50 protein-coding genes and 1 pseudogene (1 of these 51 running past the window's edge) are annotated in these 57,671 nt (G+C 43.3%); 22 read left to right on the forward strand and 29 right to left on the reverse strand.

Features of this window, described 5'->3' with window-relative positions:
- Positions 1–765: 765 nt before the first annotated feature.
- From KT990_RS07225 to def, 3 genes are all read right to left on the reverse strand, one after another.
- Entirely contained in the window at positions 766–2,796 is a 2,031-nt protein-coding gene (locus KT990_RS07225) for a TonB-dependent copper receptor (protein WP_218208542.1), read from the reverse strand.
- A 72-nt stretch (positions 2,797–2,868) separates the two neighbouring features.
- Positions 2,869–3,282, reverse strand: coding sequence for a DUF2946 family protein (locus tag KT990_RS07230; protein ID WP_180001334.1), 414 nt, complete (start codon positions 3,280–3,282; stop codon positions 2,869–2,871).
- Positions 3,283–3,374: 92 nt separating this feature from the next.
- Entirely contained in the window at positions 3,375–3,905 is a 531-nt protein-coding gene (def, locus tag KT990_RS07235) for a peptide deformylase (protein ID WP_044112406.1), read from the reverse strand.
- 120 nt (positions 3,906–4,025) lie between these two features.
- Here def and KT990_RS07240 point away from each other — a divergent pair, with 120 nt between their 5' ends.
- From KT990_RS07240 to KT990_RS07250, 3 genes are all read left to right on the forward strand, one after another.
- Positions 4,026–5,180: a LysM peptidoglycan-binding domain-containing protein gene (locus tag KT990_RS07240; RefSeq protein WP_218208543.1), complete on the forward strand. Its 1,155-nt coding sequence runs from the start codon at positions 4,026–4,028 to the stop codon at positions 5,178–5,180.
- Positions 5,181–5,271: 91 nt separating this feature from the next.
- Positions 5,272–6,411 (forward strand): DNA-processing protein DprA, encoded by a 1,140-nt coding sequence (dprA, locus tag KT990_RS07245; RefSeq protein ID WP_218208544.1) that lies wholly within the window; start codon positions 5,272–5,274, stop codon positions 6,409–6,411.
- Positions 6,412–6,452: 41 nt separating this feature from the next.
- Positions 6,453–7,022 (forward strand): L-threonylcarbamoyladenylate synthase, encoded by a 570-nt coding sequence (locus KT990_RS07250; RefSeq protein WP_218208545.1) that lies wholly within the window; start codon positions 6,453–6,455, stop codon positions 7,020–7,022.
- A 439-nt stretch (positions 7,023–7,461) separates the two neighbouring features.
- On the opposite strand, the gene KT990_RS07255 is transcribed toward KT990_RS07250, so the two are convergent.
- On the reverse strand, positions 7,462–8,361 hold the full coding sequence (locus KT990_RS07255) for a DMT family transporter (RefSeq protein ID WP_218208546.1): 900 nt from the start codon (positions 8,359–8,361) through the stop codon (positions 7,462–7,464).
- Between the two features lie 176 nt (positions 8,362–8,537).
- Between KT990_RS07255 and KT990_RS07260 the strand changes: the two genes are divergently transcribed.
- The 3 genes from KT990_RS07260 (at position 8,538) to KT990_RS07270 (ending at position 11,023) form a co-directional block, all read left to right on the forward strand.
- A complete protein-coding gene (locus KT990_RS07260; RefSeq protein ID WP_218208547.1) occupies positions 8,538–9,083 on the forward strand; it encodes a glutathione peroxidase in 546 nt (181 codons plus the stop codon).
- A gap of 200 nt (positions 9,084–9,283) precedes the next feature.
- On the forward strand, positions 9,284–9,886 hold the full coding sequence (locus KT990_RS07265; RefSeq protein ID WP_218208548.1) for a hypothetical protein: 603 nt from the start codon (positions 9,284–9,286) through the stop codon (positions 9,884–9,886).
- A gap of 129 nt (positions 9,887–10,015) precedes the next feature.
- Positions 10,016–11,023 (forward strand): pirin family protein, encoded by a 1,008-nt coding sequence (locus tag KT990_RS07270; protein WP_218208549.1) that lies wholly within the window; start codon positions 10,016–10,018, stop codon positions 11,021–11,023.
- A 24-nt stretch (positions 11,024–11,047) separates the two neighbouring features.
- On the opposite strand, the gene KT990_RS07275 is transcribed toward KT990_RS07270, so the two are convergent.
- The gene (locus tag KT990_RS07275) at positions 11,048–12,424 is read right to left on the reverse strand and encodes an NAD-dependent succinate-semialdehyde dehydrogenase (RefSeq protein ID WP_218208550.1); all 1,377 of its coding nucleotides are present in this window, start codon (positions 12,422–12,424) and stop codon (positions 11,048–11,050) included.
- Positions 12,425–12,786: 362 nt separating this feature from the next.
- Between KT990_RS07275 and KT990_RS07280 the strand changes: the two genes are divergently transcribed.
- Positions 12,787–13,425, forward strand: coding sequence for a hypothetical protein (locus KT990_RS07280; RefSeq protein ID WP_218208551.1), 639 nt, complete (start codon positions 12,787–12,789; stop codon positions 13,423–13,425).
- Between the two features lie 50 nt (positions 13,426–13,475).
- On the opposite strand, the gene KT990_RS07285 is transcribed toward KT990_RS07280, so the two are convergent.
- The 10 genes from KT990_RS07285 to KT990_RS07330 form a co-directional block, all read right to left on the reverse strand.
- Positions 13,476–13,895, reverse strand: coding sequence for a F0F1 ATP synthase subunit epsilon (locus KT990_RS07285; RefSeq protein WP_004644865.1), 420 nt, complete (start codon positions 13,893–13,895; stop codon positions 13,476–13,478).
- A 27-nt stretch (positions 13,896–13,922) separates the two neighbouring features.
- Positions 13,923–15,317, reverse strand: coding sequence for a F0F1 ATP synthase subunit beta (gene atpD, locus KT990_RS07290; protein WP_004280997.1), 1,395 nt, complete (start codon positions 15,315–15,317; stop codon positions 13,923–13,925).
- Between the two features lie 26 nt (positions 15,318–15,343).
- Positions 15,344–16,213 carry a F0F1 ATP synthase subunit gamma gene (gene atpG, locus KT990_RS07295; RefSeq protein ID WP_004280996.1) on the reverse strand — a complete coding sequence of 290 codons (870 nt, stop codon included), beginning with the start codon at positions 16,211–16,213 and terminating at the stop codon, positions 15,344–15,346.
- Between the two features lie 88 nt (positions 16,214–16,301).
- A complete protein-coding gene (gene atpA, locus KT990_RS07300; protein ID WP_100358035.1) occupies positions 16,302–17,846 on the reverse strand; it encodes a F0F1 ATP synthase subunit alpha in 1,545 nt (514 codons plus the stop codon).
- Positions 17,847–17,889: 43 nt separating this feature from the next.
- Positions 17,890–18,426: a F0F1 ATP synthase subunit delta gene (locus KT990_RS07305; RefSeq protein WP_005173826.1), complete on the reverse strand. Its 537-nt coding sequence runs from the start codon at positions 18,424–18,426 to the stop codon at positions 17,890–17,892.
- Positions 18,427–18,438: 12 nt separating this feature from the next.
- The gene (locus tag KT990_RS07310; protein ID WP_005173825.1) at positions 18,439–18,909 is read right to left on the reverse strand and encodes a F0F1 ATP synthase subunit B; all 471 of its coding nucleotides are present in this window, start codon (positions 18,907–18,909) and stop codon (positions 18,439–18,441) included.
- A gap of 39 nt (positions 18,910–18,948) precedes the next feature.
- A complete protein-coding gene (gene atpE / locus KT990_RS07315; protein ID WP_000424060.1) occupies positions 18,949–19,194 on the reverse strand; it encodes a F0F1 ATP synthase subunit C in 246 nt (81 codons plus the stop codon).
- 85 nt (positions 19,195–19,279) lie between these two features.
- Positions 19,280–20,155, reverse strand: a complete 876-nt coding sequence (gene atpB, locus KT990_RS07320; protein WP_005094552.1) for a F0F1 ATP synthase subunit A — start codon at positions 20,153–20,155, stop codon at positions 19,280–19,282.
- Positions 20,156–20,265: 110 nt separating this feature from the next.
- Positions 20,266–20,658, reverse strand: coding sequence for an ATP synthase subunit I (locus KT990_RS07325; protein WP_005173819.1), 393 nt, complete (start codon positions 20,656–20,658; stop codon positions 20,266–20,268).
- A gap of 174 nt (positions 20,659–20,832) precedes the next feature.
- Positions 20,833–21,669, reverse strand: a complete 837-nt coding sequence (locus KT990_RS07330; protein ID WP_218208552.1) for a metal ABC transporter solute-binding protein, Zn/Mn family — start codon at positions 21,667–21,669, stop codon at positions 20,833–20,835.
- A gap of 146 nt (positions 21,670–21,815) precedes the next feature.
- Between KT990_RS07330 and KT990_RS07335 the strand changes: the two genes are divergently transcribed.
- Genes KT990_RS07335 through KT990_RS07350 form a run of 4 tightly spaced genes read left to right on the forward strand, consistent with a single transcriptional unit; the run spans position 21,816 to position 24,367 of the window.
- On the forward strand, positions 21,816–22,313 hold the full coding sequence (locus KT990_RS07335) for a transcriptional repressor (RefSeq protein WP_005173814.1): 498 nt from the start codon (positions 21,816–21,818) through the stop codon (positions 22,311–22,313).
- Entirely contained in the window at positions 22,295–23,077 is a 783-nt protein-coding gene (znuC, locus tag KT990_RS07340; protein WP_218208553.1) for a zinc ABC transporter ATP-binding protein ZnuC, read from the forward strand. The genes KT990_RS07335 and znuC overlap by 19 nt, the downstream gene beginning before the upstream one ends.
- Positions 23,078–23,080: 3 nt before the next feature.
- Positions 23,081–23,881, forward strand: coding sequence for a zinc ABC transporter permease subunit ZnuB (znuB, locus tag KT990_RS07345; protein WP_100329705.1), 801 nt, complete (start codon positions 23,081–23,083; stop codon positions 23,879–23,881).
- Between the two features lie 3 nt (positions 23,882–23,884).
- Positions 23,885–24,367 carry a DUF523 domain-containing protein gene (locus tag KT990_RS07350; RefSeq protein ID WP_218208554.1) on the forward strand — a complete coding sequence of 161 codons (483 nt, stop codon included), beginning with the start codon at positions 23,885–23,887 and terminating at the stop codon, positions 24,365–24,367.
- Positions 24,368–24,695: 328 nt separating this feature from the next.
- Here the strand turns inward: KT990_RS07350 and KT990_RS07355 are convergent, their stop codons facing one another.
- Positions 24,696–25,316: a LysE family transporter gene (locus tag KT990_RS07355; RefSeq protein ID WP_180000265.1), complete on the reverse strand. Its 621-nt coding sequence runs from the start codon at positions 25,314–25,316 to the stop codon at positions 24,696–24,698.
- Between the two features lie 161 nt (positions 25,317–25,477).
- On the opposite strand from KT990_RS07355, the gene KT990_RS07360 reads away from it, so the two are divergent.
- The gene (locus KT990_RS07360) at positions 25,478–26,398 is read left to right on the forward strand and encodes a Dyp-type peroxidase (protein WP_100329703.1); all 921 of its coding nucleotides are present in this window, start codon (positions 25,478–25,480) and stop codon (positions 26,396–26,398) included.
- Between the two features lie 44 nt (positions 26,399–26,442).
- Here the strand turns inward: KT990_RS07360 and KT990_RS07365 are convergent, their stop codons facing one another.
- Genes KT990_RS07365 through KT990_RS07375 form a run of 3 tightly spaced genes read right to left on the reverse strand, consistent with a single transcriptional unit; the run spans position 26,443 to position 31,993 of the window.
- On the reverse strand, positions 26,443–27,129 hold the full coding sequence (locus tag KT990_RS07365; RefSeq protein ID WP_100358038.1) for a hypothetical protein: 687 nt from the start codon (positions 27,127–27,129) through the stop codon (positions 26,443–26,445).
- A 14-nt stretch (positions 27,130–27,143) separates the two neighbouring features.
- Complete coding sequence (locus tag KT990_RS07370) at positions 27,144–29,138, reverse strand: peptidoglycan DD-metalloendopeptidase family protein (RefSeq protein WP_218208555.1); 1,995 nt, start codon at positions 29,136–29,138, stop codon at positions 27,144–27,146.
- 17 nt (positions 29,139–29,155) lie between these two features.
- The gene (locus tag KT990_RS07375) at positions 29,156–31,993 is read right to left on the reverse strand and encodes a type VI secretion system Vgr family protein (RefSeq protein ID WP_218208556.1); all 2,838 of its coding nucleotides are present in this window, start codon (positions 31,991–31,993) and stop codon (positions 29,156–29,158) included.
- 245 nt (positions 31,994–32,238) lie between these two features.
- Here KT990_RS07375 and KT990_RS07380 point away from each other — a divergent pair, with 245 nt between their 5' ends.
- A complete protein-coding gene (locus KT990_RS07380) occupies positions 32,239–33,393 on the forward strand; it encodes a methionine aminotransferase (RefSeq protein ID WP_218208557.1) in 1,155 nt (384 codons plus the stop codon).
- Between the two features lie 128 nt (positions 33,394–33,521).
- The gene (locus KT990_RS07385; protein ID WP_005094582.1) at positions 33,522–34,886 is read left to right on the forward strand and encodes an MATE family efflux transporter; all 1,365 of its coding nucleotides are present in this window, start codon (positions 33,522–33,524) and stop codon (positions 34,884–34,886) included.
- A 97-nt stretch (positions 34,887–34,983) separates the two neighbouring features.
- On the opposite strand, the gene KT990_RS07390 is transcribed toward KT990_RS07385, so the two are convergent.
- Positions 34,984–35,832: an SDR family NAD(P)-dependent oxidoreductase gene (locus tag KT990_RS07390; protein WP_218208558.1), complete on the reverse strand. Its 849-nt coding sequence runs from the start codon at positions 35,830–35,832 to the stop codon at positions 34,984–34,986.
- Positions 35,833–36,055: 223 nt separating this feature from the next.
- On the opposite strand from KT990_RS07390, the gene KT990_RS07395 reads away from it, so the two are divergent.
- The 3 genes from KT990_RS07395 (at position 36,056) to phoR (ending at position 39,077) form a co-directional block, all read left to right on the forward strand.
- The gene (locus KT990_RS07395) at positions 36,056–36,733 is read left to right on the forward strand and encodes a TetR/AcrR family transcriptional regulator (protein ID WP_074383704.1); all 678 of its coding nucleotides are present in this window, start codon (positions 36,056–36,058) and stop codon (positions 36,731–36,733) included.
- 249 nt (positions 36,734–36,982) lie between these two features.
- Positions 36,983–37,693 (forward strand): phosphate regulon transcriptional regulator PhoB, encoded by a 711-nt coding sequence (gene phoB / locus KT990_RS07400; protein ID WP_005094589.1) that lies wholly within the window; start codon positions 36,983–36,985, stop codon positions 37,691–37,693.
- Between the two features lie 25 nt (positions 37,694–37,718).
- Entirely contained in the window at positions 37,719–39,077 is a 1,359-nt protein-coding gene (gene phoR, locus KT990_RS07405; RefSeq protein WP_005094591.1) for a phosphate regulon sensor histidine kinase PhoR, read from the forward strand.
- A gap of 39 nt (positions 39,078–39,116) precedes the next feature.
- Here phoR and KT990_RS07410 read toward each other — a convergent pair whose 3' ends face one another.
- Both KT990_RS07410 and KT990_RS07415 read right to left on the reverse strand, forming a co-directional pair.
- Positions 39,117–39,767 carry a glutathione S-transferase family protein gene (locus tag KT990_RS07410; protein WP_218208559.1) on the reverse strand — a complete coding sequence of 217 codons (651 nt, stop codon included), beginning with the start codon at positions 39,765–39,767 and terminating at the stop codon, positions 39,117–39,119.
- 159 nt (positions 39,768–39,926) lie between these two features.
- Entirely contained in the window at positions 39,927–40,874 is a 948-nt protein-coding gene (locus KT990_RS07415) for a pirin family protein (protein ID WP_218208560.1), read from the reverse strand.
- A 591-nt stretch (positions 40,875–41,465) separates the two neighbouring features.
- Between KT990_RS07415 and KT990_RS07420 the strand changes: the two genes are divergently transcribed.
- A protein-coding gene (locus KT990_RS07420) for an IS5 family transposase (RefSeq protein WP_218208561.1) occupies positions 41,466–42,289 on the forward strand; the annotation gives its coding sequence in 2 pieces (ribosomal slippage) (positions 41,466–41,987 and positions 41,990–42,289; 822 coding nt in all).
- Positions 42,290–42,298: 9 nt separating this feature from the next.
- On the opposite strand, the pseudogene KT990_RS13495 reads toward KT990_RS07420, so the two are convergent.
- Both KT990_RS13495 and KT990_RS07425 read right to left on the reverse strand, forming a co-directional pair.
- Positions 42,299–42,437 (reverse strand): annotated as a pseudogene (locus tag KT990_RS13495) (IS982 family transposase); the annotation flags it as partial.
- 174 nt (positions 42,438–42,611) lie between these two features.
- The gene (locus KT990_RS07425) at positions 42,612–44,318 is read right to left on the reverse strand and encodes a sensor domain-containing diguanylate cyclase (RefSeq protein ID WP_218208562.1); all 1,707 of its coding nucleotides are present in this window, start codon (positions 44,316–44,318) and stop codon (positions 42,612–42,614) included.
- Positions 44,319–45,432: 1,114 nt separating this feature from the next.
- Here KT990_RS07425 and omp33-36 point away from each other — a divergent pair.
- Positions 45,433–46,350: a porin Omp33-36 gene (omp33-36, locus tag KT990_RS07430; protein WP_416378407.1), complete on the forward strand. Its 918-nt coding sequence runs from the start codon at positions 45,433–45,435 to the stop codon at positions 46,348–46,350.
- Positions 46,351–46,432: 82 nt separating this feature from the next.
- Here the strand turns inward: omp33-36 and KT990_RS07435 are convergent, their stop codons facing one another.
- From KT990_RS07435 to KT990_RS07450, 4 genes are all read right to left on the reverse strand, one after another.
- Positions 46,433–48,403, reverse strand: a complete 1,971-nt coding sequence (locus KT990_RS07435) for a BCCT family transporter (protein WP_218208564.1) — start codon at positions 48,401–48,403, stop codon at positions 46,433–46,435.
- A gap of 177 nt (positions 48,404–48,580) precedes the next feature.
- The gene (locus KT990_RS07440; RefSeq protein WP_100534518.1) at positions 48,581–49,297 is read right to left on the reverse strand and encodes an ion channel; all 717 of its coding nucleotides are present in this window, start codon (positions 49,295–49,297) and stop codon (positions 48,581–48,583) included.
- Between the two features lie 229 nt (positions 49,298–49,526).
- Positions 49,527–51,233, reverse strand: a complete 1,707-nt coding sequence (locus KT990_RS07445; protein ID WP_005173198.1) for a cation acetate symporter — start codon at positions 51,231–51,233, stop codon at positions 49,527–49,529.
- A 1-nt stretch (position 51,234) separates the two neighbouring features.
- Entirely contained in the window at positions 51,235–51,567 is a 333-nt protein-coding gene (locus tag KT990_RS07450) for a DUF485 domain-containing protein (protein WP_005095096.1), read from the reverse strand.
- 181 nt (positions 51,568–51,748) lie between these two features.
- Here KT990_RS07450 and KT990_RS07455 point away from each other — a divergent pair, with 181 nt between their 5' ends.
- Together KT990_RS07455 and KT990_RS07460 are read left to right on the forward strand one after the other, a co-directional pair.
- The gene (locus KT990_RS07455) at positions 51,749–55,240 is read left to right on the forward strand and encodes a PAS domain-containing hybrid sensor histidine kinase/response regulator (protein WP_100356969.1); all 3,492 of its coding nucleotides are present in this window, start codon (positions 51,749–51,751) and stop codon (positions 55,238–55,240) included.
- 412 nt (positions 55,241–55,652) lie between these two features.
- Positions 55,653–56,414 carry a hypothetical protein gene (locus KT990_RS07460; RefSeq protein ID WP_218208565.1) on the forward strand — a complete coding sequence of 254 codons (762 nt, stop codon included), beginning with the start codon at positions 55,653–55,655 and terminating at the stop codon, positions 56,412–56,414.
- A gap of 89 nt (positions 56,415–56,503) precedes the next feature.
- On the opposite strand, the gene KT990_RS07465 is transcribed toward KT990_RS07460, so the two are convergent.
- Positions 56,504–57,154, reverse strand: a complete 651-nt coding sequence (locus tag KT990_RS07465; RefSeq protein ID WP_218208566.1) for a response regulator — start codon at positions 57,152–57,154, stop codon at positions 56,504–56,506.
- Between the two features lie 377 nt (positions 57,155–57,531).
- On the opposite strand from KT990_RS07465, the gene msuE reads away from it, so the two are divergent.
- A protein-coding gene (gene msuE / locus KT990_RS07470) for an FMN reductase (RefSeq protein WP_218208567.1) crosses the window boundary here: on the forward strand, positions 57,532–57,671 show its beginning. 595 nt of this gene lie beyond the right edge of the window; 140 of the gene's 735 nt are visible here — the first part of the coding sequence; its start codon is at positions 57,532–57,534; its stop codon lies off the right edge, out of view.

Genomic DNA, 57,671 nt, shown 5'->3' on the forward strand with positions numbered 1-57,671 from the left:
AGTTTAAAATCAGTAGTGCCTAAAGGACACCAATCTTGGCTTATCAATTTTCTGACAAATATTTCTCAAATAAACTTCGAGTAATTTCTACCATCAATCAATGAAAATAATTTCGATCGATCAACCAGTAAAAATCCACACAAGTTGTTCTTCATAATCTCTTAATGATCTTCTTGCTACTTCGTCAGCAGCAAGCTAGGTCGGCTATATTACTCTTTATTCCGAAAGAGTCAACAGGTTTAGCTGATTATTTTCAAACTTCTTCAAGACTTCCAGATTTAAACCCTTTGAGCTAAATCCTTGTTTCTAAACAAGTTTTAATCAACATCACCGCCAATGGATGTGCATTCTACAGCATTTCAGATGCGTTGCAACACTTCTCGCAAAGATTTTTGATCGTGTGTTTATTTTTCAATCCAATAAAAATATAAGTCATTGTTATATATGTTTAATTTATTTTAAATATTTTTTAATTTAATTGAATTCGCCCAATAAAACACACTTGACTTCAATCTAAGCTATTGTTTCACATAGACTTATAAGATAAAAACAGTTATTACGTGACTTGTATTGCTTAAATCTCCTTCTATTCTTGTTTTATTCTTCACCAACTTGGCGCTTATCTATACAAAAAATTATGAATCTGGCCTTATGGCGAGTGATAGACGATCTATTTAAAAAATTGAGGAAATGAATTACAAAGCTAAAAATTAAAAAACCACTGCGATTGTGCAATGGTTTTTTAAAATACTAAATAACTAACAATTAGAACTTCATACTGACACGTGCCCAGTAGTTACGGCCAATATTGTTAAATTGCTCTGTTGCAGATAAGCCAACACCCGCATTACCCATTTTGTTTAAATGTTCGGTATAGGTTTTATCTAAAACGTTATCGACCCCCACAGAAAGATCAACACCATCCGCAATGTGATATGTGCCATTTAAAGACAGTGCGCCAAAGCCTGCACTTTTCTTAACATCATAACCAACGATATTCCCTTCACGCTCACTAATTCGGTTCTGACCATCGACCAAACGCCAGTAAGCACCCAACGTATAATTATCCTGGACATAACGTAAATTCACCCGAGCCTCTAAAGGTGCAATCTGTGGCAACGGCGTATTATCAGTGGTGTTTTCACCCCATGCATACATGGCGCTGACATCGGCTTGAATTGCATCGGTAAACTGATAACCCATCCCTGCTTCTGCACCTGCGATGGTAGCGTCGACATTGCGGCTATGCGCATCCAACATTCCCATCATGCCAGCAGGTTTATATGTCGTTAACACATAATCATTAATCAAACCTGCGTATGCTGATGCCCATGAACTAAACTGACCATGCGCATGCTGATAGCCCAGATCAAGCTGTAAAGTTTTTTCTGTATCGATATTATTAAAGGTATTTAGATCACCATTACCTGATTTTGGACTAAATAACTCCCAGTAATCCGGCATGCGCTCGACATAACCTAAACCGATATAAGTTTTGCCATCATCATGTTCAGGATGGGTATTTTCAAAACGTACAAAGGCACTCGGTAGAGTTTCTTTACGTTCCTGATTTGACTCCACTGCTTCTACATTGACCTGATCCAGACGCAAACCAGACACTAGCTTATTGTTATCACTAAGCTGATAACTGAGCTCACCAAAAGCCCCAACAGACTGGAATTCCATATCTTTAGTACGTGACTGATTTTGATACGGCGTCATCAGACTTCCGTTACGTTTAGTATGTTGGTTATTCTGACTATCGATACCAGTAATCAGCTGTAATTTATTCCATTCATTGGTCATTGCCATACGAGCATTCAATGTTTTACGCGCAACATTGCTCGCCATGGGCATACTCATCATGGGACTAGCCTGAAACTCACGCAGACTATAATCATCCATGACATGATCATTAAAGTTATAGTTCACCTGTGCTTCAATCTTTTGAATCACATCGCTAATATTTTTCTTTTCGAGCTTTAGACCGAGACTTTCACGGGCAAATTTCGATCCATCCATAGCCCGACCAGCATAGACTGCTTCAGCATCCGCTTTACCACCGGTCAGTTCTACCCAGGTATTTTCATCAGGTGTCCAGCCTAAAGCCAGATCCGCATTCCAGCGCTCCCAATCCGAAGGAACAATGGTGCCATTTCCATCTTTATAACTGCCAGATACAGAACGGTTGCTATTCAGACGGATATATTTCTGCTCATCGCCTGCTGCCACTTCAATATTCTGATCCAGTCGGTCAAATGAACCCATCAAGACACTTGTTTGACCACGATAGTTTTTATCTTCATCAAACTGTTCCGGCCTGCGCTCAAAAATTACGGTTGCGGCAGATCCAGTATTGGCGTATTGAACCGTTTGTGGCCCTTTAATCACTGAAATCTGGTCATAGCTTTCTGGAGAAATATAAGAAGTCGGTGAATCCATACGGCTTGGACAGGCTCCCAGGTTTTCGGTGCCATCGGTCAGGATTTTAATCCGGGAACCAAACATACCCCGGAAAGTTACATCACCATTGGTACCGGCACCACTATTCACCGCACTAAAGCCGACAATACTCTGTAAATAATCGGCACCATCGCTGGCAGGAATCGGCTGAATTGGCTGTTTCGGATCAGCACGGACAATCAGGCCATTGGCATCATTACCCGCAGCAGAAGTCACCACAATCGGCGCCATAGTGTGCACAGGAAGGCTTTCATTTGCCATGCTGACTTGTGAATAACAGGCAACACAGATCGCAGCCGCAAGTGGCTGTAAAAAGAATTTAGGCTGAGCCATTTTTTTATCTCACTGAATACATAAATAAAGCATGGCTTGAGTCAATAACAACCCAAGCGGAAAAATGCAGATTTATGCAGGCAGTGGTGGTGCCCGTCCCTGAGGAATTAAGAAGAGCTGCTGAAGGACAAACCAGACATGCTTAAAGGTTTTTTGATAAGCAATCAAACGTACATGAATCCGGTCAAGTACCTGCTGGATCTCCAGGTTAGGCGGCAAGATCAGATTGGCATAGACGGTACAGTACTGGCATTGGTGATTGGCATCATGATGGTCATGCTCAGCATGGTCGGATTGAGCTTTGAAATGGGTATGTTCGCTTATACTATGCTGCGCATGCGGGTCTGTTGCTACAAAAAGTGCACGCGTGATGGTTTCACAGACCGGCGCAACCTGATATTGCTTCGGTAACAACGGCTGTAGAAATACAGCAATCTGTAGAAACACAGCTGCACATGCCAGTAGCAGCCCACCTCGTAACAACACAGATCAACCCTAAAATATGCTGATGCCCAGTATAACAAAGCCCAATTGAAATTGGGCTTTGTTTGAGATTAAATTTAACGGAAATAATGGACTTAGCGCTTGACTGCGACCTTGTCTTTATTACGCTGGCGGACCAGTTTTTCCACTTTTTCACGTGCCCGTTGACGTTTTAATGGTGATAAATAATCAACAAATAATTTACCATTTAAGTGATCCATTTCATGTTGGATACACACAGCGAGAAGTCCGTCAGCATCAAGCTCAAATGCTTGACCTTGCAGATTAATTGCCTCGATTTTTACACGTGACGGACGGTCAACTTTATCGTATATTTGAGGAACTGATAGACAGCCTTCTTCGTAAGGCTGCGTTTCTTCAGTCAATGGTGTAATTTTGGGGTTAATAAACACCATCGGTTGATCTTTATCTTCAGACAGATCCATAACAATCAGCTGAATATGACGATCCACCTGAGTCGCGGCGAGTCCGATACCTGGTGCTTCATACATGGTTTCAAACATATCTGCAGCGAGCTGACGAATTTCATCAGTCACTTCTTCGACAGGTTGTGCAATGGTACGAAGACGGGGATCCGGGAAACTTAAAATAGGTAATAAGGCCATACTGCGTCCTCAATTATGCCATTGATCAAAAAACCAAATGAAGGGAATGCTTCATCAAAAAAATGTGTGTAAGATCGTTATTATAACGCAACTACGCACATAATTTTAGGAATTATGATAATGAAAAAGGTTTTGAAGGGCATGCCATTTTTTAGTGCCTTGGGGTTTAAAAATCAGATGCTGGCACTTGCTGTTTGTGTAGGCGTCAGTATGGGGACCATTCATTCTGCCGAGGCAGCACCTGCACGTAACGTCAATCCACCGGCATTAAAAGCCAGTGCGCCCAATGTTTATGTGGTAAAAAAAGGTGACACCCTTTGGGACATCTCGAAACGCTTCCTGAAAAATCCGGTACGTTGGCCTGAAATCTGGGCCAGCAACAAGCATGTGAAAAATCCACACTGGATTTTTCCGGGTGACCGCCTGTTGATGTGTGATTATCAGGGCCGTCCGATTATTGGCAAGGATGAAGGTGATGGTTGTGAAGGCATTATCAGCCGCTATCTGGGTAGCACCTCCTTGCAACCTCAGATTCGGGTTGAATCGTTAAACAATACCATTCCAGTAATTCCACTAGAACATATCAAGCAGTGGCTGGAACGCTATACCCTGATGGCACCTGACTCAGTTCAAGGTACGCCATATATTCTTGGCACTGCCGATCAGCGTGTACTGGCAGGTAAAGGCCAGAAGGTCTATGTACGTGGTAACGGTCTGGAAGTGGGTCAACGCTATGCCGTGTATCGTGAAGCTGAACCGTATGTATTTACCGATGCGAATGGCAAGAAATATACCGCTGCACTCGAGCTGCAACAGGTAGCATCCGGTATTGCAGTACGTAGCGAAGGTGATGTGACTACCCTTGAACTGACGGATAGTTACAATGCGGAAGTGCGTCGCGGTGACCGCGTACTGGCTGAATACGATCCGATGTTACCGACACTGTTCTATCCGACCAATGCAGAAAATATTGTGTCTGGTGGTCAGATTGTACGGGTACTGGGATCGATTGGTACGGCGGCACGACATAGCGTAGTGACCATTGATCGGGGCAGCCGTGATGGTGTGCAATCGGGCCATGTCTTTAGCGTAAACCAGAAAGGTGAAGTCGTGACTGATCCGAAAACCAAAGAACGGGTGCAATTGCCGGGTGAGCATATTGGTCAGGTGATGGTATTCAAGACTTTCGACCAGCTCAGCTATGCCTATGTGCTTGATAGCGAACTGCCAATTAAAGTGGGTGCCAACATTCAGCCGCCACTATTAGACGATTAAGCTTTTACACGGGATGATGTGGATTGATCGACATCATCCCTTTTGTTTCAACTCATACCCATAATAAGAAGACACCGAAATAGGTCTCACCATGTTGAATACATTGTCGACAGCGCAAATCCATGCCATTACGCTGTGGTATTTACTGCAACACTCCCTCAGCAGCTTTTATAAAATTAGTCAGCATTATGCAGACCTTGCCCATGCAATTGATGGTTCTCAAACCGAAACCTGGCGCAAGCTGGGCATTCATAAAAACCACATTCAGCGCCTGCGAGATTTCCAGTCAAGTGAGTCGCAGCTCCATTTTCAGCGCAGTCTTGAGCAGATCCAGTTGCACAGTGACTTTGTGCTTTTGCACACAGATGCCGCATATCCACAGCAACTGAGCCATTATGCGCATAAGCCGCCCATCCTGTTCGGGCAAGGACATGCTGATCAATTGCTGCAGCCACAGATCGCGATTGTAGGGAGTCGCAAGCCCAGTCTGCACGGCCGGCAAGTCGCTTATGACTTTGCTTTTTATTTGAGTGAGCAGGGTTTTTATATTAATAGTGGTCTGGCACAAGGAATTGATGAAGCAGCACATCAGGCTGCATTACAACATCGGCGAACGATTGCGGTAATGGGCACGGGCATTGAACAGACCTACCCTGCTGCCCATCAGGCCCTACGTCAGCAAATCATTGAACATGGAGGTACGGTCATTACTGAATTTTTGCCATTTACCCCACCCTTACAGCAGCATTTTCCACGGCGTAACCGAATTGTCAGCGGCTTAAGTCTTGGAGTGATTGTGGCAGAAGCCGCTTTAAAAAGCGGTTCATTGCTGACCGCACAATGGGCAACCGAACAAGGCAAGACCATATTCGCCATTCCGGGGCATATTTACAGTGAACATCATCAAGGCTGTCATCAACTGATTCGTGAAGGTGCGACTTTAATTGATCATCCACAGCAAGTGATCGAGGATCTGGCCCTAGCCACCCAGTGGCAATCGACGGCAAATCATTTAAAAGAAGACAGTCCGCCTGAGCCAGCAAGTACCATCCCACCGCATTTAATTCATCTTTATAATCAACTTGATTGGGTCGGACAGACCCTGGATCAGCTCAGTCTTCAGTTACAGCAGGAAGTATCCTCCCTGACCAGTCAACTGATGGAACTGGAACTGCTTGGCTTTACTACTCAACAAGCCGGCATGTATCTGCGTTGTCGTATCCTTAAATAAAGTTCACAATAGGACTTTGTTATTTTGTATAAGGTATTCACATGATCACTACCTCTGTTGCTGAAGCAGCAGCATGTCTCAAAGACGGACAAGTCTTGGCATATCCTACAGAGGCTGTTTGGGGCTTGGGTTGCGACCCCTACAATGAACAGGCATTTCATCAGATTTTGACCTTGAAGCAGCGCCCGATTGAAAAAGGCGTGATTCTATTGGCAGCTCATCTTTCACAGGTGGAACACCTGTTGCAGGATCTGACGGAGGAAATGCGTGAACAGGTGATTGAATCCTGGAGCAATGACAGACCCGCTGAACGCGCCATCACCTGGCTGCTTCCCGCGCATCAGGAGATTCCGGCCTGGATTAAGGGCGATCATCCCAAAGTGGCGGTTCGCGTTACCAACCATCCACTCTGTATGGCACTATGTCAGGCCTTTGGCGGTTTTATTGTGTCTACCAGCGCCAATCCTGCCGGAATGGAACCGGCGCGCTCACTTCAAGATGCCATCCGCTATTTTGACCAGAATCTGAATTATCTGAATGGTGACTTAGGCTTAAGCCAGCAACCAAGCCGGATTATTGATGCTGTTAGCGGCGCGATCATTCGTGACTAAGTTGGTTTTCAATCGACTCAGATATTCAAGCTCGACTAAAGTTTTAAGACAAAAAAAAGCTCAACCATATAGGGATGGTTGAGCATAAAAAGGATGTGCATAAATCACATCCAGAGGGTCTAGCAAATCTCTGGGAGCCTGATAAAACAAGGAAATTTTTGTTTGATCATTCTCGATGGGCGCATTATGAGAGAAAATTAATCTGACCACAAGTACAAAAAAAACATCAGTTAATACATTTTTCCTATTAATACAAGATGCTTTTTGGGAAAAATTCAAAATATCTTGCTCTTTCTATTCCAGTTTTAAAATAATCAGATATTTTCCTATGCATTTTTACATTTAAAAATTAAGAATTAACAGCATCTTTCAATTAAAAAACCTGAACCATTTGATCAATAATTAAACAATTAATACTTTAATAAATTATTCTGGCTGCTTATGGCTTTATTCTGCCCGGATATTGCGCCCATAAAATACCCAGCAAAATGATCCCTCCACCAATACTGTGGTACATGGTCCAGGCCTCCCCTAGCCAGAGATAGGCGACTATGGCGGTAAAAACCGGCATCAGGTTCATAAAAATACTGCTGCGATTTGGACCGAGTTGCTGTACCGCCATCATCCAGAATAAGGGGGCGGCAATTGAAGGGAAAATTCCGGCATAGACAATACTGGCTGCATTATCGCTATTGATGCTGTCCAGTCCGAAGTAAAGTACCAATGGAATATGATAGAGACAGGCCATAAAAATCTGGATATACAGACTCAGCAACAGTGGAATCTGAATCTGCCATTTTTTCAGCAAGACACCATAGCAGGCATAGAAAAATACTGCGATCAGCATCAGCAAATCACCGATATAACTGTCACCTAGCGTCAGAAATTGCAGCCCCTGCCCTTGTGCCATGACATACATCAGGCCAATAAAAGACAGGATACTGCCCAGCACTGCAGCCTGTGTCGGGCGAATTTTTAAAACGAAAATGCCCACAATAATGGTGAATATGGGAATAAAGGCATTGATCAGCCCCATATTAGTCGCAGTGGTAAAATGCGCAGAGCTATAGGCCAGCCCTTGATACAGCAACATGCCCAAGGCACTTAAAACGGCAAAATGTCCAAGATGCGGGCGGATTTCTGGCCAGGCAGCTTTAACTTTGGGCAACAGAAACGGGCTTAAAATCAGCAGTGCCAGTACCCAGCGGTAGAAACTGATACTGATCGGAGAAATATAATCCGCCACATAACGAGTCACCGTCATATTTAGCGACCAGATAAAAACTGCGGCCAATGGCAATAGCGTCGCCCACCAGACTACTTTTTGCTGCTGTGTCATACCCTCATCCATGTGTCGCCAGTATTATTATTTTCGCCTGCTAGCATAATAGATTTTTCACACAATATCAGGAAATTTAGCGGCTGAAGTCTCTGCTCTCACCTGTTTCTACTTGTACTGAACTCAAATACCCGTTAAAACAAATACCGATTCAGTCTGAATAAATAGGAAATCTCATGACTCGCTCTGTATATGACATTCCAGTCAAAACCATTCAAGGAACGGAAACCACCTTAAACCAGTATCAGGGCAAGGTGTTACTTGTAGTCAATGTGGCATCAAAATGTGGTCTTACGCCGCAATATGAAGGCTTGCAAAAACTCTATAACGACAAAAAAGCAGAAGGTCTGGAAATCCTTGGCTTCCCGGCCAATAATTTTCTGGAGCAGGAACCGGGTAGCGAGGCAGAGATTCAGGAATTCTGTTCTGTGAATTATCAGGTCGATTTTCCACTGTTTGCGAAAATTTCTGTGGCGGGCGAAGACAAGCATCCGCTCTATGCCACACTGACTCAGGCTGTACCAGAGCGGACCGGTGAAGGCCCGTGGTGGAAAGATCTGGTCGATTATGGCCTCACTCCAAACCAGCCACCTGAAGTGTTGTGGAACTTTGAAAAATTCCTGATCAATAAAAACGGTGAAGTCGTGGCACGTTTTGCACCCGATATTACTGCCGATGATCCGCGAATTGTGGATGCAGTAAATGCCGAACTGGCCAAATAATTTTTAGCAGCACTGTAGGGATCTATTTCCAAATGGATTCCTACTTTTTTAATTAAAATAGCTGCTTAGATACTTCATTAATATAAAGCCGCCACCTTTCAGCAATTTTGTTATAACTTTGCAACAATCTTTTTTATCTCCATAGTTTGTCCCTATATTAGAGAAAGAAATATCTTTACCTGCACCGAGATCCCGATTCCATGTCCAAAATTCTTGCCAATGCCGTTCTCCCCTTTGCATTATTTAGCTCAGGAATTTTACTGATGGGATGTGAACAGGCCGTTGAAGCACCGGTTGAACAAGTAGAGAACCACAGTTCCGAGCTTGAATCTGCACAGCAGCCGCAGACTGGCACTACAGCACAGACCGAGCTGAGATCGGGCAATATGTTTTATATGATTCGCGATGTGGCTGATTTGCAGCTTAAGGCCGGCAGTTATGTCGAACAGTTAAAGCAGACCCAGACTGAACTACAAACTGCAGTCGAAACCAAAGATACCCAGCAACTGCAATCCACCGCGACCCAGTTGCAACAGCAACTGAACAGCTTTAATCAGGTACTTGGCAACCTGAATTTAAAAAGTCAGGAAATTGACCAGATCCGTAGCAATATCATGAATGCCAATCAGCAGGTTCTGGCCTCGCCGCTGTTAAATGGTGAGATGGATTTTAGCCAGATCGACCTGAAAAAAATTGAATCGCAAATGGTCAATGTACAAGCTGAAATGGTCAAACTGGCTGGTCTGCTGATCCAGAATCCGGAGCAAAAATCAGACAGCCAGACTGAGCAGGAAAATACCTAAACTCTCATTCAGGGCGATTGATCGGAAAGTTTCTTCCTCAATCGCCTTTCTCGCTTTACACTGTTATTTATTATAAAAATCAATTTAAATTAAAAACTTATATTTAAAAAAGTGATCAGGAGTTCAATCATGTCGAATTCAGTACTCTATGCTATTGTTCCGGTCGAATCCCGGCTTGACCTGAAAGATCCTTTTATTTTTACCGCACATCATCAGGATCATTATCCGCAAGGCAATTCCGAATTAGGGCCTGTGACAGCGCCGCATCAGCATGAATATGACATGTATTATGGCGAAAGTATTCCCGGCTTTCCCGAACATCCACATACCGGTTTTGAAACCATCACCATTGTCGAACGCGGTTATGTCGATCATTTTGACTCGCTTGGAAATTCGGGACGTTATGCCGCGGGTGATGTGCAATGGCTGACTACTGGCAATGGAGTACAGCACTGCGAGATGTTCCCATTGGTTCATCAAGATCAGGACAATCCGCTGGAGCTGTTTCAAATCTGGCTCAATTCCTCACCGGAACAGAAAAAACAGCCTGCAGATTATAAAATGTTTTGGCGTGAACAGATTCCGCATGTATTTTCAGTAGATACGGCCGGACGTAAAGCGGATATTCGCATCATTTCAGGGCAGTTTAAAACAACTGAAGCACTGGACCGTCCAGCACATTCCTGGGCAGCAGCCGCTGAAAACAGGGTCAATATTTATATGATCACGCTTGTACCTGAGGCAGAGCTGATTATTCCGGCAAGCACTGCGAGTGCAACACGGTTTTGTTATTTCTATCAAGGTAACAGTCTGGAGCTGGAAGGACAGAAAATACAGGTCAAGCATCTGGTAGAACTGAAACCAGATCAGGACATTCAGCTCAAAGGCGGTTTACTGGAATCGCATATTTTATGGCTGGAAGGTGAACCGATTGGTGCGCCTGTGGCAATGCGCGGCCCCTTTGTATTAAATACTCCGCAGGAACTGGATGCTGCTTTTCGCCGTTATCGTGACACCCGCTTTGGTGGCTGGCCCTGGGCGAAGGCTGAGCCAGCTTTTCCCCAGAATCAACCCCGGTTTGCCAGTTATGAAGGTGGCAAGCGCGAAGAATATCCCGAAAAAGAAGCCACTGAATAGTGGCTTCTTTGTTGAATTACTCTCTTATTTTTTCGGGCTTTTAACCACGACCAGTTTCTTTTGCACAAACTCTTTAAAACCGTCAATCGACAGTTCATGGCCATAACCGGAATTTTTAACTCCACCAAATGGTAACTCCGGCGTAGTATCGGTAAACCAGTTAATCCAGATCATGCCGGTTTCCACCCGTGAAGCCAGCTGTTTAGCCCGCTCAATATCCTGAGCATGAATCACGCCGCCCAGACCATAATTGGAATCATTGGCAATCTCGACAATTTCATCATCATCTTTTGCAACATAGATTTGCGCCACCGGACCAAAGAATTCTTCATACCAGGCATCGTTTTCACGCGTGATATTTTCCAGAATAGTCGGTGCATAAAAATTGCCTTGGTGTTCTACGGCTTTAGCACCCGTCACCACAGTTGCACCCTGCGCTACGGCTTTTTCCACTTGTTCAGTGAGCTTTTCCAATGCATCTTTTGAAGACAGCGGCCCTAAGGTCGTTTCCGGATCGAGCGGATCGCCCAGCTTTAACTGTTCAAAGGCTTTGAGCATGCCAGCCTTGAATTGTTCAGCGATTTTTTCATGCAGGATAAAGCGTTTTGCCGCCGTACACACCTGCCCAGCATTATTCACCCGTGCCTGACAGCCCAACTTAATTGCTCGTTCCAGATCGGCATCATCGAGTACGATGAATACATCATTCCCGCCCAATTCCAGTGTGGATTTTTTAAGATGTTTCCCGGCCTGCTCAGCCACTGCACTGCCTGCACCTTCTGAACCTGTGAGTGCTACCCCGCGTACGCGTTTGTCTGCAATCACATCTTTAACCTGATCGGAGCTGATAAACAGATTGGTCCAGACACCTTTGGGTGCACCTGCCTCTAAAACCAGCTTCTCAAATGCTTCGGCACATTGCGGCACAATTCCGGCATGTTTTGCCAGGACTGGATTACCAATCGCACAGTTTGGAGCGAAGACCCGCATCAGTTGATAAAACGGGAAGTTCCACGGTTCAACTGCCATGATAATACCCAGTGGATGATGTTCGACCCAGGCTTCACCCAGATCGGTTTGATAAGACACTGGCGCTAAAAATTCTTTGGCATGATCGGCATAGTATTCTGCAATTTTGGCGCAGGTTTCGATTTCCCCTTCACTCTGCTTAATCAGTTTTCCCATATCTTGGGTCATAAGCTTGGCCAGTTCAGATTTTTGCTCTCGCATGTTCGTAGCCAATTTACGCAGTACTGCAATACGGGTATCGACCTGCTGTGACCATTCTGACTTTAGGATTTTTTCTGCAGTATCGAGTGCATCTTGAATATCTTGATCGCTATGGAAGGGGTAGTCTTTCAATTTTTGATTGGTAAATGGATTAATAGATTGATAAGCCATGATTTTCCCTTTTTAAATTATAAGTTTTGCATGTTCTTAACCCAGTCAAATGAAGCTATAACAAGCGGGTATCTGTTCGAATTATTTAACTTATCATTGATTTTTTTATAGCGTGTGTCTGCTTACAGATTGGTTCAAAATATTACTGAGAAAGGGTAAAAGTTATATCGAGCGGTACAAAATGAAATTTATTTAAGAATCGGAAATGTAAAACTAACACTCTCAAGATCAATACTTGCAAAAATTCTAAGCTAAAACAAATAATCTAAATCAGCTGTTTTAAGGTGATGCTAAAAAATATAAATTTCAAATTTTCAGGTGTGTAGTACATTATCTATATATTTGAAAAAAGAAAATTTATCATGAGTCAAATAAAATCTAATATCATTCAAACAGCAGAAAACTATTTTGATAATACAGTTTTAGAAACGACTGATACTATTTTTCAAGAAATTTTAAAAGCTTTTCCAATAGCATCATCAGGTTTAGCTATTTATCAAGTTTTTAGGAGCTATAATGAAAAGCAAAAACTGAAAAATATCTTGGAATTTATAAAAGAAGGTGAAAAGTTAGCATCAGGAACATTACTGAAAATCTTCAAGGATCAAAATAACTTAGAAATAGGTGGTGAATTACTTAATGCTTTAGATAAAGCCTATTTAATACATCAATCTAAAATGCTCGCTCGTTTAGCTCTTTTATATGATGCGAAAGAAATAAATCGTGAAACTTTTGTAAGATATGCTCATATTATTCCTCAATTTACATCATTTTTATTAGAAGGGTTAGAAAAAGCCTACTTATCATTTGAAATGAACAAATCCAAGAAGGATTACCACCTTAAGAATAATGAATGTAACTTTTCAGCATCTGAATTAGAAAAGTTTGGTTTTTTGTACGTAGTAGCTACATTTGGTTCTGGCAATAATTATGGCAGAGAAAAAGACTTAATCTTTTTTTATGAACACATATATAAAAACAAACATGATAAGAACCTATGAACCAAAAAAAACCACCCTTTCGGGTGGTTTTTTCAATCTCAAACCGTCTCTTATTGAGCGCGGTTTTTGATTTTGCGGATCGTTTCCAGCTGAGCTGCAGTTTCTGCAAGAGCAGCCAAAGCAGCAGCAGAGTCCAAATCGCTCTTTTGATTCGCAAGCAATGCTTCAGCGTGTTTACGCGCTTCAACAATAGCTGCTTCATCTAAGTTTTCTGCACGGACTGCAGTATCTGCAAGAACCGTAACAACATGCGGTTGAACTTCTAGAACACCACCAGATACATAGATCAACTCTTCTGTACCGTTTTCCAAAATAACGCGGATCGCGCCAGGTTGGAGCAAAGTTACCAACGGAGCATGGCCAGGCATAATACCCAACTCACCGCCAGCACCTTTTGCAATTAGCATAGTTATAGTGCCTGAGTACAAGGACTCCTGAACACTTACAACATCACATTGCATAGTCGCCATGAGAATCTCCTAAATTAGAGTAGCTAATTAAAGTTTCTCGGCTTTAGCAATAACTTCGTCAATACCACCAACCATGTAGAACGCTTGTTCTGGGATGTGATCGTATTCACCAGCTAGAAGACCTTTAAAGCCACGAATCGTTTCTTTAAGAGATACTAATTTACCAGGAGCACCAGTAAATACTTCAGCTACGTGGAACGGTTGAGAGAAGAAACGCTGGATTTTACGCGCACGGTAAACAACCAGTTTATCTTCTTCAGCAAGCTCGTCCATACCAAGAATCGCGATGATGTCTTTAAGCTCTTTATAACGTTGCAATACGTTCTGTACAGAACGTGCAATTTCATAATGCTCTTGACCAACAACTAACGGATCTAATTGGCGTGAAGTTGAGTCTAGTGGATCGATCGCTGGGTAAATACCAGAAGATGCGATGTCACGGCTCAATACAACAGTTGCGTCCAAGTGAGCAAACGTTGTAGCAGGCGATGGATCTGTCAAGTCATCGGCAGGTACGTATACCGCTTGGATCGACGTAATAGAACCAGACTTAGTCGATGTAATACGTTCTTGAAGAACACCCATCTCTTCTGCAAGTGTAGGCTGGTAACCTACTGCAGATGGCATACGACCTAGAAGTGCTGATACTTCAGTACCTGCTAGTGTATAACGATAGATGTTATCTACGAACAATAGTACGTCACGGCCTTTACCGTTTTCGTCTTTCTCGTCACGGAAATATTCAGCCATGGTCAAACCAGTCAACGCTACGCGTAAACGGTTACCCGGTGGCTCGTTCATCTGACCGTAGACCATTGCTACTTTGTCTAGAACGTTAGAATCTTTCATTTCGTGATAGAAGTCATTACCTTCACGAGTACGCTCACCAACACCAGCAAACACAGATAAACCTGAGTGAGCTTTCGCGATGTTGTTGATCAATTCCATCATGTTTACAGTTTTACCAACACCGGCACCACCGAACAGACCAACTTTACCACCTTTAGCGAACGGGCATAGCAAGTCGATGACTTTAATACCAGTTTCTAAAAGGTCAGTAGAAGCTGCTTGTTCTGCATAAGAAGGTGCAGAGCGGTGAATTGGTAAACGCGCTTCAGTCGCAACAGGACCAGCTTCGTCGATCGGGCGACCAAGAACGTCCATGATACGGCCTAGAGTCGCTGTACCTACAGGTACAGAAATCGGCGCACCAGTGTTAACTACGTTCAAACCACGCTTAAGGCCTTCAGTAGAACCCATTGCAATAGTACGAACTACGCCATCACCAAGCTGTTGCTGAACTTCTAAAGTAGTTTCAGTACCATCTACTTGGAGAGCGTCATAGATCTTAGGAACGCTGTTGCGTTCAAACTCGACGTCGATAACCGCGCCGATGATCTGAATGATACGACCGCTATTCATTGCTGTCTCCTCAATTCAAAATAATGTTAAACGGCAGCGGCACCACCAACGATCTCAGAAATTTCCTGAGTAATCGCGGCTTGACGCAGCTTGTTATAAATAAGTTGCAGGCTCTTAATGATCTCGCCTGCGTTGTCTGTCGCTGCTTTCATAGCGACCATACGTGCAGACTGCTCACATGCGATGTTTTCAATCACACCTTGATACACCACAGACTCGATATAGCGAACCAACAAGCCATTTAAAAGCTCTTCAGCTTCAGGCTCGTAGATATAATCCCAACCGTATTGACGGTTAAGAGTCTTGTCTTCTTCAGCAGCAGCCAAAGGAACAAGTTGTTCGATCTTTTGATTTTGAGTCATGGCATTGACAAAGCCGTTTGACACTAGATAAATACGATCTAACTCGCCTTTATCATAAGCATCCAACATCACCTGTACAGAACCAGATAACTGCTCAAGACTTGGAGTATCACCGACTTGCGTCGTCGCCCCAAGCACTTTACCGCCGTAGTTTTTAAAAAACGAAACCGCTTTTTGACCAATTAAAGCAAATTGAACTTCAATTGACTGCTCTTGTTGCTGTTGAACGTGTTTTACCACTTTCTTGAACAGGTTAATGTTCAAACCACCAGCAAGGCCACGATCTGAAGACACAATGATATAGCCAACGCGCTTAACCGGGCGTTCAACCATATAACGGTGTTTGTATTCAGGATTCGCTTGGACCAAATGAGCAATTACACGGTGCATATTTTCGGCATACGGACGGCCTTGAGCCATGCGCTCTTGCGCACGACGCATCTTAGAAGCTGCTACCATTTGCATCGCTCGAGTAATCTTCTGCGTGCTCTTGATACTAGCTACTTTGGCGCGAATTTCTTTTAAATTTGCCATACGCTTAACCTAGTATTCGAAAGCCCTTGCGAGCTTCCGAAGGTTGATTCCGTGAACCAAACCAACACTAATCTAGCAAGTTGCTAAATTAGTAAGTTTGAGTCGCTTTAAAGCTTTCAATACCTGCTTTGATTGCAGCTTCGATGTCTTTGTTGTAATCACCAGAGGCATCGATTTGTTGCATTAACGCAGCATGTTCTGAACGGAAGTAAGAAATCAACGCAGCATCAAAGTCTACGATTTTCTTAACGTCTACGTCAGCCATGTAGCCTTCGTTAGATGCATAAATTGAAACAGCCTGGTCAGCAATTGAGTATGGAGCATATTGTTTTTGCTTCATTAACTCAGTTACACGTTGGCCATGTTCAAGTTGCTTACGAGTTGCTTCGTCAAGATCAGAAGCGAACTGAGCAAATGCTGCCAATTCACGGTATTGCGCCAAAGCAGTACGGATACCACCAGACAATTTCTTGATGATCTTGGTTTGCGCTGAACCACCAACACGAGATACAGAGATACCCGCGTTCACAGCAGGACGAATACCTGCGTTGAATAATGATGTTTCAAGGAAGATCTGACCATCAGTAATCGAAATTACGTTGGTTGGTACGAATGCAGATACGTCACCCGCTTGAGTTTCAATAATCGGCAATGCAGTTAATGAACCAGTTTGGCCTTTAACTTCACCGTTAGTGAATTTCTCAACGTAGTCAGCAGATACACGAGAAGCACGTTCAAGTAGACGTGAATGTAGATAGAACACGTCACCTGGATAAGCTTCACGACCTGGTGGACGGCGTAAAAGCAATGAAATTTGACGATACGCAACAGCTTGCTTAGACAAGTCATCATAAATGATTAACGCGTCTTCACCACGGTCACGGTAGTATTCACCCATTGTACAGCCAGAGTACGGAGCCAAATACAGCATTGCTGCTGGATCAGATGCACCTGCTGCGACAACAGTGGTATACGCCATAGCGCCAGTTTCTTCTAGCTTGCGTACCACGTTAGCGATAGTCGATTGTTTTTGACCGATTGCTACGTATACACATTTAATGCCAGAGTTTTTCTGAGCGATGATCGCGTCGATCGCCATTGCTGTTTTACCAGTTTGACGGTCACCAATGATCAACTCACGTTGACCACGGCCTACAGGGATCATTGTATCTACTGATTTATAACCAGTTTGTACAGGTTGATCCACTGATTGACGCCAAATTACGCCTGGTGCTACTTTTTCAACAGCATCAGATAATTTTGCATCAATTGGGCCTTTACCATCAATCGGGTTACCCAAAGCATCGACTACACGGCCTAAAAGTTCTGGACCAACCGGAACTTCTAATACACGACCTGTGCAACGCGCTTTTTGACCTTCTTGAAGGCTTAAGTAGTTACCTAAAACAACGACGCCCACTGAATCCTGTTCTAGGTTCAGTGCCATACCATAAAGGCCGCCGTCGAATTCGATCATTTCACCGTACATTGCATCAGCAAGGCCGTGAATACGCACAATACCGTCGGAAACCATAACAATGGTTCCTTCGTTCTTAGCGGTTGCGCTGGTGTCCAGATCGCCGATACGCTGTTTAATGAGCGCACTGATCTCGGATGGATTCAGTTGTTGCATTGCGCTATACCTCAATCTTTTTAAAGTTCAGTCTTCTTATTTCTTAAGCAAGAAGACGAGTACGCATTTTCTCAAGCTTGTTAAGCGCAGAATCATCTATCACTTGGTCGCCTGCACGAATAACTACACCAGCAATAAGCTCTGGTTTCACTTCTACAGAAACACTTACTGCAGCTTCGAATTTCTTCTCTAATGCATGCGTCAGTAATTGTTCCTGAACAGAAGTTAATGGGAATGCTGATTCAATCACAACATCCACAGTATTGTTATTCTGTGATTTGAGCTGTTCATATTCTGCAGCAATTTCAGGAAGAAGCGTCAAACGGTTGTTTTCAGCAAGCAATGTCAGGAAGTTAGACACTGCTGCAGTTTGGTCTTCACCTAAAACTTTGGCAAAAAGAGACACCTGCTCAGCAGGTGTAAGCTCCGGGCGATTTAGATAAGCTGAAAATGCTTCGTCTTGCACCGCAGCACTGAGCAATTCAAGTGCAGTTGACCAAGAGTCAGTTGCACCCTGCTCAGAAGCGTAAGCAAATGCTGCTTTTGCATAAGGGCGTGCTAACGTCAAGAGTTCAGCCATAATCTGCCTCTCTTAAAGTTTAGCAGCCAGCTGAGTCAGCATGGCATTGTGAGCTTCTGCATCAACTTGCTGGCTAAGAATTTTCTCAGCACCAGTCACTGCAAGAGCAGCCACTTGTTGACGCAATTCTTCGCGAGCAGAATTGATTTCGGTATCAACAGCTTCTTTCGCTTGTTGACGAATACGCTCACCTTCAGCAGATGCTTGAGTACGCGCTTCTTCTACCAACTGTGCTGCACGACGGTTCGCTTGTTCGATCAATTGAGCCGCTTGTGCTTTTGCCGTGTCCAGTTCAGCTTTCACTTGTGCTTGCGCATCTGCAAGGTCAGCTTTCGCTTTTTCAGCAGCATTTAAGCCATCAGCGATACGACGCTGACGTTCACTAATCGCATTGATTAGTGGTGGCCATACAAACTTCATGCAGAACGCGACAAAAATCGCAAACGCAATCGCTTGGCCAAACAATGTGAGGTTGATATTCATTGCAAATTCCTCAAATAGTGAATTTCGGAATTAAGCTGATTAACCTACAAATGGATTAGCGAAGATGAAGAACAAGCCAATACCAACACCGATCATAGGCACAGCATCAAGAAGACCTGCGATTAAGAACATACGAGTTTGAAGTTGCGGAGCCAATTCTGGTTGACGAGCAACAGCTTCAAGGAAACGGCCGCCTAGAAGACCAAAACCAATCGCAGTACCTAAAGCACCGAAAGCGATCAAGATAGCAGATGCAATTGCAACTAGACCTAAAGTGAGTTCCATGATAATTCCTCAGAGGTTAGGTTTTATACCAAATTAAGTTAAAAAATTGTGTGCCCAACCATCCGTTGACAGTTAGGCAATACCATTAATGCTTTTCGCTTGCCATACTCATGTACACGATAGTCAACATCATGAAAATGAATGCTTGTAGCGTAATAATCAAAATGTGGAAAATCGCCCAAGGCACAGACAACGCCCACTGGATCCAGAACGGTAATAACGCGATAAGAATGAAGATTAACTCACCCGCATACATGTTACCGAACAGTCGTAGAGCCAATGAAACTGGTCGCGCCAAGAAAGTGGTCAATTCCAACAATAAGTTGAATGGAATCAAAAGCACTTTAGCAACTGGGTTACTTGGGTTAAATGGGTTCAGTGCTAACTCACCAACGAAGCCGCCAACACCTTTCTCACGAATACTATAGAAAATGATCAAGAAGAATACAGAAATAGACATACCGAGGGTAACGTTTGGATCTGTAGTCGGAACAATTTTAAAGTAAACCTGATGAGGGTCTACACCCAGCATAGAAGCAATCGCGTGTTGAGCTACATAAGGAATAAAGTCAACAGGGATCAAATCCATCAAGTTCATGAGGAAAATCCACACGAAAATGGTTAAAGCTAAGGGTGCAATTAATCGAGACTTCCCGTGGAAGGTATCACGTACACTTGAATCTACAAACTCGATAATCATTTCAATTGCAGACTGGAACTTGGTAGGAACACCAGCATTAGCCGCTTTCGCAACCAACCAGAATAACAAACAGAAAATCAGACCCAGTCCGATAGACCAACCCATTGAATCCAAGTGAATAGCAGTGAACCCCATCTGTTGAGCTTCAGCACCGCTCTCGGCCAATTTCCATGTACCATCTGGCATTTTGCCATAGGTCATGTTGGTCAAGTGATGCTTGATATACTCGGTCGAAGTAAGGGCATGTTCTTCAGCAGCCATAAATCACACCTGGTCAATGTCAAAAAACTAATAGAACAAACGAATATCGCGTGCTGCTTGATATCTCGCCTGCTCCTGAAAAACTTTTCAATTTCTTGTTGTGTCTATACTCATTTTTGTAGACGTGACGCCCAAAACGGAGCGACCCACGACATGGCTTGAACAAGTATAAAACCACAAAACAACGCCACCGCTGACAACGGTTCGACATTGCTTAAAATTAAAATGAAACCAACAATCACAATTGCAAACTTTCCCATTAAGCCTTTATACATGTTCGAAAGAACTTGTTTAGACGCGCGGGCTCCTGCTGCTCGAAACGATTGCCACGAAAAATAACAAGTCGCGAGCCAACAAACGAGCGCACCTAATGCTGCACTCAAGGCTGCGGTTGAGTCTTTCACGACCCAGCCGATCAAGGCTGAAACAGGGATCATACAGGCTTGCAGGAGGACCAAAGCTTTCGCTAATCGTCGGTCAATCAAGCGACTAGTTCGGCTCATTATTTATTCACTCACAGCAATCATGCTTGACAAGTTTAACAGGTGATTATTTTTAATCGCAGGCATTATAGAGTTACACCCCTGAACATGCAATCTTTTCCCGACCTTAGTCGTGTTTTTTTAAATCGGGGCAATGCTGTTAAACTAATCAAAATCTGTCTATTTTTTAAATCATTAGCGCGCATTTAATACGCACTTCTGGGTTTCTGCTGCTAATTGCTGCCAGGCTTGCACAAAGTCCCCTGCCCCGCTCATGCTTTCATCGACATGCTGAAACACCACCGGTTTGAGTTTTCGGTACTGATTTTCACTGGCATGACCTTCGGCCAGAAGGCACATTTTAGGCTGTGGGCGATGATCCTGTAAGAACTTGATTTGTGCCACAGTTGGCGAGACATGTGGATCATCGGTCAGTGCGCCCATGAATTTCAGATTCAAGGGACGTTCCAGATATTGATAGGCATCATGATACGACCAGTAAGCTTTGGCTTTAGTGCTGGAACTATAACGCTGGGCCGTCGCAAACATGCTTTGCGCAAAGTCGCGTGCATTTTTCCAGTACAGTTCACGGTTCTCCGGCAATTGTTGCGAACGCAGCGCCGCAATAAAGAAACCAATCCTTACGGCATTATTCGGATCGAGCCAGACATGCGTATCTACCGTATTTTTTAAGGCCTCACCACGCGGGTTACGCATCGGCAATGTGGTCAAAATACCGGACTCTAAAATAGCGATACCTTTATAACTGTCATTCAGCACTTTGGCCAGCGGTGCCTCATGCGCCTGACCCAGCCAGATCACCAGACCGGCATCCTGAATGATTTTACGATGTGCCGGGGTCAGACTGACATCATGTCCGCTCTGATTGGCCAGTAATAAAGTCGGCTGTTCCACGCCCTGAGTAATTTTCTTGGCAATCAGATAGATCGGCTGAGTCGAGACCACCAGACTTTGTGACCAACTGAGTGTGCTGAACAAAGCCAAAAGACCCATTGCAAGGAGACGGAACATGAGTAGAAATCACTTAAAAACGAGAAAATTAGTGAGTGTTATAATATAACAAAAATACAAAAATACCTATGCCCAATCGAAACTCTGAACGCTTCATGTTAAGATTTGAAATCTATTAATTTTCAGTTTCGCACTTGAGGTGAACTATGGGTTCTTGTTCGCACGAACACCACAACGCATTGCACGGCGTGCACGACCATCCCAATGTCGCACAACGTCTTGCTGAAGCGGAAAGTCTTTGTGCAGCAACAGGCGCACGCCTTACCCCTTTGCGTAAAGAAGTGCTGGAACTCATTTTAAATGCGACTGGCCCGATGGGGGCTTATGATTTACTGGCACAAATGAAAAATGCCAGTGATCGTCCTGCGGCGCCACCTACGGTATACCGAACCTTGGATTTTTTATTGGGTAAAGGGCTGATTCACCGCCTGACCTCGATCAATGCCTATATTCCTTGTTGCCATCCACGTGAAGGGCATCAGGCGGCTTTTTTAATCTGTACCGAATGTAAAGCGGTGACAGAAGCATCAGCGCAAGGTCTGCTTGACCAACTTGATGCACTTGCAAGCTCGGATGACTTTAGCGCACATCACAGCATTATTGAAATTTCAGGAATCTGTCAGCAGTGTCGCAACAAAGCCTAAGTGCCTTCCCCCTGATTCAGCTCTCCCAGATCTGGGTCAAGATTGATGAGCGTGATATTTTAAAAGCCATTGATTTTTCATTGCAAGAAAAAGAGATTGTCACGCTGATTGGCCCGAATGGTGCAGGCAAGTCGACTTTAATTAAAGTCATGCTCGGCATCTTGAAACCGCAATCCGGTGAGATCAAAACTGCACGTAAACTGAAATTCTCTTATGTGCCGCAAAAATTCAATCCATCGCATAGTCTGCCACTGCGTGTAAAAGACTTATTGGCTTTGGAAAAATGCCCATCCAAAATCAAAACCGAAATTATTCGCGATACTGGCATTAGTAAACTGCAAGATTCCAAAGTTCAGCAACTCTCAGGCGGTGAGCGTCAGCGGGTGCTCTTGGCACGGGCCTTATTACGCCAACCCGATATTCTGGTACTGGATGAACCGATGCAAGGTCTGGACATTCAATCCGAAGCTGAACTGTATGAATATGTGCGTAACTTGCCGGAAAAATATGGCTGTGCCGTATTAATGGTGTCACATGACCTGCAATGGGTGATGCAAGGTACGACTCGGGTGGTGTGCCTGAACAAGCATATCTGTTGCAGCGGCCTGCCGGAAAGCGTGCAGCAGCATCCAGAATATCAGGCAATCTTTGGCACCAACCGGGTGTTTTATCAGCATCATCATGATCATTGTGCGCATGGCGATTCTGCTATGCCGTGTCAGCATGATACGCGCCCTCATATTCACCCCGAGCCGGAAGCTTAAACCATGATGGATTGGTTACAACTCCTTTTACCTGCATGGATTATGGGCACGCTACTGGTGTTTCTGACGGCACCGCTAGGCTGCTTGATGCTGTGGCGTCGTATGTCATTTTTTGCTGATACTATGGCACATGGTACTTTACTGGGTGTTGCGATTGCAGGCGCCTTAAGTCTACCGCTGTGGATGGGCGTGACCTTCTTGGCATTATTGCTGGTTGCCATTCTGTGGGTGCTACATGATCCCCGCCTCCCCAATGATGCCCTGCTTGCACTGTGTTCAGCGACCTTACTTTGCTCGGGTTTATTGTTTATTCAACATTTACCAAGTTTAAGACCTGAACTGCTCAGCTATTTATTCGGTGATCTACTGACCATTTCCTGGACGGACTTGCCCACGTTCGCCATTGTGATCATTCTGGCCTTAGGTGTTTTATATAAAAGCTGGCAAGCCCAGATTCAGATCGCGATTGATCCGGATATGGCGGTCAGTGAAGGGGTAAATGCCAAATGGCAACGCCTGATCTTTATGTTATTGCTTGCGCTATTTACTGTACTGGCTTTACGCGCGGTCGGTTCCCTATTGATGGGTGCATTGTTGGTTATTCCTGCTCTGACTGCTCGCCTTCTGGCAAACTCTCCACGCCAAATGGTGATCTGGGCATTCGTGATTGCACAGATTGGTGTGACAGTAGGCCTCTGGTCGAGCGCAGGCCTTAATACTTCAACTGGGCTGACCATTGTGCTGACCATGGCAGTGTTATTTGCAATGATGTTTATCTTTCAGAAATTTAAAAAGCTGAGCTAGGACATGGGGACTAAACGCTACTTTGTGAGTGCCTGTTTGCTCGGTCAAAAAGTTCGTTACGATGGCAAGGATTGCCTTGTCAAAGAAGTGCTCGAATCTTTAGTTCCAAATCAATATATCAGTCTGTGTCCTGAAATCTCAGGTGGACTACCGATTCCACATCCACCTGCCGAAATTCAAAATGGTTCAGGCTTAGATGTACTTGCGCAAAAATCTTTAGTTATAGATATTCTAGGCAATGATGTTTCTCAAGCTTTTATACAAGGTGCATATCTCGCTTTAAAAGTTGCGCAAGACTTTCACGCCACACATGCAATTCTTAAAGCTCACAGTCCCTCTTGTGGTAGTGATTTGATTTATAACGGATCATTTTCAGGACATAAAATTCAGGGCGATGGTGTTACCGCTGCACTCTTTAAACAACATGGCATTGTTGTGATGACTGAAGATGAATTCTTGGCGCAATTATCACAGACTATTCTTTAATTTATAAAAGCGAAATTCAGGATTAAACAGCCCAATCAAAAATAAAATCGTGAATGCAATCCAAAAGAACCACGCCATCATAATTACCTGATCTTTCGTCCATTCTTCAGATTGAGATGTGTTAAACACAAACCATGTTTTCCAGCCTCTAATATATGCTGCCCCGCCCCACGAAATAATCCACTTGGTTAAAATGCAGTGTAAGACATAGATCAAAATCCATAATGGCGTTGACATGCTGCTTTGCCTATTATTGTTTTCATGCGATCAAACTAGATGAAATACGCTTAAAAATCAATTAATAGACTTAAAAATGTATTCCATACTGTTATTGATGTACCAAGCTTAATAAGCTCGCAGCACAAGCAAACAGCACTGCAAAACTACGGTTCATAATTTTCTGTTGTTTTGGTGACTTGAGCAATCGTAAAACTTTTGCAGCAAGCCCCGTGTAGCCCGCCATCACAATCAGATCAATCGTGATCATGGTCAGCGCCATAATCACATACTGAATCCATTGTGGTTTGGATAAATCCAGAAATTGTGGCAATACAGCCAGTAAAAACACAATGGCTTTGGGATTACTCATATTCACCAAAAAACCATATAAAATCAGTTTTCCCGCAGATTTACGTGCCAATTCATGTTTAATTTCGATGGATTGTAGTGGCGCTTTCCACTGTAAAATAGCCAAATATAATAAATAGCCCACACCAAACCATTTCACCACCAAAAATGCCCATGGCGTGGTCGCAAACAGCACCCCCACTCCGGCTGCCACCACTGCAATCTGCACCAGTAATGCCAGTTGCAGACCCAATGCATTCCAGTAGCCATGTCGAAAACCATAATTCAGCCCACTCGACATCGAGGCAATTGCCCCTGCACCGGGTGAAACACTAATCACCCAACAGGCCAGCATATAGGCAAACCACATTTGGTAGGACATGAACATTCAACTCTGGAAAACTTGCACAATATTATAGGACTTATCCAATAGATTCAGGCTAAAAAATTGCTTAAATATAAGGCGCTGCACTGTTCACTCTGCAGAGCTTCAGGCACAATATGTGCATTAAAAAACAGGATTTATCATTACAGGAGCCATGAATGACAGCCCAATCGGTAATCTTGCCCCTCCCCTCAGATCATGCTCGCTTTATTGTATTGCGTCTTAAAGACTTAAATATTGAAGCACTCAAAGAAAAATTAGAACATCTTTTTACTTCTCGTGATCGTCTGATTACGCAACATCCTCAAGCACAAATTAAAACAGCTGTCGCTTTTGGTCCTGAGCTTTGGTCAAGACTTTATTCACAAAGCCCTGCGGGTTTCAAACAGCTTGAACCGATTCAGGGTTCATTTGCAATGCCGGTTGTTCCGGCAGATATTCTGATTCATATTGCCAGTGCACGGGCGGATATCTGTTTTGCGCTGAGTCAGGCTTTTTTTGAAGGGATTCAGGATCAGGTTGAAGTTCTGGATGAACGTGTCTGCTTTCGCTATTTTGATGGCCGTGATGTGACAGGCTTTATTGATGGCACTGAAAATCCGCAATTCCCAGATGATCGTGCTGAGGTGGCATTACTCGGTGAAGATACGGGCATTTTCCAAGATGGTTCATTTATTTTTGCCCAGCGTTATGCGCATGATCTGGAAAAGTGGAAAAAGCTGAAAGTCGATACTCAAGAGCAAGTGATGGGTCGTACCAAACTGGAATCGATTGAACTGGAGGATGAGGTTAAACCGGCAAATGCTCACGTTGCACGTACTGTAGTGGAAGATGAAGAAGGCGAAGAAATGGAGATTCTCCGTCATTCCTTGCCTTATGGTGATGGCCGTGGTGACCAAGGTCTATTCTTCATTGCCTATACCAAAGATTTAACTATTATTGATGCCATGTTAGAGCGTATGTTTGGTACGTCTGGCGATGGGATCCATGACCGCTTGCTACACTTCGTCACTCCACTAGATGGAGCATATTACTTTGCACCGAGTGAAGAGTTGTTGGAAGAAGTTTTGGAAGGGTGAAGTTAAAAAAGATTGCTACATTAATGATGTAGCAATCTAGTAACTTATTTTTTCAGTAATTTCTTAGAATTTATATTTTCACAACCTAATGTATAGAATAAACATTTTAATTCTAAATTCAATACTAATTTATAATTATTAATTTTACCGTTACCTTCGCTAATATCCGCCTCATATAGATATTCTCTTTCTTTGACAAAATAAGAAAAATTATCACCAGCCAATATATTTAAATAATTACTTTCTAAACTCTTAGATGAAGAATCTACTACTGGAACCTCGACTACTAAATTTGATAATTTATTATATATAAATATATTAGAACTAAATTTTTTATAAGCTCTTTTCACATAATCTATTTCACTAAATTCTCTTGTTCGAAAAGCTACTATTTTTTCATCTTGATATAGTATCTTTAAATCGACACTAGATTTTAAAGGCACTGTACTTTGGAACAAAGTATATTCTATTTGATTATTAAAGACCTCAACACCATAACTTTTAAGAATATAATTTCCACCAGAATATTTTTTATTTTTATTACCGTAATCAACCAAACCTAACTTTAAGTTTTCATTTAATTGAGAAAAACTACCAAATTGATCTAAAAACAAAATTGGCTCATTGGTTTGTATAGCACTTTGCTGATAATCATTCCAATCTATATTATTCGAATGACACGATAATGAAAAAAAAGTACTAATTATTACTAGGAATTTAATTATTTTCATATTTTTTAAAAAGCCTAAATTAATTTATTTAAAAAAAAGGGGATAGGATCAAATCTTCCTTGTAGGCCTTTACCCAATAATGGCGAGCTTCTTGTCTCAAAATGTAAATGTCCACCCTTTGAAATAGTAGTCATTCCACTCGCATTTCCACTAGAACCTGTTTTACCTAAAACTGTTGTAACATCCACAGCATCTCCCTTTTCAACATTTATTGTAGATAGATGTGCATAAAAAAAATAAATAAAATTACTGTTTATAATGTTTTTTAATGCATAATTTTTTTGTTGTATAGGCAGGTCATCAATGTTTACTTCTAATACAACAATTTTACCATATGGCCCTCCACTATCCTTTGCGACAGCAATAATGCCACTACATACTGCAAAAATATTTGTACCTGAGTCAGCAGCTAGATCTATACCCTGATGATTTCTTGTACCTCCATTTCTAACCTTCCCAAAAGTGGCACTTTTGATATTTGCAAGACCAGCAGTTCTTAACTTATTTACTGCTAAAGGATCTACCCATATTTCACTTCCTCCTACAGGTTTATTTTCTTGTACTTCTTTACTTAAGATTGGTGTTGGTGTTGGTGTTGGTGTTGGTGTTGGTGTTGGTGTTGGTGTTGGTGTTGGTGTTGGTGTTGGTGTTGGTGTTGGTGAAGAAGTTTGTTCTAATAAAATTTTTATTGTTTCTTCTAAAGATAAATTTACCCCGGAAGTTTTTGATTTATCCAGTACATAATCATAAATATTAATATGTGCATCAATATAAGCTCTTAACCATGCTCCATAGGCAGCTTTTGCATCATCATTATATCTTTTCAAATAATCTGAGGCTCTTTGTTTACCTTTACTTCCAAATTGTGCAAATAACAAATTCTTCGCTCTTTGTTGAGAAAAACTATTTTGTATGAATGACCTAGTACCACCCGCTCCTTCATGATGTAATAGATAAGCAAATTTCGCTATTGAACTTGGTTCTGTTAATTTTTGATAAGGCAATTTTGACCATTTAAAGTTAACGACTGCATAAGCTGCTGCTGCATCAATAGAGAATTCAGGAATGAATCTCAAATTGAGAAGTTGCTTCTCAGTGAGCTTCTTATTTTTTGAAGCATATTGTCCTATTAGAGTATGTTGATTTTTACAAATTTCAAGCCAAGTACTTTTTAAAAATTGTGTTAGTCCAGCAGCATTTGTACTTGCATTAAAACTTTCCGGATCCCATTCACCATTACTTTTTTTTGCAGCCTCAGCATGAATTAAAGCTGCGAGGCTATGAGGTGTAAAATTATGCCGCTTCGAAGCCTCTATAACGAATTTTCTATATTTATTATTGACGCTACTTAGAATAAAGTTTTCTTCTGTAAATTGGCTTGCAATTATATGAGTACTATTACCTGAATCAGTCCTTTTTTGATCACTTCTTGGCTCCGGCAAAGATGATTTATTAGTATGTAGCTCATCTATTTTTTTACTTCCTCCCATTATAACTGGGTCTGCTAAATTTTTTAATGATTGTTTAATTTCATCTAATGTCTGTTGGGCTATACCAGACTTAGGATAATGTACACCTGAAACCTTCATTTGTCTTGAAGTTAATCTTAAAACTTTTTTTCCTATAGGTAATTTTTTATGATGAGCTATTAGATCAAAGGCACCTTTAATATTTTTATAATAAACTTTTAGTCCTTTTAAATGGTCTAATATTTCTATATTATAGATTACACCATCTTTAAAAATTATTTCTTTTGACTTATCATCATATTCTAGCTTTACAGTACCTTTTGGAATTGACTTAAAAGATAAATCTAATAATATGATTTTTAAAACCACTTCAGCATTAATCTTATTCTTTTCATTAATATAAATTTTTTGACCTATTCTTATTTTATGGATTATAGAAGTATCTAATTCATTAATTTCTGCTATTTTTTTCACAGTAATATTAAATTTTCTCGAGATACCCCATAATGTATCTCCTTTTTTTACGATATAATAATTCACAGAGACTACCTTTATAATTATTCAATATCTTCCAACTGAATTCCATGCTCTCCCACATCAAACTCATCTTCTATATCAGGCACTTTAAATTCCAAATCTTCAAAGCTACTAGACCATTGTTTAAATCCTACTAATGCTTCATAAGCTAATGATTTTTGAAAAATAGATAATTCAGACTTACCCTTTAAATCAGTTTTACCTTCCCATAAAATTTCCTTATTTTCAGGTGTGAACATAGTTACCTCTGCACCTTCAATTCCTGTACCGCCCAAACTAGTAAATAAAAAATCTACAGCATATGGACCAATTTTAGGCAACTCAGGTAAATCATAAAAAGTTTTAGCCCCTCCCATAAAACTATGCTGCCCCGCCTTACATTCAAACTTCCCACCAGTTGTGATACATACTCCACTGCTATTAATCTTTATTTGAGATCCTCCTGCGGTTAGCAGGATCTCTTTCGGACTGGTGATCTCAATCTTGTCTTCAGTTGAAATCAGCTTAATCACCTTCCGTGCAATTGCTTCGATGGCATCATCTTGGGCCTGCATTTCAATTTTACCTTTGCCTGCGTATAAGCGTGCTCCGTTCTGGGCAGCAAATAGGCTGATCTTGTGCTGCGCATGTGCAATCAGAGACTGTTGAGTCGATAGATGGATATTTCCCCCTGCACTGTAATTTATCTGCTGGTCTGCAGATAAATGAATATTTTCATTTGTACTCAGCGCAATCGAATGTGGTGCCGTTAATAACATAACAGCCTGTTTAAATGCAGTGGCTTTGCTCGCATCTTCAGTTTCTAGTTGATTCAGAAATTGTTTTAAGCTATTAAAAAGCTCAAGCGGATCAGTTTGCTGAGCTTCTGCCATGTCACTCAGAACTTTGGTGTTATTCAGATTTGATTCCATCTGGTTCTTGGCAGGCTTAGCATCCAGGTGATTACCTGCTGCTGTATCTTGCGAATAGGTCGAAATCAGTAAGCCTTGCCCTGCTCGTACTGCCCCCCACTGATCTGTCCTCAGTTCAAACCCTTCCCCACGACCTTCACTCGATTCGGTTTCTTTAGAATAACTGAGATTTCCTAAATTCAACTGGCTAACCCCATGACTACTGTGTAACTGCGCACTAATCTGATCCGTCGTATCATCAAAACGCAGCTGGTTGAAACCCTCACCCTCTACTTCTTGGGAACGGATCCCACTGAGTTTTCTGGTGGCTGGTAACTGTCCCTTCGCATCAAACATCACTGGATGTCGTTCTGCTTCGTGAATCCGTCCCATAACAAAGGGCCGATCGATATCGCCTTCAAAAAAATCAATCACCACCATTTCACCAACTCGTGGATGCAATCTGACTCCATAACCTTCACCAGCCCAAGGGGTTAATACATCAATCCAGGCCGAATCGCTATCATTGTCATTGCTGCCTGCACCGGCATCATGTTGATGGTCATCGCTTCGGGTAAATAGAAAACGAATTTTCACTCTTCCCCAAGCATCGACATGGATTGTTTCACCTTCAGGCCCGACCACTCGAGCTCGCTGCGGATATGCAGCGGGGCGATGTACAAAAGGCTGATATTCAGGTACGACCGGAATGTCACGGCGGACGATATACAACTCATTGGCCTGCCGTTCTTCCTCCGAAATTTGCCAATCACTTTGACCGAGCAAGCTGTCTAGCTGCAATAAAATATCTTTAGGTAAATTATTCTGGTTATAGAAGCGTTTACCCAAAATCAAAAATTCACGCTCATGCACGGGATGCTGATCAATTTCAGCATGCTGTTTTAATTCAAACCAATACCCGACCTGAGCATCACGTACACTGCTGCTGGCTTTAAAATATTTGGATTGCAGCGCATGATAATGATTGAGCTGCTGATTCAGTCGTTCCAGTTGTGCCGTACCAGATGCCGTCACCTGATCCTCGGCATTCAAATCACCTGTCCAGGCCGGACTAATGTTCCAGGCATCTTCAAGATTCAGACTGGCCGTATCCTGCACGCTACTTTGCTGATGAGTATTTAATAAGGACTGGCTTTGATCCTGCGCAAGGTGCTGCGCTTGCCAGCGCTGGGTATGGGTACTGTTGGAATTAAGCTGACGTACGGCAATCAGACTGGTCAGCGTATCAAACTGCTCGGTGGCATGACTGCGATGGAAGCGGATTGAACGGCGTTTTAAAGCTGAAAAGGCTTGAGAATGATCGATTAAACGCAGGTTCTGCGGCTGAATCTCAGTAGCGGACACCGGAACAATGGAGTGCTTTTCATCAATCAGCCAGTTTATTCCTTCACTACGCCATAAACGTGTTAAAAAATCATAATCCGACTCATTGGACTGCATCACAAAAGGGCGTACATCGTAATCCCGATTTAATCCGGTCAAGTCAAGACTAAGACTGGCTGCAAATAATGCACTTCTGCTTTGCCATTCACTAAATAATATTTCACTGATTTCGCGCACGCTCTTATTCATAAACACCCGACTATTACGGCGTTTGTGCCAGAGTGCAGTAGCATCCTGCATGGTCAGTTTATACAGACTCAAGGCACCGTCGCTGTGTCCCTGACTGGCTGCGGTAATAATGCCACTGGTTCGAAAAAGTTCGCCACGATCTGTCACCTGATCTACTGCCACCTGACAACCTATAAATTGCTTTAAAGCAAGATTGGCCTGCGTAGAAAGGCAGATCAGTTCTGCCTGCAGACCCTGATTAATCTGATGCTGGCCATCAACCCGCTGAATCAGGACCTGATGATTTAAGGGCAGATGTGAAAACTGCAGATGCAGCGCACGATGCTGCCGGTTCAGCCCAAGTTGCTCCAGTAGCAGATGAATATGTTTTGGCATTTTATAGTTATAGTTTTAAGCATTATTATTGTGGAGCAAATTCTAGGAAAAGTTGCCCATTTCGTCCAGCTCGGTGTGCATTTCACATAATTAGGCATTTGATTTTCAGTAATTCAATTGCACCTATTCAATAAATCTCTGAAAAATAGAAGTAAAAATAATGCCAAATATTTCAGAATTTTCTGATTATTCAGAGTAGAACTTGCTGCTACACTGGATTCAATCTTATTTTCAAGGCCAAGGACATGCTGGAATTCCCCTCTAAACTGCCTGATCTAGGCATCACGATTTTTAGCACCATGTCGGCCCTGGCACAAAAACTCGGCGCATTGAACCTTTCACAGGGATTTCCAGACTTTCCTGCGCCACCGGCATTGATTGAGGCTTTGAGCCGGGCCAGTCATAACGGATTTAACCAGTATGCACCTGGAGATGGCTTGCCGATATTGCGCGGGCTGGTGGCCGATCTGTATCGACAGCGCGATCAGCTGAGCATTGACCCGCTAGAAGAGATCACGATTACTTCCGGCGCCACAATTGCGATTTTTTGTGCGATTCAGGCCACAGTTCGTGCGGGTGATGAAGTGATTATTTTCGATCCGAGCTATGACAGTTATGCACCTGCAATACAGCTGGCTGGTGCAACCCCCGTACATATTGCATTACAGCATCCAGAGTTTTCTGTGGACTGGAGTCAGGTGAAAGATGCCATCAATGACCATACCCGCATGATTGTGGTCAACACTCCTCACAATCCCAGCGGTAGTGTCTGGTCCAGAGCAGACTGGCAGCATCTGATTGAGCTGATCCGTGAGCGCAATATTGTGGTGTTATCCGATGAAGTCTATGAACATCTGGTTTTTGACGGCGTTCAGCACCATTCAGCCTGGTCATTTCCTGAACTGCGCGAGCGTAGCTTCGTGATCGGTTCTTTTGGTAAAACCTTTCATGTCACCGGCTGGAAAACCGGTTTTTGTATTGCGGCACCGCCACTCATGAGAATGTTCAGACAGATTTATCAGTTTGCCAGCTTCTGTGGCGTGACTCCGATTCAGGTGGCTTTGGCGGAATACATGCAACAGCATCCTGAACATATACGTGAACTTTCACGGTTCTATCAAAACAAACGTGATCTATTTAATTCATCAATTGAAACATCACGTTTTAAATGGACGCCCTCTCAAGGAACTTATTTCCAGAATCTCGATTATTCGGCTATCCGGTCTGATTTAAATGATGTAGAGATGTGTCATTTTCTGGCAGAGCAACACGGGATCGTGGCAATTCCAGTCTCTGTGTTCTACCAGCAAGCGCCTGCCGATTTACGCCTGCTCAGGTTCTGTTTTGCAAAAAAAGAACAGACCCTGATTCAGGCAGGTCAAATTCTTTCAAAGGTTTAATTCAAATTTTAACTAAAATTCTTATAAAATAAATGCCTTAGTTACTTAAAAGCTAAGGCCTTTATTCCTGCTTTATTCAATAATAGCAACATAATTAAATAGATGAAAAATCAATAACAGGATAGGGCATGGTACAGCAATCACTGATCCAACAACAGAATTTATGGAAGGCCTTTCTGGTATTTCTGTTGCCATTAATTGCAACCAATATCCTGCAAAGCCTTTCAGGCACGATTAATACGGTTTTTGTCGGGCAAATGCTGGGAGTCAATGCCATTGCTGCGGTTGCGGTATTTTTCCCGATCCTGTTTTGTTTGATGGCTTTTGTCATTGGCTTATCTGCCGGTTCTACTGTACTTATTGGACAGGCCTGGGGCGCAAAAAATATCGAAAAAGTGCGCTGTGTGGTCGGTTCAACTTTATTTATGACCTTGATTGGCGGAAGCTTGATCGCGCTGTTTGGTGTGATTTTTGCCGAAAATATCCTCTTGGCGCTCGGTACAGATCCGGAGGTGATGCATTTATCCTTGCCCTATGTGCAATGGATGCTGGCAGGTAGTCCCCTAATTTTTATTTATATTATTTATACCTCTATCTTGCGCGGTGTAGGCGACAGCACCACACCGCTGTTTGCTTCCGCACTCACCATTGGCGTGGGCTTGGTAGTCACCCCGATATTAATTGCCGGATATTTTGGCTTTCCCCAAATGGGCATTATCTCGCCGGCAATTGCCACCATTTTGGGTAATCTGGCCGTATTGTTGTTTCTAGTCCTGTATTTAAATTATAAACAACATCCGCTCAGGCTGGACTGGGCATTATTAAAACATATCCGCCATCAGCCTAAATTAAGCAAAATTATTTTAAGTCTGGGCGTTCCGACTGGAATACAGATGATCACGACTTCTGTCGCCGGTCTGGTGATTGTCGGCTTGGTCAACCGCTATGGCGCAGAAGCAACGGCTGCCTATGGTGCGGTCAACCAGGTGTTAAATTATATCCAGTTTCCTGCTCTGTCGATTGCGATTGCAGCTTCTGTGTTTGGTGCACAAGCGATTGGTGCAGGAAAATCCGATTTGCTGAATAAAGTCACACGGACTGCACTCAGTATGAATATTCTGTTTACTGGCGGTTTGGTGGTTTTGGCCTATCTGTTCTCAAAATATTTAATGGCACTGTTTATTACTGATCCTCAGGTCGTGGTGCTGGGTCAGCAACTTTTATTCATTGTGCTTTGGTCTATTTTATTCTTTGGTGCCAGCGCCATTTTTGCGTCAATTATGCGTTCAAGTGGTACGGTAACTGCACCGATGCTGATCAATATTTTTGCAATTCTCTGTATTGAAGTTCCTGCCGCTTATCTGTTTAGCCGGTGGTGGGGGCTGGAAGGGATCTGGTATGCCTATGCATTGGCCTTTGTCAGCATGTGTATTTTGCAGGGACTGTATTATCAGTTGGTCTGGAAGAAAAAAACCATTAAAATATTGGTTTAGCTTCATTATTTTACATGCCTACAGCCTTACAGCAACTCACTCCTGATCTACAATAAAAGATTAAAAACCCGCTTTTGCGGGTTTAATATCCAATGATTTAAGCAGATTTTTTCTTCTTTTTGCCGAATTGGCTTGCCAGTGCAGTGACATGCTGATAGCCGCTTGGTAAGATCCGTTGAATCAAATCAACAGCTTTGGCATCGTTACCAATTAATAAACGGCGTTTGTCTTTCTGTACCGCCTCCAGAATCTGACGAGCGGCTTCTACTGGCGGGCAACGCAGCAGTTTATTAAAATTACGGGCGGCTTTTTCCGGATTCATGCCCAGGGTCAGCATACTGTCATTCATTTTCGCAGCATTGGCAATATTGGTACGGATTCCCCCCGGATGTACACAAAGTGCGCTCACGCCACAATTTTGCAAATCCAGTTCCTGACGCAAGGATTCGGTAAAACCACGCACTGCAAACTTGGTCGCGTTATATGCCGACTGGGTCGGCTGCGCGGTTAAACCAAACAGACTGGAAATATTAATCACATGACCATCGCCGGTTTTCTTGATTAAAGGCAAAAATTCTTTGGTGCCATACACCACGCCCCAGAAATTAATGTCGACGATCCATTCCAGATCTTCATAGCTCGCACCTTCTACGGTGCAGCCAAGTGCCACGCCGGCATTGTTAAAGATTATATTGACACTGCCATGATCCTGCTCCACCTGTGCTGCCCAGCTGCGTACCTCTTGTAGCTTGGCCACGTTAACTTTTTGACTCGTCACCCGAACATCACTGCCCTGCAACAATTCAACCGTTTGTGCCAGTCCCTGTTCATTAATATCACTTAGTGCCAGATGACAGCCTTGCTGTGCCAGCAAAACTGCCAGTTGCTGACCGATCCCTGAACCGGCACCGGTAATGGCAGCGACTTTATTCTTAAAATTTTTCATTGAATTTCCTTATGTAAATAACTGCTCTTCCATGACAGCAGGATCTTGTTCTGTTGTTTCAGGAGTTAGCACAGATCCTCAATATAATTTTGACAATATAGATTGTCAATAATTATCCGATGTCCTTAGCGGCCAAATTCCTCTGCTGAATTTCGACATAGGTCAAAGCGTGATTTATTGCTAAGATATTCAAAATCTTCATGCAGATGAGTAGCCAGGCCTTATGACCGATTCAATCAATGCAGCAACACCATCACGACCACCCAAAAGCAAGGAACGTCAGTTTAAAGGCCTGTCGATGGCTGAGCGACAGCAGGTACGTCGTGAAAAGCTGATTGAAGCCGGCATTGAAGCTTATGGCAGCCATGGCTTTTTTTCAGTAACCGTAAAAGATATCTGCAATGAAGCCAAACTGACCGAACGTTATTTTTATGAATCTTTTAAAAAAAGTGAGCACCTGTTTCAGACCATCTTTTTAAAACTGATTGATGAACTGCAACAGAATGTCATGCAGGCCATGATGCAGGCATCCACTGATCCGAAAAAAATGATTGAAGCGGGGCTAACCGCCTTGCTTAGCACCTTGCGTGACAATCCGCGTATGGCACGGATCATTTATATTGATGCCATGCTGGTACAGGAGTTGCATAATCAGGCCACCATTCATGAAACCATGTCGCGCTTCGACCGCATGATTCATGCCTTTGTCATGTTAATGATGCCGCAGTTAAATCGTAGTGAGCAGGAAATTTCACTGGTGTCGACCGGGTTAAATGGCTATGTCACCCAAATTGCCATTCGCTGGGTCATGAGCGGATTCAAGCAGTCATTGGAGGAAGTTTTATCATCGTGCAGTGTGGTATTTTTGGCATTATTGGAGTCATTTTCCGACAAAAAATAGCTGTTAAATCGAAGGCTTAACCAGATTTTCTGTATTCTAAAACAGGTTGCTAATTTCTGCTGAAGCACCGATAAAAGTAAAATTAATTTATGATATTTTAACAAGTTTCTTTACTAAAATTGTCACAAATCTTTGCGAATTTCAGCAGTTTTTCCCTTTCTGCAATGATACTGTCATAATTAGTCTTTGTAATAAGCCTGTCATAAATATAAAACGGTTCACCGTTTACATGAAATAGGGTATTGCGTTGTGAAAGATGACTACATATTAATCGTCGATGACGAACTCCCGATTCGGGAAATGATCCATACCTCTCTGGATATGGCCGGTTTTCAATGCTTACAGGCCGAAGATGCCAAGCAGGCGCATCAGATGATTGTGGATCAGCGTCCGGCACTGATTTTGCTGGACTGGATGATGCCGGGCGGGATCAGCGGTGTAGATCTATGTCGTCGTCTGAAACGTGATGAAAGCCTGTCAGAAATTCCGGTGATCATGCTGACCGCACGCGGTGAAGAAGACCACAAAGTACAAGGTCTGGATGCCGGTGCCGATGATTACATGACCAAGCCGTTCTCGACCCGGGAACTGGTGTCACGCATTAAAGCTGTCCTGCGCCGTGCCAATGCACTCAGCGGTGAAAAAACCATTGATGCCAATGGCCTGATTCTGGATCCGGTCAGTCAGCGGGTTAATTTTGGTGATAAAATTCTGGAAATGGGGCCCACTGAATACCGTCTATTGGCGTTCTTTATGACCCATCCGGAACGTGCCTATACCCGTGCGCAATTGCTGGATCAGGTTTGGGGCGGCAACGTCTATATTGAAGACCGCACTATTGACGTCCATATACGCCGTTTGCGCAAAGTGCTGGAACCTTATGGCGCAAACCGCTATGTACAAACCGTACGTGGAACCGGTTACCGTTTTTCAACCCGTGCAGATGTGGCTTTAGGTTAACGTCTTTTAAGGTAAATCTTGTTTTATGTATGAACCCTACCCTGTCCCCGAACTGGCACGTGAGCACAAAAGAATCCGTTACAGCAGTTTATGGGATTTTGCCAAACAGGATTTACGCTTACTGGCTTTTTTCCTGATCATCGCCAGCCTTATCGGTTTTGGGATTGGGTATTTCTGGATTTGTATCGTCATTGCCTTTGTGGCGTTCTTTAGCACCCAGATGCGCTCTTTATATCTGGTCAATGAATGGATTTCTAATCGCCCTTATGATGTTCCACCGAATATCGGCGGGATTTGGGGCGCACTGTTATTTAATGTTTATCGCGCTCAGCGGCAGGAACGGATTGTGCAGGCAGAAATGGTGGAACTGATCGATCGAGCACAGTCTTCACTGGTGGCCTTGCAAGAAGCGGTGGTTTTAATTGATGAAAACCAGCAGATTGAATGGTGGAATCCAGCCGCCGAACGTCTGCTAGGGATTTCCAGTGATGACCGTCGCCGTAATATTTTAACTTTGCTGCGCCAACCGAGTTTTATTGAATATTATCATCATATTGATGAGTCACCAGATGGCCTGAAAATGCGATCTTCGCTGTTCGAAGATCATTATGTCCAGGTCAAAATGACCCGCTTCGGCGGTGAAAGCCGGGTACTGGTCGCCTATGATGTGACCCGGATGCACAATCTGGAACAGATGCGTAAAGATTTTGTCGATAATATTTCGCATGAGCTGCGTACGCCTTTGACCGTACTCAGTGGCTATATTGAAACTTTTACCGACCAGGAAGACATCAATCCGCGCTGGAAACGCGCCTTTGATCAGATGCAGTCGCAGACCCGACGCATGAACGCGCTGGTGAATGACCTGCTGCTGCTGTCACGTCTGGAAAATGACAAAAATATTGCCAAAAACCAGATCATCGAAATGCCAAGTCTGATGAATCAGCTATTTGATGATGCACAGGCCTATAATATCGATTATGGCCATACCCTGAATCTGGACATTGACAGTCATTGCGATCTGATCGGTTCAGATATGGAACTGGCCAGCGCCTTTAGCAACCTGATCACCAATGCGATTAAATATACGCCTAAAGGTGGAATCATTACCATGGGGTGGCATGATGATGGTGAATCTGCCTATTTTGTAGTGGAAGATAACGGCATCGGAATTGATCCCAAACACTTGCCACGTCTGACCGAACGTTTTTACCGGATCGATTCAGACCGTAGCCGGCGCACCGGTGGCACCGGTTTAGGATTGGCAATTGTTAAGCATGTCCTGATGCAACATCAGGCACATCTCGAAATTGAATCCAAGGAAAACCAGGGTTCCACTTTTAAGGTAATTTTCCCTAAAGAGCGCCTTAGCTTTCCAGACTGATATCCCCCATTAAAAAAGCTGCCATCGGCAGCTTTTTTTTCAGGATGCTATCTGTTTTTCTTTGGCCAGTGCACGCGCATAGGCTGCACGTTGCGATACCCGTTTCAGATAAGCCTGAATCGCTGGATAACTTTGGCCAGTCCGGCTTTGCATGGCTTCCAAAGGAAAACTCATCTGAATATCGGCAAAACTGAAATGTCCGGCAAAATAATCATGCTCACTCAAATAACGTTCCAGAAACTGGATATGATCTTTTAAGCGGCTTTGTACAAACTGTTTCTTCACGCCCTCACAAATTTTCTTGGCTACAGGCCGAATCAGCAACGGGGTATGTTTCGGTACAGTAGTCATCACCAGTTGCATCACCAGCAGCGGCATTAATGAACCTTCTGCATAATGCATCCAGTAACGGTACTGGGCCTTATCGGCAGGATCTTCTGGGCGAAACTGCTGCTGTTCATCATAGCTTTCCTGTAAATACTCCAGGATCGCCGCAGATTCCGCCAGTACCTGCTCCTGATCGGTCAGAATTGGTGCCTTACCCAAGGGATGAATCTGTTTTAAGGCCGGTGGCGCGGAAAGATTAGGCTGGCGCTGATAATATTGCACTTCATAATCCAGTCCTAACTCTTCCATGGCCCAGAGAATACGAAACGATCGTGATTGTTCGAGATGATGTAAAACACACATATTAGACTCATGATTTTATTGTTCTTGCTTGCTGAGCATAGCAAAAAGCAGCGGAATGTAGCGCAATTTTTGATGACTGTAATGCTCTGTTCCCTAGGTTGCAGATTTGCCATTTTCAGTTCAAATCCGGGTTCCACCCACCCCTGCAATTCTGATCGTTTATCTGGAAGCACGCATCCGGTCTGGAAATACGGGAGCTTCTAAACGTGGTCCATCATAGGCCGGAATCGAACCGAAGCGTTCATGGCCTTCAATCCATTGTTGCCGCGCAATTTTAAGTTCCTCGGTGGTACGTCCGACCAAATTCCACCACAGTAAAATCGGGCTTTCAAATGGTTCACCCCCAATGAGTAATATACGGCTCCCGGCATGAATATCAGCATTAACCTGCTCTAATCCCGGTTCAAGGATCAGCATGTTATCTTCCGTCAGTTCATGCCCATTAATGCTGGCTGTTCCCTCAAGTACCATAAAACCATATTCAAATTTTGGATTCAGGGCTAAGCGCGCACTGGTACTTTCTGCTGCATACAGGTCTACCCCGAGCAGTTCACTATGCACTTTTACCGGTGAAACGGTTTTTAAATATTCACCGACTAAGACGGTAAATTCGATGCCCTGATCATGCACTGCCGGCAATTCAGGATAATGCTCAAAAGCCGGTGCCATATTGATCTTGTCATCCGGTAAGGCAATCCATAACTGCGCCGCATGCATATGCGTTTCGCTTTCTGGAGAAACTTCCGTATGTGAAATGCCATAGCCCGAGGTCATCAGATTGACCTGTTTGGGACGAATCAGCTGCTGAGTACCTAAACTGTCATTGTGCATCATGGTGCCTTGCAGCATCCAGGTAAAGGTCTGCAGACCAATATGGGGATGTGGCCCAACATCCAGGCCATCGCCTTGTGGAAAGCTGGCCGGACCGGCATGATCCAGAAAACACCAGGCACCAATCATGCGTTTATGCCGGCTGGGCAAGGCACGTTTGATTACGGTACCCTGTCCGATTTCGGCACGGCGTAAAGGGAATTCCTGAATAAACTGATTGACATATTTTTCACAATCATCCGAATTGGACAGTTCAATATCACTATTATTCGACATGGCTGAGCTCACCTCGGCATTTTCATTCTAAATCTTAAATTATGTGAAACATTCTTCCCTTGGACTGCTGCAAGATGTCTCCCTATTCAGGACAATGTACAGGGTCTATTTGCAAAATCTATCTTTGGAAATATTTAGATACGTATAAAACCCTTAACATCGCTTGATCGATCTAACTCCTGTTCAAGCGATAAAACCTGAATTTCGCAGTGTAACAGCCTGAGTGGAAGTGGCTCAATGCTGATTAGGGTGCTCTCAAGCCTGCGCTAGAAGCCATTTCGACATTGCTGGCCCAATTACCCAATGTTTCACGTGAAACGAATGATTTTAATTTCCTAAGCCCCTACTTTTATAGGGCTATAACGAATAGCAAAAAAAGCTAAGATTTTACGGTGAACTTTTGGGAAAGTTTAATACCTAGACTTTATTCAAGAGTGAAGAAGTAAGACCCGAGACAACTGCTCAATATAAAATAAAAATTCTTGAAGCAAGAAAAGAACTCTATAAAAGTCTCAATAAAGTAATTTAACTTGAGTTCGACGAAATCTGCAGACCTCTTGCGAAAGTAAAAACCACCTCAATATAAATTTCATGAGATATCAGAAATTAAACCGTTTTTCAGATTCTGAATTCAAACGTTTGGTTGGCGTACCTCGACAAGTTTTTACTGAAATGATAAAGATTTTAGAAAAAGCAGAATCACTCAAAAAGAAATCAGGTCGTCCTCATACTTTAGAGATAGAGGATCAGTTGTTATTAACTCTCAATTACTTACGGAATTACAGCACTCAACTGGAATTGGCGGCAAATTACCATATCGCTGAAAGTAATGTGAATCGAACCATTAAAAAGGTTGAAGATGCATTGATGAAATCAAGACGTTTTATCCTGCCAAAACGAAGCATTACCACAGCAGACAAACAGTTTAACTGGGTCATTATTGATGCAACAGAATGTTCAATAGAGCGCCCGAACAAAAATCAGAGTAAGTTCTACAGTGGTAAAAAGAAGAAACATACGCTAAAAGCACAAGTGATCTATCATCCGAAGAGCAAACCAATCATAGGGCTAGATATCTCGAATGGCAGTCAGCATGACATTAAATTGGCAAGAAAAAAACGGTTAAGAAATTCAAACATTGTGAATATGTTATGATCGATTTAGGGTGCTACGGATTAGAGCAAGATATCTTTAAATTATTGATGCCAATAAAGAAAAAGAAGAATTTCCCCTTATTTGATGTTGAGAAAAAGTACAATAAAATGATTGGAAAAATACGAATTGTGATCGAATACATTAATAGTCAATTGAAAACATTTAGAATATTAAGTGAACGCTATCGAAATAGACGGAAAAGATTCGGTTTACGCATTAACTTAATCGCTGCACTGCTAAACCGGATAAACTTGCAATAACGACTTTCGCAAGAGGTCTATTGCTTCAGACAAGCTTAAGGCTGACTTTTTCAGTCTAGGTTTTTGATCAGAAATTAAAACTTTCTCTAAAGATTAAATGTTTTGCAAAATCGTCCAAAATACGAAATAATTCGGTAATATGATCCATTGAAAAGCCTTGTTTTATAGCATTTTTTTGAGAACCAATATGTTATAAATTCAGAGATTTTTTTTACTCTTTTTTATATCGAATTCAGGTTAATTTATTAGTTTTATACAACTACTCTATTAAATACATTTGGCTACTTTTGTGCAGTCAAAAGTAGAGAAGGAATCTTTTAGACTAAACCTCTGCCACCACATTCCGTCCCTTCGCTTTGGCTTTAAACAAAGCATCATCAGCATTTGACAACAAAGCTATCCAGGAGCCAGCACCAATGGCAACCCCGATACTGACCGAAACCTGAATCTCGTCTCCTGCTGCAGTCACAATATGACGCTCAGCCACTTCAGCCCGGATTTTATCAGCCACAATCAGTGCCTGCTGCATCTGGATATTTTCAATCAATACCAGAAATTCATCGCCGCCATAACGCACCAACAAATCTGTAGCACGGACATTGGCCTGTAAACGCTCGGCCACCAGTTGAATCACCTGATCGCCAATAATATGCCCATATTGATCATTCACCTGTTTAAAATGATCAATATCAATAATCATCAAACAGGTCTGGCTCAATTGACCCGGCTGATTTTCCATAAAGCGGATATATTCTTCCAACGCAAAACGGTTGGCCAGCCCGGTCAAAGAATCGGAATGAGCAATATTTTTTAAACGGAATTCTAGCGCATCGCGTTCTTGCAACATTTGTTGCAATTTCTGAATGGCAGCGAATAAGGAATCAGAATGATTCACTTCACGCAGCCGCATATCAATTTTCTGACGACCCGAGTTTTTAGACAAACTCAACAACATGCGGCGTGCCTGAATAAGTGGCAAAAATACTTGTTTGCGTGCAAAGATCATGGTGGAAATCGCGGTCAGTAATGAAATCAACGATACCAACACGCTCCAGATCAAACGCTGCATATTGCTGTTCATTTCCTGAATAGCGGCATCTCTGCTGTATTGCAGCAGATAAGTTTGCAGATCTACCACAGTCGCAAATTTATCTACGATCGCTTCAGTCAGCTCTGTTCCGCTCAAACGGTAGTCACGTTGCTCCAGACTGTCACTGATCAGCTCACTCACAATCGGTAAGCCTTGCTGAATAAACTCGGTTTCTACCCGCCGATGTAAACGGATGAATTCCTCAGTCTTATCTTGAACAGGTTGAATGGTATCAATCAAGGCCCACAAATAACGCACCTGATGTTGGGTCTGTAAAGAGCGGGTAATATTTTCAGTGGGAAGCGGAGCTTCAAAAGTCACATGTGCCATGATAGACGAGGCCACACGACCGGCCTGATCACGTAAATCTGATAAAAATAGAATCTGGCTAATATAGTTATTCAGAGGGGTCGATGAGCTATCTGAAGCCACCGCCACGTCACGCAAAAGTTCACGGCAACTTTCCCAGGCAGCAAACATCGCCAGAATCGCCTGATCAAGTTCCTGAGCACTGCGCAGCTGACGCGGCATCTGGGTATAAGCATCAACCTGTGCACGCCCTTTTTTCAAACTATTCTCAAGCTGTGAAAGTTGCTGACTCAGGTTGTTAAAACCGACCTCCGTCAAGACATCAGCCGTCTGGGAGAGCTGCCGATCCACCTGTTGACGGTAGCTGATTAACTCTTGCTGATGCTGGGCAAATTCCTGCACCGAACTGGACATGGCCTTATTGGCAGGCGCACGCTCACGCGAAATTTTATTTGCCAGGTCAGCGACCTGCTGCAATGCATTCAATTTTTGATAGGTTTGTCTGGATTTTAAATAACTTTGACTGCTACTCACAATTAAGGGAATACAGATACAAAGTAAACATAAAATAATAATCGACATCGACCAGTACAAACGTTTACTGATCCACTCAGAGCGTAAGGTATTCATGCTGTTGTATTACGCCCCAATATGACAAGCAAAGCTAAATAGATTGATTATTATACAAATAAAATGAAATACTCTTAAAGTAGGTAATTCAACTTAGTTAATGTTTTTTCTATATTTTTTTGATTTTAATTTTTAAAAGCGCTACTTTTTAAATTCAGGCTAAAGTTTTATGGGTTTTATCCTACAAAAAATACAACACAAATACAGGACTTTTAAGCATTAAAAAAAATATCAAAACTTGCTTTCCGCACTATTTACACATGCAACAATTGGGTGCATAATGCACCGCATTAGGGCGAGTTAAATTATTCCTCAGCAGATATTTTAGTTTACCCGCAAATTTTGGCGAAAAAACCCCAGTTTTCTATGAAAACTGGGGTTTTTTTTAGTGCTTATATTTTTAGGTCATCTATTAATGAATTAATATGCACCATTTTAGTGCTTTATTTTTACTATTTTTATTGCTGAAGTTCATTGCTACAGAACAGTTTCTATCTTAGAAGATGAATAGAAAGTAAATAAAAAATGCGGATAAAAAAAAGCCCAACCTTGGGGAAAGCTGGGCCAATAAAAAAATTGTGGAGAATCACGTTAAATCATGATGAAACATCAACTTTAACCTGATACTGATATTATGTAAAAATCTATTAACAATGTAAAGCCGATTGGCCTAGTCGAGATTAAAAAGCATCACATTTTGGTTCAAAAAAGAGACATTTATGCTAATTTTAAACAGATTTTGCCTTAAATTCGTGCAATTTATGATAAAGCGTGATGAATTAGATAATTTATCTTATATTTTTTGACATATTTATGAATTTATCCTTAAAACATGAATTGAATTTTACGATAAAAAATCAATAATCAATTTAATTAATGAATAATAATATCCACACATTTTCTTCTTAATCTTTGACGTAGTGTTCTATTTTTAAGCTCTAGCTTTTTGTTATAAAACAAATTTTACATAAAATTCAATTTCAAGCTAAATAGATGAATATTACACAAAACTAATACATTATTTTAAGACGAAAAAATACTAAATTCAAAGCGGATTGACTTAATAAATTGTTACAATACAATATGTTCTATGTTGTACATCTTTTGTAACAAAATGGTAAATATCATGAAAAAACTAGGTTTAGCCACTGCTGTATTATTAGCGATGACCGGTGCTCAAGCATATCAATTCGAAGTTCAAGGTCAGTCAGAGTACATCGATAACACTGCAAATGACAAAGACTTCACTGGCGCTGTTCAAGGTACTTATTACTTTAAAGATGTAGATGCGTCTAAAGGTCCTTTAGCTGAAGCTGCTTTCCTAAACCAAGCGTCTAATGTTGCTCTAGCGTATAGCTATGGCGAAAATGGTCAAGAAGAAGCTGGACGTTCACGTACTGTAAATCATACTTACGGCGTGAAAGGTGAAACTTATATCCCAACTAAAGTTGTGCCTGTTTATGCAAGCGCTTCTTATAGCCATACAATTGCTGATAATAAAGCTGGTGAAGCAGATGACAATGGCGACCGTTATGCATTAGAACTTGGTGCATTATTGATTCCTAACTTCTTGGTTGCTGTGGGTTATACCAGCGTTGCTGATCAAGCTTCTTTAGATGCATTCAATATTGTTTCAAACGGCGTTGCTAAAGCAGGCTTAGAAGCAGTAACAATCGCTGATAAAAAAGATGCTATTACTGCTCGTACTAAATACGTAGGCGCGATTGACGGTACAAATATGGCTATCGGTTTTGAAACTGGTTTAGTCTATGGTCGTGATACTGCTTATAACCTAAAAACTGATCTTTTCTTAACACCTAAGTTAAGCGTTGGCGCATCTTATATGGAATCTAGCTACAACGATTCTCCAGATAAAGCTTGGGGCGCAAACGTAAACTACTTCGTTACTCCAGCTGTCTCTGTTGGCGCTAGCTATGTAAATGCTAACTTTGAAGCTGTTAAAGCTGCTGAAGAAGATGCAGTTGCTTTAGACACACAAACTGTTGGCGTAAATGCTAAATTCCGTTTCTAATTTTTAATTAGATGCTGAATAGAAAAAAGGACGCTTGATGCGTCCTTTTTTATTATTGCTTGATTTTCAGATTTAGATACGCTTATTCCGGTGTACGCACCAGACTTAAAAAGTGCAAATGTCGCTCATATTGATCAATAATATCCTGGAGCAGATCTTCCTGCGTCCATTCCATCACGTCATAACTCTGCCCGCCTTCTCTCAAGAATACTTCGGCCTGATAGGAGTCTGCTCCTGCACACTCCGGCTCCGACATAAAACTTGGCGTTAAAGTCTGGGTTGCGACCACTTGATAAATAAAATTGATTTCATCCTGATGATCAACACGAAGCTGTACTCCATGTTCGAGTGCACTAATACTCACCTGGAGTTGACGCCGCTTCAGCTCACTTTTAAAACTGATAAATGCCTTGTTGACTGTGCTCCTAATATAATCCTGTACCTCTTTTTCAGTATGCGGATAATGCATAATCAGGCCCAGTCGCTGCTGCCAGCTGCGTGGATTCTGAATCGCACGTGGGGTAATGCGTGCTGCTTGCAGTGCATGCATTTTGGTGACATCCAGATGCAAGGCTTTGATGAGACCCCAACAGATCAGCAGCATGATCATAGTAAAAGGTAAGGCACTCATGATGGTGGCAGATTGCAAGGCTTCCAGTCCACCGACCAGCAGCAGTACAATCGCCAATAATGCCATCAATACTGTCCAGAACAGGCGCTGCCAGGTCGGAGAATTCTCACTTTTCGCTGTCAAATAGTCCGTCACTAAAGCACCGGAATCGGCAGACGTGACGAAAAATAACATGACCAGCAAAGTCGCAATAATACTGGTCACTGAACTGAAAGGCAGATGATTAAGGAACTCAAACAACGCGACTGAAGAATCACGCTGAACTGCTTCTAGCAAGCTGGTATTGGCTTCATGCATAATGCTGTACAGTGCGGCATTGCCCATAAAACCCATCCAGATCAGGGTAAATCCAGTGGGAATCAGTAGTACGCCAACGATAAACTCACGAATACTTCGCCCTTCCGAAACCCGGGCGATAAACATGCCGACAAATGGAGACCAGGAAATCCACCAGGCCCAGTACATGATGGTCCAGCCCCCAATCCAGCCACTTGGCTGATAGGCATACAGATTAAAGGTCATATTAAACAGATTCGAAACATACTGTCCGGCATTCTGAATAGTGGTCTGCAACAGGTAAATACTCGGACCTGCCACAAAGACAAAGATCAGCAACAATAGTGCAAGCACCAAATTTAGTTCAGATAAGCGTTTAATTCCTTTATCCAGACCAAAAAACACCGAAGTTGCAGCCATGGCACTGACCACAATAATCAGGATGACCTGAGTACTCGGTGCCTGTTCAATCCCGAACAGATAATTCAGACCCGAGTTAATCTGGGTCACGCCAAAACCTAAAGTCGTGGCTACGCCAAAGACTGTACCAATGGTGGCAAAGGTATCAACCCCGTCTCCAATCGGGCCATAGATTTTTTTGCCAATCAGCGGATACAAGGCTGAGCGAATTTTTAAGGGGAGTTGATGCCGATAAGCAAAATACGCCAGCGACAAACCGACGAGCGTATAAATGGCCCAGGCATGCAGCCCCCAGTGAAAGAATGTCACTCGCATGGATTGCTGTGCAGCCATTACCGTTTCTGGCTCGCCGGCAGGTGGCGTGACATAATGCATTACCGGCTCGGCCACACCAAAGAACATTAGTCCGATGCCCATGCCTGCAGTGAATAACATCGCAAACCAGGAGGTACTGCTATATTTAGGCTGACTATGATCAGGCCCCAGTTTGATTTTACCCATGTCTGACAGGGCAATATAAATCAGAATGATCAGAAATAATGCCACTGACAATACATAGAACCAGCTAAAGGAATTGGTAATCCACTGGTTTATTTGCTGGGTCAGCAGTGAAAAAGCATCTGGTGCAAAGACGACTAAAGCTAAGAAAATTGCAATAATCGTGACGGTACTAATAAAAACATTTGGATTGATATTGGCAAACCAAGATGGTTTTGTGGAAGGCATACATCCCCCATTTTTAATAAATTGAATTGCCGTGAGGCTTACATCATTATTGACAAGTACAAACGATCTCGCAGAATTTACTGCTGTAATAGATACGTTTGATTTTCAACATTTTAAAATGTAAAGACGAATAAAGCAGTGAAGTTACTGTAACCCGATCATTCCAAGGGTTGTCTCTTACTCATCCGGACTTCTATGTTGATTTTCTGCACTATTTTGTTTAGGCAGATGGGAAATATAATGTAAGGCAATCAGGCGAGAAACAATCAGGGCCAAATACATCACCCCGACAAACATCTGGATAATTGCCAGCATCCGTGCCAGCGGACTGACCGGCATCACATCCGACAAGCCCGTGGCGGACTGGACACTAAAGCTGAGAAAGATCAAATCCAACCAAGGCTGATGGGCTTGCAAGTCAGGATCTGAAAAGCTATAAGGCACCCATAACTGGCAGACACTATAAAGAAAAGCAAAGCCCCAGGCCAGTAAGGTAAATACCGCTCCAGCTGCAAAGAGTTCATCTTTGGTAAGATAGCGGTCATGAAACATATAACGCAACAGGCCATAAGCAGCACTAAAATATGCACTGGCTTCAAACAGATTCGCCGTCACATAGACCCAGGTATAGCGCAGGCCCAAAACAATCAGTGAAGAAAATAGAATTGCGCCGGCCACAAAGCTGAGTCCTAAAATGGTAAACATCGGCGTCTGGCGAATGACCTTGGCAATGACCAGTAACACCAGGACACCGAGCATCCAGGTGACTGCTCGATAGGGCAGGTTTTCATAACTCAACATGGACAAGATCAAAATCAGCAATTGCAAACAAAGCAGCCATGCTGAGGGCAGATGGGTAAAGCTGTGCCAGAACTGCTGCAAAGATTGCTTCATACTGCCCTTCTTGTTTGTCTAGTCATGCACGCATGTATTGTTATTTTATCAGGCTTAACATAGCATGATTAAAGCAGTATATAGCTGTACGATTTGTATGCAAAGATTGAAAAAATCAAAGCAAAATCTAGCGCACCCAAATTCAGTACGGCGCTTGCTCTAAAAAATTTGGAGCATAAGGGCATAAAAAAAAGTCCCTTACGGGACTTTTTTTATAGGATATCAAATCTTAGTGATCTGATGCTCCTGAGATACCGATACCGGTTTGTGAACGTACAAACTGAGCATCAAAGGCTTTGCGTTCTGCTTGAGCCTGTGCTGAATTATCTGTCACAGAGAACAACCAGCAGCAAAGGAATGACAATGGCATCGCAAAAATTGCAGGGCCATTGAACGGGTTCACCGGCGTATCCGAAATACCCAAGGTGTCGACCCATACTGCTTTAGAAAGCACAATTAATGTTACTGCGGTTACCAGACCAGCAACACCGCCAATCACTGCACCGCGTGTCGTCAAGCCTTTCCAGAACATAGACAGCACCAGCACCGGGAAGTTGGCACATGCCGCAACCGAGAATGCCAGACCTACCATGAACGCTACGTTTTGTTTCTCGAACAGAATACCGAGAATCATCGCGAAGATCGCAAGACCTAAAGTTGCAATTTTAGACATGCGCAGTTCAGATTCAGGTGTAGTTTGGCCTTTTTTCAAGACGTTGGCATACAAGTCATGCGAAATTGCTGAGGCACCTGACAGGGTCAAACCTGCAACCACCGCAAGAATCGTTGCAAATGCGACTGCAGAAATGAAGCCCATGAACAGATCACCGCCCACTGCATCAGACAAGTGCACCGCAGCCATGTTATTACCACCAACCAGCTCCAGCTTGCCAGTCAATGCCATTTTCGCAACATCAAGGAATTGCGGGTTGTTCGATACATACAGAATCGCACCGAAACCAATGATGAAGGTGAGCAGGTAGAAATAACCAATAAAACCTGTCGCAACTACGACTGATTTACGCGCTTCTTTAGCATCTTTTACCGTGAAGAAACGCATTAAAATATGTGGAAGACCTGCTGTACCAAACATCAATGCCAGACCTAAAGAGATCGCATCAATCGGATTAGACGCCAGACTACCCGGACCCATGATCTTGGTGGCATCTGTCAGGCTTAAATCATGTACTTTTGAGTAGACACCAATTGCCTGTTCAAACATGTTGGTAAAGCTGAAGCCCACGCCTTTCATGACCATGAATGCCATAAAGGTCGCACCGGACAATAACATGACTGCCTTGATGATCTGTACCCAAGTGGTTGCCAACATACCACCGAAGATGACATAAGCCATCATCAACAAGCCAACAATCACGACTGCAATGTTATAGTTCAGACCGAATAGAAGTTTGATCAGCTGACCTGCACCCACCATCTGTGCAATCAGGTAGAACGCCACCACAACCAGTGAACTTAAAGCAGCCAAGGTACGTACCGGTTTTTCCTGCAAGCGGAAAGATACTACGTCTGACAGGTTGTATTTACCCAGGTTACGCAGACGTTCTGCCACCAGGAACAATACGATCGGCCAACCCACCATAAAGCCCAGTGAGTAAAGCAAGCCATCAAACCCAGACAGGAATACCATCGCGGAAATACCCAGGAATGATGCTGCTGACATATAGTCACCGGCAATGGCTAGGCCATTCTGAAAACCGGAAATACCGCCACCGGCCGTATAGAAGTCTTTGGTACTGGTGGTTTGTTTGGCTGCCCATTTGGTAATAAGCAATGTTGCCCCAACAAAAATCAGGAACATGATAATCGCAGGCCAGTTGGTTGCCTGCTGTTCTGCTGCACCCAGATCAGGTCCAGCCAGGGCCAGACCTGAGGTCATTGTGGTTGCAGCAAGGGCGATAAGAGAATTCCATTTCATCTTAATGTGGTCCTTTTTCATGAGCAATTGCTTCTACTTCACGTATGGCTTCTGCCGTCAGTTGGTCGAGAGTGTTATTTGCAATATAGGAATACACGCCACACAAAATGAATGACAAGACAATGATGCTCAGACCCAGCGGTATCCCCCAAGTCGTTACACCACCTGAAAGCGAAGACAATAAAAACTCTTTGTTGTAGCCGACCAGCAACATGAAACCCACATAGACAAATAGCATAATGCCGGTTAAGGTCCAGCTCAGCATACTTTTCTTGCGGACCATTTCTTTGAATTTTGGATTTTGTAGAATTCGATCTACTTGTGCCTCATCCATAGTTACACTCCTGTAGCCCAACCATGGGCTAACTATTTTTAATTCGAATTATCACTATTACAACTTAACAAGAATCCTATGTTCTTGTAATTTAGACTTTGGTCGTTAAAAAATGACCAATTTAAACTGCAGCGTTCATGATGCGCTATCATAGCGGCATGCTCAGCACACATCAGGCTATATGAACAGTTGGCTCATCATAGGGGTACTTGCCCTCTATATCGCATTGCTCTTTATCTGCGCTTTTTACGGGGAAAAACATGCCAGCCGGCTGAGTACCCGTGGGCGCATGCTATTGTTTAGTTTAACTTTAGGGGTGTACTGTTCATCCTGGACCTTTTATGGCGCTACCGGCGCTGCGGTACGGGAAGGCATTATTTTCCTGCCGATCTATCTGGGTCCGCTGTTATTCGTTGCCGTCGGTTATGATATCTGGCGCCGATTAGGACGGGTACGACAGCATCATGCGATTTCCTCAATCGCGGACTTTGTCGCGGCGCGCTATGGTAAAAGTGGCCCGCTGGCATCGCTGGTCACCATTCTGGCAGTGGTCGCGATTGTGCCTTATCTGGCCTTACAGCTACGCGCCATTGCCCTGAGTGCCGCAGTCATTCTGGAACCATCTGCCGGAATTGCCAACACCACCAATGGGGTGCTGTTTTTGACCGGTGTACTGGCCATTCTGGCGATGATCTTTGGCACCCGGCAGATTGCCAATACTGAACAGCATGGCGGTCTGATGCTGGCCGTGGCCTTTGAATCCTTTGTCAAGCTCTTTGCCCTGCTGGCAGTCGCCTGTTTCTTTATGTTTGAAGCACCAGGAAATATGGCACAGATCAGCACAGATATCAGTACCACCTTCCGTGATGTCCAGCTGTTTGGGGTTCCGCAAAGTTTCTGGGTTCAGACCTTGCTGGCAGCCCTGGCAGTTATCTGTCTGCCACGCCAATTCCATGTAGCAGTGGTGGAGCTGCGTGATGAAAAACATATCCGCGGTGCACGGCGCTGGTTTGCGGTTTATCTGATTCTGACCACGCTGGCGATTATTCCGATTGCCAGCTGGGCATTGCATGCGGCGCCGCAATATCTGGCAATTCCAGATGTGGCGGTCCTGTCCTTACCCCTCAGCTATAATCAGGACTGGCTCACTTTATTGGCATTCTTGGGTGGCTTTTCCGCATCTACCGGGATGCTGCTGGTGTCTTCTGTGGCACTTTCCATCATGCTCAGTAATGATCTGATTATGCCAGCGCTATGGCGTTTGAAACTGATTTCCCGACATGATAAACGCTTGCCGCTGGTACTGAAATTTACCCGCCGGATCTGTATTCTGGGCGTGATGTTAATGGGCTTCCTGTTCTTCAACTTCTTTAATGATATTGATCAGCTTTCTGTTTTTGGCCTGTTGGCCTTTAGTGCGGTAGCACAATTCGCCCCTGCCCTGATCGGCGGCCTGTACTGGCGCGGTGGTAGTAAGCAGGGCGTATATGTGGGTCTGTTGACCGGTTTTGCCTTGTGGTCCTATACCCTGCTGTTTCCCACCATTCTGCGCAGCCTGCCAGAAGCCTATCACCGCTTTAGCCAAAGTCTGCTCACTAACGGCCCTTTTGGCTGGAACTGGTTACGTCCTGAAGCACTGATCGGTTTCGAATCGTTTGATCCGCTGACGCATGGGGTGGTCTGGGCACTGGGCCTGAATACAATCCTATATATTTGGGTTTCGCGGATTTTTCGTCCGAGTATTGCCGAACAGATTCAGGCTGAAAGTTTCTTCTATTATGAAACCAAGCCACTGCCATCGCAGAGTCCCTCAACTGAAGTCAGTTATTCGCATCAGGATGTGGCCCGTTTAAAAGTTGGCGATCTGATTACCCTGGCCAAACGGATTACCGGTGAAGGACCGACCACACGCGCTTTTCAGCAATTTTGCACCCAAAACAGTGTCGAACTGAATGAAAACAGCAGCGCCAATGGCATGTGGTGGCGTTTCACCGAACAGTATCTGGCCGGCACCATCGGGGCAGCTTCGGCCCGTACCCTGCTGACCACGGCCATGGTCAATAATGGTCTGGCCTTGGGTCAGGTCGCCAATATTCTCGATCAGGCCTCGCAATGGCAACGTTTTAACCAGAATCTGATCATGACCATGATTGATCACATGACCCAAGGGGTCAGCGTAGTCGATGAAAACATGTGTCTGGTGGCCTGGAACAATCAGTATTTAAAACTGTTCGATTATCCGACCGATATTGTCTATGTCGGCTGTCCAATCGCGGATCTGATCCGTTATAACGCCGAGCGTGGTGAATGTGGACCAGGTTCGGTCGAAGAACATGTCCGCAAGCGGATTCACTGGATGCAGGTCGGCAGTGCCCATGAATTTGAACGGATTCGTAAAGATGGCCGGGTCATTCAGATGCGTGGTAATCCGATCGAAGGGGGTGGTTTCGTTACCACTTTCGCCGATATTACTGCCTTCCGTGAAAATGAAGCCGTCTTGGAAGCCCGGGTTCAGGATCGTACTCAACAGCTGGCCGATGCCTTGTCCGAACAGCAACTGGCGCGTGAACAGGCCGACAAAGCCAATATGTCGAAAAGCCGCTTTATTGCCGCCGCCAGTCATGACCTGTTGCAGCCGATGCATGCGGCGCGTCTGTTCAGTACTGCCTTGGAACAAAGTGTACAAAATGACGAAGACCGCAAGACCTTGCAGCAACTGGATCGTGCCTTGCATGGCGCAGAAAGCATGCTGTCTGCGCTACTGGATATTGCCCGACTGGAAGGCGGTACCATTCAGCCGAAACGTCAGGCCTATCCGCTACATGACCTGCTCAGTGATCTGGAACTGCAGTTTAAATCCATTGCGGCACAACGTGGCATTCAATTCAGTGTGCATGATGCGCAGTTCTGGATTGATACCGATCCACAATGGATTCGCCGGATTATCCAGAACTTTGTTAGTAATGCGCTGCGTTATACCGCCAAAGGTAAAGTGATGGTCGGTGTCTTACGCTCCAGTACCAAACCGAATCATATCCGCATTGGCGTCTGGGATACCGGACCGGGGATTGCCGAAGAACAACGTATCAAGCTGTTTCAGGAGTTTGAACGTTGCGGCCATACCTCTCCATGGGGTGAACAGGGCCTTGGACTGGGTCTGGCCATCGTGCAACGCATGACCAGCATGCTGGATTATCCTGTGCATGTGTATTCGGCGCTGGGCAAAGGCTCCTGTTTTATGATTGAAGTGCCTGTCATTGCAGCACCCAAAGTCGTCGATGCACCTGTTCAGGCCGTACCACTAAAAACCAAGGCGTTTAAAATCCTGTGTCTGGATAATGATGAAACCATTCTGGAAGGGATGGCGACCTTGTTGAGCAAATGGGGTTATCAAGTCTTTAAAGCCACCGAACCAGAGCAGGCATTGAGGCTGATTCAGCAGGAAAATATTCAGGTCTGGCTGGTCGATCAGCATCTCAATCAGAACAAGATCGGTTTAGACTTTATTCTGGAACAGCGCCGCAATGATGTTCCGGTGGCGCTGATTACTGCCGATTCCGATCCGGAATTGCCACAGCGCCTGAAAGAGCTGAATATTGTATTGCTGAAAAAACCACTGAAACCTGCATCCTTACGATCATGGTTATCCGGACTGAAAATTTCTGATTCCTAAGATTGTATTGCATTCATGAATGCCCATTTTAAAGCTTAAAATGGGCATTTTTTATACTCAACTGCCACAGAAAATTACCTAGCTTGCATAAAATTTATTCTAATGTGCTAAAAGCAGCAAATATGCCGAAAATACAGCCGAATAAATTGACCAAAATGTTCATTTTCTAATTCACCATGGCAAAAAATGACCAATCTGTACCTGTACAGCAGTACACTTATTTACAATTAATTATCTATTTGTTTTAACTCATAATTAAAGGGTAATTTTCCAGCACTATAACTTTAGTCGTATTTTTTATCAGCTATGCTTGGCTCTAAAAATAGAGGAATAAGAAACGATCAGTTTCCATCTCATACATGCCTTGATTATTTGGGTCGCTGATCTATTTCTGCATATCGGAGTTCTTCACATGAACATAGATCAAAACCATGGCCTGAATCAGACCCAGCAGTTTCACCGTCAATATGGCGCCAATGCCTTATTGCCAAGCATTGACTGGGCACAGATCTTTAAATACAGCAAGCTGAATGATGCCCAGTATCAGGCACTGGAAACGCTGTATCAGAGTGCAGTCCCCCTGGCACTGCAAGTCTTTGATGAATTACATTTTGATGTCTTTGAACCTTATGCCTACAAGCCGCAAGGTCTGGGCCTCTTTGAAAAGATTGCTGAACAGGAAGACAAGCTGATTCAGTCTTTAGAAGCCGAAACAGAGGATCTTCCGGCAAAAACCCGTCATCAGATCTGGAGCATGTTGCTGCGTGGTGGCGCGGTACTGGTCTTTAAGGCTTGGCTGGGTAAGGTCAAAAATGAAGAAGATTGCCTGGACACCAGCCAGTTTGATGAGCTGTCTGATCTGTTATTTATCAAAACCTGCCCACATGAGCTGGCGCAGCGTTTACATGTCGATCCGAATACGCGCGACGAACATGTCTTCCTGATGTATGGCAATGAAGTTTATCTAGACCGTTTTAACAGCCTGGAAACTGCAGCGCTGTTTGTGGATCTCGGTGTTTATGATGCGACTTTCCTGAGTCTGCGTGATGATCGTGTGGCGGAATATCTAAAATCGAAGGGTTATGTCACCGAAGAGCAGATTGATGAATTGCAATGTGCCTTAAATCCTTTGTTTTGTGATGATTTCACCCGCAAACAGGATTATATCGCCTAGCCTATTCAGGCATTTGCACTCAGTTTTGCAGATTTCGCCTATAAAAAAAGACCTCTAAGGAGGTCTTTTTCAATTCGGATATGCAGAACTTACATTTTCCGCTCTTCAATATTCAGTGCATTAATGGCCAATACCGCTTGTGTCCGGTTTTGTACGCCAAGCTTACGGAAGATTGCCGTCACATGCGCTTTAATCGTCGCTTCTGACACATCCAGTTCATAAGCAATCTGCTTGTTTAATAAACCTTCAGCCACCATCATCAATACCCGGAACTGTTGCGGCGTCAAAGACTGGATCCGTTCTGCCAAAGCCGTTTCATCGGCAGCACGCGGATCAAAATTCATATTGGCTGGCAGATTTGGCGGTAACCAGATTTCACCTTCCAGCACTTCACGAATCGCTTCACCGATATGGCTGGGGTGGGCAGATTTAGGAATATAGCCCATCGCACCATGTGCAATGGCACGCTGGATAATGCTGACTTCTTCATGCGCAGACACGACAATAATCGGTAAAGACGGATATTGTGCGCGGACATGCACCAAGGCAGAAAATCCGGAAGCGCCCGGCAGGTTTAAATCCAAGAGCACAAGATCAGGCTCAGGGCCATTTTCTAGACGTTCATAAAATTCATTGACTGCCGCAGTTTCATGAATCTGGGCTTGTGGCAGGCTATAACGTACAGCTTGAATCAAGGCATGACGAAATAGTGGATGATCATCAACGATTAAAATATTCATAGGCAACGTGAGAGAGATCTTGGCACGGTAGCCCCTATTCTAACCACACAACCCGGTTAAGGATATGCAAGACACTACAATTTTTAAAATAATATGCAGTTTTTCTTCAAAATTGCCCATTTTTGCACTATTGCAATAATTGTTTAATTCTCATCACTTTTTTATATATCACTTATTCCTCACTGAAAAAGCTTGTCTGCATTCAATATAAATATAAATATCATAAACTTAACCCTAAATTAATTTTAAAAAATCAGGTCTTTGTCGTATATCGCAAAATCAGATAACTTTTCAGCTTTTCGTTATTTTACACGCCTTCGCTGAATCGGGATTAATAGGGTCATTCCGAGATTATCCCTATTTTTCAGGTTCTAAATATGTCTAATTTTAATGCGCAAAAACCCTTAAATATTGTTGCCGTATCTGGCGGTTTAAATCATCCTTCAAAAACCGAAGCCTTGGTTCAGGCCATTCTGGATGAGCTGGGTGAAGCGACACCAATCAATGTGCATTTCAT

Source organism: Acinetobacter sp. F9 (genome assembly GCF_019195275.1).
In the GTDB taxonomy this organism is placed as follows: domain Bacteria; phylum Pseudomonadota; class Gammaproteobacteria; order Pseudomonadales; family Moraxellaceae; genus Acinetobacter; species Acinetobacter pseudolwoffii.

What these genes read in the sequence shown, in the direction of transcription:
- KT990_RS07225 (WP_218208542.1), bottom strand. Translation starts at nt 2,796, where the DNA reads ATGGCTCAGCCTAAATTCTTTTTACAGCCACTTGCGGCTGCGATCTGT.
- def (WP_044112406.1), bottom strand. Translation starts at nt 3,905, where the DNA reads ATGGCCTTATTACCTATTTTAAGTTTCCCGGATCCCCGTCTTCGTACC.
- KT990_RS07240 (WP_218208543.1), top strand. Translation starts at nt 4,026, where the DNA reads ATGAAAAAGGTTTTGAAGGGCATGCCATTTTTTAGTGCCTTGGGGTTT.
- dprA (WP_218208544.1), top strand. Translation starts at nt 5,272, where the DNA reads ATGTTGAATACATTGTCGACAGCGCAAATCCATGCCATTACGCTGTGG.
- KT990_RS07250 (WP_218208545.1), top strand. Translation starts at nt 6,453, where the DNA reads ATGATCACTACCTCTGTTGCTGAAGCAGCAGCATGTCTCAAAGACGGA.
- KT990_RS07255 (WP_218208546.1), bottom strand. Translation starts at nt 8,361, where the DNA reads ATGACACAGCAGCAAAAAGTAGTCTGGTGGGCGACGCTATTGCCATTG.
- KT990_RS07260 (WP_218208547.1), top strand. Translation starts at nt 8,538, where the DNA reads ATGACTCGCTCTGTATATGACATTCCAGTCAAAACCATTCAAGGAACG.
- KT990_RS07265 (WP_218208548.1), top strand. Translation starts at nt 9,284, where the DNA reads ATGTCCAAAATTCTTGCCAATGCCGTTCTCCCCTTTGCATTATTTAGC.
- KT990_RS07270 (WP_218208549.1), top strand. Translation starts at nt 10,016, where the DNA reads ATGTCGAATTCAGTACTCTATGCTATTGTTCCGGTCGAATCCCGGCTT.
- KT990_RS07275 (WP_218208550.1), bottom strand. Translation starts at nt 12,424, where the DNA reads ATGGCTTATCAATCTATTAATCCATTTACCAATCAAAAATTGAAAGAC.
- KT990_RS07280 (WP_218208551.1), top strand. Translation starts at nt 12,787, where the DNA reads ATGAGTCAAATAAAATCTAATATCATTCAAACAGCAGAAAACTATTTT.
- KT990_RS07285 (WP_004644865.1), bottom strand. Translation starts at nt 13,895, where the DNA reads ATGGCGACTATGCAATGTGATGTTGTAAGTGTTCAGGAGTCCTTGTAC.
- atpD (WP_004280997.1), bottom strand. Translation starts at nt 15,317, where the DNA reads ATGAATAGCGGTCGTATCATTCAGATCATCGGCGCGGTTATCGACGTC.
- atpG (WP_004280996.1), bottom strand. Translation starts at nt 16,213, where the DNA reads ATGGCAAATTTAAAAGAAATTCGCGCCAAAGTAGCTAGTATCAAGAGC.
- atpA (WP_100358035.1), bottom strand. Translation starts at nt 17,846, where the DNA reads ATGCAACAACTGAATCCATCCGAGATCAGTGCGCTCATTAAACAGCGT.
- KT990_RS07305 (WP_005173826.1), bottom strand. Translation starts at nt 18,426, where the DNA reads ATGGCTGAACTCTTGACGTTAGCACGCCCTTATGCAAAAGCAGCATTT.
- KT990_RS07310 (WP_005173825.1), bottom strand. Translation starts at nt 18,909, where the DNA reads ATGAATATCAACCTCACATTGTTTGGCCAAGCGATTGCGTTTGCGATT.
- atpE (WP_000424060.1), bottom strand. Translation starts at nt 19,194, where the DNA reads ATGGAACTCACTTTAGGTCTAGTTGCAATTGCATCTGCTATCTTGATC.
- atpB (WP_005094552.1), bottom strand. Translation starts at nt 20,155, where the DNA reads ATGGCTGCTGAAGAACATGCCCTTACTTCGACCGAGTATATCAAGCAT.
- KT990_RS07325 (WP_005173819.1), bottom strand. Translation starts at nt 20,658, where the DNA reads ATGAGCCGAACTAGTCGCTTGATTGACCGACGATTAGCGAAAGCTTTG.
- KT990_RS07330 (WP_218208552.1), bottom strand. Translation starts at nt 21,669, where the DNA reads ATGTTCCGTCTCCTTGCAATGGGTCTTTTGGCTTTGTTCAGCACACTC.
- KT990_RS07335 (WP_005173814.1), top strand. Translation starts at nt 21,816, where the DNA reads ATGGGTTCTTGTTCGCACGAACACCACAACGCATTGCACGGCGTGCAC.
- znuB (WP_100329705.1), top strand. Translation starts at nt 23,081, where the DNA reads ATGATGGATTGGTTACAACTCCTTTTACCTGCATGGATTATGGGCACG.
- KT990_RS07350 (WP_218208554.1), top strand. Translation starts at nt 23,885, where the DNA reads ATGGGGACTAAACGCTACTTTGTGAGTGCCTGTTTGCTCGGTCAAAAA.
- KT990_RS07355 (WP_180000265.1), bottom strand. Translation starts at nt 25,316, where the DNA reads ATGTCCTACCAAATGTGGTTTGCCTATATGCTGGCCTGTTGGGTGATT.
- KT990_RS07360 (WP_100329703.1), top strand. Translation starts at nt 25,478, where the DNA reads ATGACAGCCCAATCGGTAATCTTGCCCCTCCCCTCAGATCATGCTCGC.
- KT990_RS07365 (WP_100358038.1), bottom strand. Translation starts at nt 27,129, where the DNA reads ATGAAAATAATTAAATTCCTAGTAATAATTAGTACTTTTTTTTCATTA.
- KT990_RS07375 (WP_218208556.1), bottom strand. Translation starts at nt 31,993, where the DNA reads ATGCCAAAACATATTCATCTGCTACTGGAGCAACTTGGGCTGAACCGG.
- KT990_RS07380 (WP_218208557.1), top strand. Translation starts at nt 32,239, where the DNA reads ATGCTGGAATTCCCCTCTAAACTGCCTGATCTAGGCATCACGATTTTT.
- KT990_RS07385 (WP_005094582.1), top strand. Translation starts at nt 33,522, where the DNA reads ATGGTACAGCAATCACTGATCCAACAACAGAATTTATGGAAGGCCTTT.
- KT990_RS07390 (WP_218208558.1), bottom strand. Translation starts at nt 35,832, where the DNA reads ATGAAAAATTTTAAGAATAAAGTCGCTGCCATTACCGGTGCCGGTTCA.
- KT990_RS07395 (WP_074383704.1), top strand. Translation starts at nt 36,056, where the DNA reads ATGACCGATTCAATCAATGCAGCAACACCATCACGACCACCCAAAAGC.
- phoR (WP_005094591.1), top strand. Translation starts at nt 37,719, where the DNA reads ATGTATGAACCCTACCCTGTCCCCGAACTGGCACGTGAGCACAAAAGA.
- KT990_RS07410 (WP_218208559.1), bottom strand. Translation starts at nt 39,767, where the DNA reads ATGTGTGTTTTACATCATCTCGAACAATCACGATCGTTTCGTATTCTC.
- KT990_RS07415 (WP_218208560.1), bottom strand. Translation starts at nt 40,874, where the DNA reads ATGTCGAATAATAGTGATATTGAACTGTCCAATTCGGATGATTGTGAA.
- KT990_RS07425 (WP_218208562.1), bottom strand. Translation starts at nt 44,318, where the DNA reads ATGAATACCTTACGCTCTGAGTGGATCAGTAAACGTTTGTACTGGTCG.
- omp33-36 (WP_416378407.1), top strand. Translation starts at nt 45,433, where the DNA reads ATGGTAAATATCATGAAAAAACTAGGTTTAGCCACTGCTGTATTATTA.
- KT990_RS07435 (WP_218208564.1), bottom strand. Translation starts at nt 48,403, where the DNA reads ATGCCTTCCACAAAACCATCTTGGTTTGCCAATATCAATCCAAATGTT.
- KT990_RS07440 (WP_100534518.1), bottom strand. Translation starts at nt 49,297, where the DNA reads ATGAAGCAATCTTTGCAGCAGTTCTGGCACAGCTTTACCCATCTGCCC.
- KT990_RS07445 (WP_005173198.1), bottom strand. Translation starts at nt 51,233, where the DNA reads ATGAAATGGAATTCTCTTATCGCCCTTGCTGCAACCACAATGACCTCA.
- KT990_RS07450 (WP_005095096.1), bottom strand. Translation starts at nt 51,567, where the DNA reads ATGGATGAGGCACAAGTAGATCGAATTCTACAAAATCCAAAATTCAAA.
- KT990_RS07455 (WP_100356969.1), top strand. Translation starts at nt 51,749, where the DNA reads ATGAACAGTTGGCTCATCATAGGGGTACTTGCCCTCTATATCGCATTG.
- KT990_RS07460 (WP_218208565.1), top strand. Translation starts at nt 55,653, where the DNA reads ATGAACATAGATCAAAACCATGGCCTGAATCAGACCCAGCAGTTTCAC.
- KT990_RS07465 (WP_218208566.1), bottom strand. Translation starts at nt 57,154, where the DNA reads ATGAATATTTTAATCGTTGATGATCATCCACTATTTCGTCATGCCTTG.